Source organism: Flammeovirgaceae bacterium SG7u.111, assembly GCA_034044135.1.
GTDB lineage: Bacteria > Bacteroidota > Bacteroidia > Cytophagales > Flammeovirgaceae.
Genome location: CP139021.1, coordinates 4534704 through 4592374 on the forward strand (window position 1 = coordinate 4534704; position 57671 = coordinate 4592374).

47 protein-coding genes (1 of these 47 only partly in view) are annotated in these 57671 nt (G+C 39.0%); 25 read left to right on the forward strand and 22 right to left on the reverse strand.

Annotated elements, in window-relative coordinates:
• The 6 genes from R9C00_17815 to R9C00_17840 form a co-directional block, all read right to left on the reverse strand.
• Nucleotides 1–383: the 5' portion of an alginate export family protein gene (locus tag R9C00_17815; protein WPO33561.1), read on the reverse strand. Its footprint begins 907 nt before the window's first position; 383 of the gene's 1290 nt are visible here — the first part of the coding sequence; it begins with the start codon at nt 381–383; its stop codon lies beyond the left edge, outside the window.
• A gap of 36 nt (nt 384–419) precedes the next feature.
• The gene (gene ccsA, locus R9C00_17820; GenBank protein WPO33562.1) at nt 420–1211 is read right to left on the reverse strand and encodes a cytochrome c biogenesis protein CcsA; all 792 of its coding nucleotides are present in this window, start codon (nt 1209–1211) and stop codon (nt 420–422) included.
• A gap of 77 nt (nt 1212–1288) precedes the next feature.
• Nucleotides 1289–2530 carry a hypothetical protein gene (locus R9C00_17825; GenBank protein WPO33563.1) on the reverse strand — a complete coding sequence of 414 codons (1242 nt, stop codon included), beginning with the start codon at nt 2528–2530 and terminating at the stop codon, nt 1289–1291.
• 156 nt (nt 2531–2686) lie between these two features.
• Nucleotides 2687–4183, reverse strand: a complete 1497-nt coding sequence (gene nrfA / locus R9C00_17830) for an ammonia-forming cytochrome c nitrite reductase (GenBank protein ID WPO33564.1) — start codon at nt 4181–4183, stop codon at nt 2687–2689.
• Nucleotides 4184–4244: 61 nt separating this feature from the next.
• Entirely contained in the window at nt 4245–4841 is a 597-nt protein-coding gene (nrfH, locus tag R9C00_17835) for a cytochrome c nitrite reductase small subunit (GenBank protein ID WPO33565.1), read from the reverse strand.
• Between the two features lie 132 nt (nt 4842–4973).
• A complete protein-coding gene (locus tag R9C00_17840) occupies nt 4974–5375 on the reverse strand; it encodes an Rrf2 family transcriptional regulator (GenBank protein WPO33566.1) in 402 nt (133 codons plus the stop codon).
• Nucleotides 5376–5932: 557 nt separating this feature from the next.
• Between R9C00_17840 and R9C00_17845 the strand changes: the two genes are divergently transcribed.
• Entirely contained in the window at nt 5933–8026 is a 2094-nt protein-coding gene (locus R9C00_17845; GenBank protein WPO33567.1) for a carboxy terminal-processing peptidase, read from the forward strand.
• 1 nt (nt 8027) lies between these two features.
• Here the strand turns inward: R9C00_17845 and R9C00_17850 are convergent, their stop codons facing one another.
• Nucleotides 8028–9959, reverse strand: a complete 1932-nt coding sequence (locus R9C00_17850; protein ID WPO33568.1) for an ATP-dependent DNA helicase RecQ — start codon at nt 9957–9959, stop codon at nt 8028–8030.
• 211 nt (nt 9960–10170) lie between these two features.
• Between R9C00_17850 and R9C00_17855 the strand changes: the two genes are divergently transcribed.
• The 9 genes from R9C00_17855 (at nt 10171) to R9C00_17895 (ending at nt 19919) form a co-directional block, all read left to right on the forward strand.
• Nucleotides 10171–10656 carry a hypothetical protein gene (locus R9C00_17855; protein ID WPO33569.1) on the forward strand — a complete coding sequence of 162 codons (486 nt, stop codon included), beginning with the start codon at nt 10171–10173 and terminating at the stop codon, nt 10654–10656.
• A gap of 149 nt (nt 10657–10805) precedes the next feature.
• Nucleotides 10806–11183 carry a hypothetical protein gene (locus tag R9C00_17860; protein ID WPO33570.1) on the forward strand — a complete coding sequence of 126 codons (378 nt, stop codon included), beginning with the start codon at nt 10806–10808 and terminating at the stop codon, nt 11181–11183.
• Nucleotides 11184–11396: 213 nt separating this feature from the next.
• A complete protein-coding gene (locus R9C00_17865; GenBank protein WPO33571.1) occupies nt 11397–12485 on the forward strand; it encodes an efflux RND transporter periplasmic adaptor subunit in 1089 nt (362 codons plus the stop codon).
• Between the two features lie 25 nt (nt 12486–12510).
• Entirely contained in the window at nt 12511–15696 is a 3186-nt protein-coding gene (locus R9C00_17870; protein WPO33572.1) for an efflux RND transporter permease subunit, read from the forward strand.
• A complete protein-coding gene (locus R9C00_17875; GenBank protein ID WPO33573.1) occupies nt 15689–17119 on the forward strand; it encodes an efflux transporter outer membrane subunit in 1431 nt (476 codons plus the stop codon). Before R9C00_17870 ends, R9C00_17875 begins: the two co-directional genes overlap by 8 nt.
• 308 nt (nt 17120–17427) lie before the next feature.
• On the forward strand, nt 17428–17754 hold the full coding sequence (locus tag R9C00_17880; GenBank protein WPO33574.1) for a hypothetical protein: 327 nt from the start codon (nt 17428–17430) through the stop codon (nt 17752–17754).
• 155 nt (nt 17755–17909) lie between these two features.
• Nucleotides 17910–18437: a hypothetical protein gene (locus R9C00_17885; protein WPO33575.1), complete on the forward strand. Its 528-nt coding sequence runs from the start codon at nt 17910–17912 to the stop codon at nt 18435–18437.
• 16 nt (nt 18438–18453) lie between these two features.
• Nucleotides 18454–18996 (forward strand): DUF4287 domain-containing protein, encoded by a 543-nt coding sequence (locus R9C00_17890; GenBank protein ID WPO33576.1) that lies wholly within the window; start codon nt 18454–18456, stop codon nt 18994–18996.
• A gap of 38 nt (nt 18997–19034) precedes the next feature.
• A complete protein-coding gene (locus tag R9C00_17895) occupies nt 19035–19919 on the forward strand; it encodes a DUF4238 domain-containing protein (protein WPO33577.1) in 885 nt (294 codons plus the stop codon).
• 77 nt (nt 19920–19996) lie between these two features.
• Here the strand turns inward: R9C00_17895 and R9C00_17900 are convergent, their stop codons facing one another.
• Entirely contained in the window at nt 19997–21163 is a 1167-nt protein-coding gene (locus R9C00_17900) for an FAD-dependent oxidoreductase (protein WPO33578.1), read from the reverse strand.
• A gap of 129 nt (nt 21164–21292) precedes the next feature.
• Between R9C00_17900 and R9C00_17905 the strand changes: the two genes are divergently transcribed.
• Nucleotides 21293–21793, forward strand: a complete 501-nt coding sequence (locus R9C00_17905; protein ID WPO33579.1) for a Rid family hydrolase — start codon at nt 21293–21295, stop codon at nt 21791–21793.
• 571 nt (nt 21794–22364) lie between these two features.
• On the opposite strand, the gene R9C00_17910 is transcribed toward R9C00_17905, so the two are convergent.
• The 5 genes from R9C00_17910 to R9C00_17930 form a co-directional block, all read right to left on the reverse strand.
• Nucleotides 22365–23342, reverse strand: coding sequence for a serine hydrolase (locus R9C00_17910; protein WPO33580.1), 978 nt, complete (start codon nt 23340–23342; stop codon nt 22365–22367).
• Nucleotides 23343–23658: 316 nt separating this feature from the next.
• Nucleotides 23659–24375 (reverse strand): hypothetical protein, encoded by a 717-nt coding sequence (locus R9C00_17915; protein ID WPO33581.1) that lies wholly within the window; start codon nt 24373–24375, stop codon nt 23659–23661.
• Between the two features lie 880 nt (nt 24376–25255).
• Nucleotides 25256–26167 carry a cation diffusion facilitator family transporter gene (locus R9C00_17920; protein ID WPO33582.1) on the reverse strand — a complete coding sequence of 304 codons (912 nt, stop codon included), beginning with the start codon at nt 26165–26167 and terminating at the stop codon, nt 25256–25258.
• A 20-nt stretch (nt 26168–26187) separates the two neighbouring features.
• The gene (locus R9C00_17925) at nt 26188–28056 is read right to left on the reverse strand and encodes a sulfatase-like hydrolase/transferase (GenBank protein WPO33583.1); all 1869 of its coding nucleotides are present in this window, start codon (nt 28054–28056) and stop codon (nt 26188–26190) included.
• 165 nt (nt 28057–28221) lie between these two features.
• Nucleotides 28222–30219, reverse strand: coding sequence for a DUF5018 domain-containing protein (locus tag R9C00_17930; GenBank protein WPO33584.1), 1998 nt, complete (start codon nt 30217–30219; stop codon nt 28222–28224).
• 475 nt (nt 30220–30694) lie between these two features.
• Here R9C00_17930 and R9C00_17935 point away from each other — a divergent pair, with 475 nt between their 5' ends.
• Nucleotides 30695–31363: a Crp/Fnr family transcriptional regulator gene (locus tag R9C00_17935; GenBank protein WPO33585.1), complete on the forward strand. Its 669-nt coding sequence runs from the start codon at nt 30695–30697 to the stop codon at nt 31361–31363.
• 95 nt (nt 31364–31458) lie between these two features.
• Here R9C00_17935 and R9C00_17940 read toward each other — a convergent pair whose 3' ends face one another.
• The 4 genes from R9C00_17940 to R9C00_17955 all read right to left on the reverse strand — a co-directional run bounded on the left by R9C00_17940 (nt 31459) and on the right by R9C00_17955 (nt 35347).
• On the reverse strand, nt 31459–32784 hold the full coding sequence (locus R9C00_17940; protein ID WPO33586.1) for an aspartate kinase: 1326 nt from the start codon (nt 32782–32784) through the stop codon (nt 31459–31461).
• 143 nt (nt 32785–32927) lie between these two features.
• Nucleotides 32928–33902: a hypothetical protein gene (locus tag R9C00_17945; protein WPO33587.1), complete on the reverse strand. Its 975-nt coding sequence runs from the start codon at nt 33900–33902 to the stop codon at nt 32928–32930.
• Nucleotides 33903–34000: 98 nt separating this feature from the next.
• Nucleotides 34001–34768: a rhodanese-like domain-containing protein gene (locus R9C00_17950; GenBank protein ID WPO33588.1), complete on the reverse strand. Its 768-nt coding sequence runs from the start codon at nt 34766–34768 to the stop codon at nt 34001–34003.
• A 237-nt stretch (nt 34769–35005) separates the two neighbouring features.
• Entirely contained in the window at nt 35006–35347 is a 342-nt protein-coding gene (locus R9C00_17955) for a rhodanese-like domain-containing protein (protein ID WPO33589.1), read from the reverse strand.
• A gap of 189 nt (nt 35348–35536) precedes the next feature.
• On the opposite strand from R9C00_17955, the gene R9C00_17960 reads away from it, so the two are divergent.
• Complete coding sequence (locus R9C00_17960; GenBank protein ID WPO33590.1) at nt 35537–36391, forward strand: hypothetical protein; 855 nt, start codon at nt 35537–35539, stop codon at nt 36389–36391.
• Between the two features lie 85 nt (nt 36392–36476).
• Here R9C00_17960 and R9C00_17965 read toward each other — a convergent pair whose 3' ends face one another.
• Both R9C00_17965 and R9C00_17970 read right to left on the reverse strand, forming a co-directional pair.
• A complete protein-coding gene (locus R9C00_17965; protein WPO33591.1) occupies nt 36477–37166 on the reverse strand; it encodes an ABC transporter ATP-binding protein in 690 nt (229 codons plus the stop codon).
• A 266-nt stretch (nt 37167–37432) separates the two neighbouring features.
• Entirely contained in the window at nt 37433–38686 is a 1254-nt protein-coding gene (locus R9C00_17970) for an HlyD family efflux transporter periplasmic adaptor subunit (protein ID WPO33592.1), read from the reverse strand.
• Nucleotides 38687–39061: 375 nt separating this feature from the next.
• On the opposite strand from R9C00_17970, the gene mnmE reads away from it, so the two are divergent.
• The 10 genes from mnmE to R9C00_18020 all read left to right on the forward strand — a co-directional run bounded on the left by mnmE (nt 39062) and on the right by R9C00_18020 (nt 49872).
• Nucleotides 39062–40447: a tRNA uridine-5-carboxymethylaminomethyl(34) synthesis GTPase MnmE gene (mnmE, locus tag R9C00_17975; protein WPO33593.1), complete on the forward strand. Its 1386-nt coding sequence runs from the start codon at nt 39062–39064 to the stop codon at nt 40445–40447.
• A 234-nt stretch (nt 40448–40681) separates the two neighbouring features.
• Nucleotides 40682–41224: a helix-turn-helix domain-containing protein gene (locus R9C00_17980; GenBank protein WPO33594.1), complete on the forward strand. Its 543-nt coding sequence runs from the start codon at nt 40682–40684 to the stop codon at nt 41222–41224.
• Between the two features lie 60 nt (nt 41225–41284).
• A complete protein-coding gene (locus R9C00_17985; protein WPO33595.1) occupies nt 41285–42442 on the forward strand; it encodes a site-specific integrase in 1158 nt (385 codons plus the stop codon).
• 23 nt (nt 42443–42465) lie between these two features.
• Nucleotides 42466–43500: a hypothetical protein gene (locus tag R9C00_17990; GenBank protein WPO33596.1), complete on the forward strand. Its 1035-nt coding sequence runs from the start codon at nt 42466–42468 to the stop codon at nt 43498–43500.
• 71 nt (nt 43501–43571) lie between these two features.
• Complete coding sequence (locus R9C00_17995) at nt 43572–43922, forward strand: helix-turn-helix domain-containing protein (protein WPO33597.1); 351 nt, start codon at nt 43572–43574, stop codon at nt 43920–43922.
• Nucleotides 43919–44233 carry a hypothetical protein gene (locus R9C00_18000; GenBank protein ID WPO33598.1) on the forward strand — a complete coding sequence of 105 codons (315 nt, stop codon included), beginning with the start codon at nt 43919–43921 and terminating at the stop codon, nt 44231–44233. The genes R9C00_17995 and R9C00_18000 overlap by 4 nt, the downstream gene beginning before the upstream one ends.
• A gap of 2 nt (nt 44234–44235) precedes the next feature.
• On the forward strand, nt 44236–45714 hold the full coding sequence (locus R9C00_18005; protein ID WPO33599.1) for a phage/plasmid primase, P4 family: 1479 nt from the start codon (nt 44236–44238) through the stop codon (nt 45712–45714).
• Nucleotides 45715–45773: 59 nt separating this feature from the next.
• Nucleotides 45774–46055, forward strand: coding sequence for a hypothetical protein (locus R9C00_18010; GenBank protein ID WPO33600.1), 282 nt, complete (start codon nt 45774–45776; stop codon nt 46053–46055).
• Nucleotides 46052–47485, forward strand: a complete 1434-nt coding sequence (locus R9C00_18015) for a DUF6371 domain-containing protein (GenBank protein WPO33601.1) — start codon at nt 46052–46054, stop codon at nt 47483–47485. Before R9C00_18010 ends, R9C00_18015 begins: the two co-directional genes overlap by 4 nt.
• A gap of 680 nt (nt 47486–48165) precedes the next feature.
• On the forward strand, nt 48166–49872 hold the full coding sequence (locus R9C00_18020) for a nuclease-related domain-containing protein (protein WPO33602.1): 1707 nt from the start codon (nt 48166–48168) through the stop codon (nt 49870–49872).
• Nucleotides 49873–50149: 277 nt separating this feature from the next.
• Here the strand turns inward: R9C00_18020 and R9C00_18025 are convergent, their stop codons facing one another.
• Nucleotides 50150–50812, reverse strand: a complete 663-nt coding sequence (locus R9C00_18025) for a hypothetical protein (protein ID WPO33603.1) — start codon at nt 50810–50812, stop codon at nt 50150–50152.
• A gap of 210 nt (nt 50813–51022) precedes the next feature.
• Complete coding sequence (locus tag R9C00_18030) at nt 51023–52990, reverse strand: hypothetical protein (protein WPO33604.1); 1968 nt, start codon at nt 52988–52990, stop codon at nt 51023–51025.
• Between the two features lie 514 nt (nt 52991–53504).
• On the opposite strand from R9C00_18030, the gene R9C00_18035 reads away from it, so the two are divergent.
• Together R9C00_18035 and R9C00_18040 are read left to right on the forward strand one after the other, a co-directional pair.
• The gene (locus R9C00_18035) at nt 53505–55400 is read left to right on the forward strand and encodes a pentapeptide repeat-containing protein (GenBank protein WPO33605.1); all 1896 of its coding nucleotides are present in this window, start codon (nt 53505–53507) and stop codon (nt 55398–55400) included.
• Nucleotides 55401–55526: 126 nt separating this feature from the next.
• Nucleotides 55527–56390 carry a family 16 glycosylhydrolase gene (locus R9C00_18040; protein ID WPO33606.1) on the forward strand — a complete coding sequence of 288 codons (864 nt, stop codon included), beginning with the start codon at nt 55527–55529 and terminating at the stop codon, nt 56388–56390.
• A 125-nt stretch (nt 56391–56515) separates the two neighbouring features.
• Here the strand turns inward: R9C00_18040 and R9C00_18045 are convergent, their stop codons facing one another.
• Complete coding sequence (locus R9C00_18045; GenBank protein ID WPO33607.1) at nt 56516–57532, reverse strand: ATP-binding protein; 1017 nt, start codon at nt 57530–57532, stop codon at nt 56516–56518.
• Nucleotides 57533–57671 lie beyond the last annotated feature (139 nt).

Consider the following 57671-nt stretch of genomic DNA (forward strand, 5'->3'; position numbering starts at 1 on the left):
AGGGCTTGGCGACCAACTTTCAGGCTAAATTCAGGTGTAAACAGGTATTCTGCCCAAGCTTCATTGATCATGGTAGTAGACCCACTGTTATTGGTCACCTGCCCTACTTGGCCCCAAACAGCAACATTCTGAAACCCTAAACCAATTTTTATTTTACCACTGGTATAGCCCAAAGTCACCCTGCTTCGCTGGGAAATAAAATAGGCTGGGTCATCATCCTTATCACGTAAGGTAAAAGCACCATTTCTAAATTCGGTACGAGGACGAATCATCAAATCTACCGTCAGTTTATCTTTGGGAGCATCCGTAGCAACTTCTTGTGCATAGCCCGAATAAGCCATCAAACAAATCAAAAACAAGATAAGTAATAAATGTTTTTTCATAGTAATAAGGTATTGAATTTTCTAAATAAGATAAAACTAGCTTGAATAGGTATGAACGCTACTCTGTGCCGAGGGCAAATAGTTGATTCCAAACCAGCAAACCAGAAGCACTAAAAATGAGATACTTAAAGCCCAAAGCGCTTCTTTTCTTTTGGCAGGATGATGATGCCTCAAATGCATGTATATAAGATAACTTATCCAAGTCAAAAACGCCCACGTCTCTTTAGGATCCCACGTCCAATAATGCCCCCAAGCCTCTTTTGCCCACAGCGCACCAAATAACAACCCGAAAGTCAAAAAGGAAAATCCGATGTAAACAAGGTTATCGGCAAGTTTTAGAAAGTCTTTTTCTATTTTACCAAAATAAATGTGGTAAAGCCCTTTAACCGCTACCAAACATGAAGCAGCCAAAAGAGCGTACGAAAAGATATAAACGATGACATGAGGCACAAACCACGGGCTTTGCAGCGCAGGCATCAATGCTTTGTCATGCGTTTCGGGATTGAGGTAGTTGATGACCAAAAACAAAATGGCAAGCCCGACACTGTACCACAATATCCAAACATAATTCCACCTTTTGTAAATAAGGTAACCGATGATGGGCAAAAAGATAGAATACCAAAGTCGGGTCTCGCCCAAAGTGCGCATAGGTGGGCGGTCTAGCTCTTGCCAAAGCATGGCTATAAATGCGATAAACACGCCTACGCCTACGAGGTACACCAACTCCATCAAAGGCTTTTTCATGTTTCCTTTACTCAGCCCAAATGAACTTGAAATCCAGAGCAGGCTTGAAACAGCAGCAAAAAGTGGAAAATTAACCCATCCCATAGTTCAATATTTTTAATAAAAATCTTCGTTTTGAATCTCTTTGTTTTAGTGTATGCTTTTTATCGGAGAAAAGTACTTTATTTCTTCTCGCTACCAATTCTACTTCCTACCCAAAAGATGTAAACCCCGCCCAAAAGCATCATAAACACTCCCGTGTACACCACTGGCAACCAAGGGTCTAGCACCAGTTCTATCACGCTCAATTGTGACCATTTTCCATAGCGATCGTCGTAACTGAGTTGGTAAACTTTCCAATCACCTGCGCTCACAGGCTTGTTCACCTCAATGGTGATCTGTTCATTCTGCCCAGACTTGGTGTAGAGCTGGCAAATAGAGGTATATTTTTTTGGCTCGGGCACCGACATAGCCAAGGAATATTTGTTGTCCAATTTCAAAAACTGTCCTTGTTTCATGAAGCTTCCACAGGTAACCCACCCGTCAATTGCTTCTCCGCCAAAAGTTGTTTTTACAAATGCCGCAGGAGCTGAGCCTATTTCATTCACCCTTTCATAGCGCTCCTCTACCCGACCTGCCATAGGCAAAAACTGCTCTACATATACCTCAAACTCTCCCATTTTCAAGCTTTTCCCCTCTTCTAACATCTGCATATTATTCGAGATATCTTCCACTATTTTAGCATCTTCGCTTTCTATCACCACTAGCTTAGGGTTGTACTCTTCCATGTTGAACTCTTCCAACTTGAAAGCAACATCCATCGGGATTTTGTGACCATGTTCGTCTTTCGCCTCCCATACAGTTTGCCCTTCGTACAAGTCCATTGTAAGACGTTGCAAATCGCCACTGCCCAAGATTGCCGCCCAAATCACTATCCAAAGTCCAAGGTGGTTTAATACAAATCCTCCGTTTTTAAGTATCCCATCAAATGCTCTTTTGAGCGTGACGAACCCCAAAGTGGTTTGGAAGAAAATGACAGCCAAAATAAACATCCATGAAGTCGTCATTTCAGACAAGCCAAATACTTTTATAATACCTGAAGCATTGGGATCGTTTTGGGCTATAAGCCCCATGATGAGCACATTGAACGTGACCAATGAAATAGAGCAAATAGCGGCAGGAACACCACAAAGCCATTTCACGATGCGGGAGTTTTTAAAAAAAATATAAACAAATGTGTAAAATCCTAAAAGTCCTAGCCCAAGCATTACATTTAGTGGGTACACCGCAGCATTAAAACTGCTGCCAGCAGTGGCTACTTCCAACATAAGCCCCGCCAAAAACAGCCCCAATGAAATGGCCAACCCTTCTTTGTAATTCCAAGGAAAAGCCCACATCACTCTTTTATCTACTTTCTCTTTCATTTCAACTACGCTTAAAACGTTTTGGAAATTAATTCTCGAAACCAGTTTTCACAATAAAGACATTATTATGGGCAAAAGCTAGCTAGTGCCACAGGTTTTTATACCTGTGGCAAATACTACTTTTACTAGACTTGTGAAATATGGTTTATGTGCGGGTTAGTTCTTGTCCCAGCTATTTTCTCTCTCCACTGCGGCTTCTAGCCATTTGGGAACTAATGTGTTTAAGAAGACTTCTTTTTCTTTAGTAAGTTTTTCCATATCTAACCCAACATATTCCTGAGCTTTTGCCTTGGTGGCAATATCTGGATAAGGAATTTCTTCATTGAAACCTAGCGCCGCAAGCAATCTAGCAGTTTTTAACCTTGCATCTTGGGCTTTGTCCATACCACTGGAGATCACGCGCATAATCTCTACTGGAGAGTGGAAAGAGCCACCGTGACTAGCCGCAGCATAATCCCATCTCCACTGTGCATGGCGAATATCTTGAAGAATATCTTTCATTTGCTCTTCAGTCGCCCCTTTGTCCCAAGCAACCTTTGCTTCTATGTGTGCCTTCACCAAGTTCACCTCCAACTGGTCGCGTTGCTCGATTACTTTAGCCTGACGGTCGTACACGTTTTTCTTCAATTCGTCTTCACTTTCCCTATGACAAACTTGGCAAGAGTTCGCTACATTGTTAAGCGGACTCTGAATTTTATGGTCGGTAAACTTCTGGCCACCTTCATTTTTATAAGGCATGTGGCAATCGGCACAAGAAACACCTCGCTGAGCGTGAATACCTGTTTGGTGGATTTCATACCCTGGGTGCTGAGCTTTCAGCATTGGTGCTTTGCTTATAGCATGTGTCCAATCTTTAAATTTAGCCTCGTCATAATATTCTTCCATTGCCTCTACGGAAGTACCTTTGTCCCAAGGGAAAGTCAGGTATTTGCCATCGCCCTTAAAGTAATATTCTACGTGGCATTGGGCACAAACCAAACTCCTCATTTCTTGGTGAGTAGCATCGTTTATGTCTTTTCCTTGACGTTCAAAAGCCTCGGCAAGTGCTGGTCTGCTTATCCTCAAATCCATCGTCTTAGGATCGTGGCAGTCTGCACAACCAATTGGGTTTACGATTTCTTCTCCTTTATCTGCCCATTTTCCTTTGTAGAATTCGGCTACGCCAATTTCATTCATAAGGCGGGGAACATCGGGGCTTTTACATGTCCAGCAGGTACTAGGCATAGGCCCTTCTCCAGGCCCAGTTGGTCCGCCAGTCCTCAATGTTTCGTGAATGTCTTTTACCGCATAAATATGCCCCCTAGATTGGTTATAATCTTTAGAAAACCCATATCCAGCCCAAAGCACCACCAAACGAGGGTCTACTTCCAACATATCGATCATGGCCGAGCCGTTGTAAAAGCTCCTGAACGAGGTATCTGCCATTTGCTTATACGTATCGTACTCTCTTGGATAAGCTTCTCCCCATACTTGGTTCCGAGGCTCAAATTCTGCCAACTCGACCTTGGGTTTGTATGCATAGGTAGCCTCGGCGCGACGCTCTACGATACTTGAAGCTAAAAGGCCTAGTAAAAATACGACTACCATAGTAGCAAAAAACATTACCCAGCCTAGCCAGGGTTTGCGCTTTATTTTGTTGCTCAGACTTTCCATTTTTAATCTGCTTTAAGTATCTAAAAAATTATCATTTGGTTATTTGATATCACTAAAAATCTTACTTCGACTCAGCCTGTTTTTCCACATGCTTTTTGAGCCAATCAGGCACAGGGCTTTGGGGAAGTGGTACACGAGCATTTGGCACTGCCGAGCGGCTGTTGACCCTACCATGAGGAACTTCCCGGTGGCAATCCCAACACAGCCTGCCCTCTCCGTGTTTGCTCGTTTCTAGCGTCCCATTTATAGCCGATACATTTTCGTTGAGCCCACCGTGGCAGCGTTTACAATTACCTTGCACCACTTCTTTGCCTGGGTCGTGCATCTTTATCACTTGTGGCTCTGCCCTTAGGGTAAAAATGGTAGCATGCCTCATGCCGTCTTTCGCTTTGAAAAAATACTTGTTGAAGATCGTGTCGTGTGGGACATGGCAATCGTTACAAGTCGCTTTTTCCCTATGAGCACTGTGCTGCCACGTCACGTACTGAGGAGTCATAATATGGCAGTTCACGCAAGTTTTAGGGTCATCGGAAAGATAAGACAGCGCATTGGATATATATAAAATATATGCAGCCAATCCTGAAAAAATCCCGAACAATACCAAGACGGGCAATCTCCATTTAGGAGGGGGCAAAAGTTTCTTAAAAAATCGTCTCATTTTCCATTTGTTTGATTTCCAAACCTTTATAGAAACACTAACGCCTTAAAAAGTTATTTAAGTATTTCAATACCTAAATATAGGATACAAAATGTTTCATATGCAAGATAAATACTAAAAATCTATTGTATTTTAATGAATATACTTATTCAGACTCTGTTCGGAAAGGTACTTTTTAAATTCTGTGTTCATCCTATTGGTAATCCCTTCCATAATGCACAGTTTGAAAGGGCAAACCTGCTTTTCCATAGGACATTTACTGATAGTGATCTTTCCTTCTATTATTTCATACAACTCCAAAAAAGTAACATCTTTTGCTCCTTCACTTAGCACAAACCCACCTTTTGGTCCTCTAAAACTATCTAGTAAACCGCTCTTGCTCAAGCGCTGTAACACCTTTGCTACATGGTGACGAGATGTACCCGTCTTCGCCGCTATTTGGATCGCATTAAGAGGCTCCTTGGCATTGACCAATAACACCATACCGTGAATAGCAATACTTGCCGCCTCGCTCATTTGAAAAACTCCTGCCATACACAAATATACTATTTAAGTATTTAAATACTTTATTTACACAAACCCAATTATTATTAAAAAGAAATGAATACGTCTAACTGGAAAATGTGCTTACTCCTAGGAGTTTTACGTTTTGAGAAAGGTAAAGGAATAAAACAGAGGAAATTATGACTGATCTGCAAAAAAAAACTGACAAATAGCATGATAAACTCAAGTAAATCTACACATATATATGGAGGCACGCCAAACATGGCTTTTCTCATATTTTAAAGGGTTTTCCACCTTCAATAAATATTCGACCTCTCTGAGTGTAGAAAAATGACAGATTTATCAGTATTTTTGAATATCAACTTTGAAAACCCAGTATAAATTAGACCATCTAAATCTAGTTACCAGCTATTGTTGATTCGTTTCAAAGCTTAAACACACACAAATACATATTACTATTTTGCCAGAACAAAATCGCTTATGACTAAAAATTACTAATAAAAAACATACACATCTAATACCCAAATAGTATAAACCAAATCGCTAATTTGATCCGAAATCTGGCAAGATTAAACATTATGATGAACATGAGAAAGATAATACTAACCGTATTATTAGCATCGCTGGTAACCACATTATTGAACGCTAATAATTACTCTCTTGCGCATGAAAGTGCAATGGACACAAGTATAGTAACAAAAGCTGGTGACACCCTCACTATGCTTCAGGCACACCAAGAACACTACAACGAAGCCTATATCTTGGCTGCTATCCTCAACCAACACCATTATAGCAAAACTCCCCTCGACGATTCTATTTCCGCTCGGATTTTTGATAGTTACCTTGATAATTTCGACCACTATCACATTTATTTTTTGGAAGAAGATATCAAAGAGTTTGAAAAATATAAATACCACCTCGATGACCTGCTGCTAAAAGGAAATGTAGATTTTGCTTTTGAAGTTTTCAATACATTCAAAAAAAGATTTAGCTACCGGGTAAACGACATCCCCAAAACCCTTGAAATTGGGTTCGATTATTCCATAGATGAGTACATTGAAACAGAAGAAAACGTGAATTCTTGGGCTACGAGTTACAATGACCTTGGAGAAGAATGGCGAAAAGTATTGAAAAGCCAATCGCTAAGCCTCCGACTTTCAGGAGAAGAACAAGAGGTGATCAACGAGAGCATCAGCCAAAAATACGCTAACTACCTCAGGGCTATCAACCAATACGAAAGCGAAGACGTGTTCCAAATGTACATGAACACACTTGCCAATGCCTATGACCCCCATACCAGTTATTTTTCTCCCCACGCTGCCGAAAACTTTGAGATTGACATGAGCCTTTCCCTAGAGGGCATAGGAGCAAGATTGGTTTCGGAAAATGACTTTGTGGTCTTTTCGGAGATTATCGTAAATGGCCCTGCTGACAAAAGCGGAGAGGTATTTATAGGCGATAAGCTGCTAGGCGTAGCTCAGGAAAATGACACTACTTTTGTGGATGTGCATGGTTGGAGAACCGACGATGTTGTTTCATTATTAAGAGGGCCCAAGGGCACCTATGTATCGCTGAAGGTTTTGCCTGCCAATGCTAAAAGTGAAAGTGAATACAAGATTTTCTCCCTCATGAGAGAAAAGGTTCGCTTGGAAGACCAAGCTGCCAAAGGCGAGATAATCGAGTACACCAACAAGAACAAAAAACACAAACTGGGCGTGATCACCATCCCATCTTTCTACCTCAACTTTGAGGCGGCACGCAGAGGGGATAAAGACTATGAAAGTACCAACCGTGATGTCAGAAACATTTTGCTAGGCTTCAAAAAGAAGCGTGTAGATGGTGTAATCATAGATTTGAGAAGAAACGGAGGAGGCTCTTTGCAAGAGGCTATAGAACTTACAGGATTGTTCATTCCCCAAGGGCCAGTTGTGCAGGTAAGGAATGCCGATGGCTCGGTAGATATTGGCACCGATCCTGATAACGACACGGTGTATGATGGCCCTATGGCTGTTTTGATAAACAGATTTAGCGCATCGGCATCTGAGATTTTTGCCGGGGCTATCCAAGATTATAAGCGCGGAGTTATCATAGGCGAAGCCACTTACGGCAAGGGAACTGTACAACACCTTATAGATCTTTCTAGGTTTTTGCCCGAAGAAAAAGTGGAACTGGGGCAAATAAAACTCACCTTAGCCAAATATTACAGAATCACTGGGAGTAGCACCCAGCACCTTGGTGTTCAGCCAGATATAGAACTTCCTTCGGCTTATCCTGCTGAGGAATACGGGGAAAGCTCGCAGCCAAATGCTTTGCCTTGGGACAAAATCCAAGCTACCCAGTTCAACGAAATTGGCAAGATCAATGAAAAACTGATAGAATCGCTTAGGGAAACCTATAGGCAACGCCTCAAAAGCGATGCAGGTTTGATAGAACTCATCGACACCATCAATGAGTTGGAAAAAGAAAAGCTAAATACGCGTATTTCCTTGAATGAAACAATAAGGAAAAAGGAAATTGAAGAAGCTGAATTAAGAGAAGAAAACAAAGAATTTTCGAGAATGCTGGACACCCCTGAGGTTGAAGATTTAAAAACAAACTTGAAAATAAAACCTCGGGTGGAAGATGTTTACCTCAGACAAGGTATCCATCTACTCGCCCAAATGATTGAATCACTAGGCTAAGCTATTCAGAAAGGGAAATCAGACCACTTTCATCGAGTTTGATTTCCCCTCTTTCTACCATCTCCCTTAGCATTTCTTTGAGCTGCCCATCGCCTACATGCTTAAGGCCAGCCTTCATTTCCTCAAATGGCAGCGCCTTTTTCCCTTCCAACTTTTCCAAAATCATATCGTCCAGCGCAGGACCTTCCCATTTTTCAAACTTATCTTCTTTCTTCAGGCGAATACAATCATCGCAAACCCCGCATTTCTCGTTGGTAAACTCTCCAAAATAAGCTAAAAGCAATTTTGTACGGCACTGCTCCTTTGCCTCTATATAACCTATTACGGACTTCACTTTGGCAAGGTAATGTTGCTTTCGTTCTTCCAAAAAGGAAGCTTTTAGTGGAAGGACTTCGGCATTGTAACGTTCGGTCAAAAACGTAACCTTTGGCTTGTCATTTTGCTTTTCATAATGAATAACCCCTCTGTCGTGGAGGGCTTCCAGCTGCTGAATAATCTCCCCTACCTGTTTTTTCATTTTCTCCGCTATGAGCGATTCTTTGATGTTCATGAAATTGCCGACAATCTCTCCCCCATAAATCCGCAACACAGCTTTTATAAGAGGGTCGAACATCCTATTGGCCACCTGAAAAGAATAGATTTCCCCTTTATCTACTAAAAAGGCAATTTTTGAAGAGCTGTGGAAAGCATCGTTCATTTCTATGAACCCCAGCTCCTCCAGCTTTTTTAAGGCATAAAAAGCTTGTATCCCTTCAAGCTTATAGCTTTGGGCAAAATGTTCTAGTTCAAAATCATAACTTTCCATAAAACCACTTCCGCTCGCAATCTTGAAAAAGTTTGCCAAGCTTTGGTACACCCGCTTGATCGTTTCAGGAGCAGGAAAAGAAGTCTCTACATTTCGGAGCAAGCCTTCCGTATCACTTTGGTTGTAAAGCACCGTGGCATAGGCTATTTTTTCATCTCGCCCTGCCCTACCCGCTTCTTGGTAATACGCTTCCAAAGAGTCGGGCAAATCCATATGAACCACTAAGCGCACATCGGGCTTATCAATACCCATACCAAACGCATTGGTCGCCACCATCACCCGCGTTTTGTTATTTATCCAATCCTCTTGCCTTTTGGCTCGCTGATCGTTAGAAAGCCCTGCGTGGTAAAAGCTTGCGCTGATCCTTCTGCTCTGTAAAAACTCCGCTATCGACTTGGTTCGCTTTCTGTTCCTCACATACACCACCGCCGTTCCCGGCACTTTCTCCAGCATTTCTACCAACCTTTTTTCCTTACTCTCCTCATAAAAAACAGAATAAGAAAGATTGGAACGGGCAAAGCTCTTTTGGAAAACCTGCCCATTTTGGAAATTCAGCTTTTCTTGAATATCGACCTTTACCGCTTCGGTAGCAGTTGCCGTGAGCGCTATGCAAGGCACGCCCGGAAGCAACTCTCGGAGGCTGGCAATTTCGAGGTAAGGGGGACGGAAATCGTAGCCCCATTGGGAAATACAATGCGCCTCATCTATCGCTAACATCGACACCTTCATCTTTTCCATCCTTGCCAAAAAGAGGTCTGTTTTCAACCTTTCGGGAGAAACATAAAGGAATTTCACATTTCCATAAATGCAGTTGTCCAGCGTGATGTCGATTTCCTTTTTACTCATGCCTGAGTAAATAGCCGCAGCGGAAATCTGCCGCCTTTTGAGCTGGAAAACCTGGTCTTTCATGAGCGCAATGAGCGGAGAAACCACAATGCAAATCCCCTCCATAGCCAAAGCGGGCACTTGAAAACATACGGACTTCCCCCCTCCCGTTGGCAACAGCGCCAAAGTATCCTTACCCGACATTACCGAGAGAATAATCTCTTCTTGGAGCGCCCTGAACTCAGGATAGCCCCAGTACTGGAGAAGGACTTTTTTTATCTTATGTTTCGCTAAATCTGGCATGGATAATTCAAAACTCAATTTGTGTTTTTCCTATTTTAGAGAGCAAACTAATACTTAAAATTTCAATGATAAAAGTAGTTCTTTTTTTGACTGGCGTTCTGCCAACAGAAACACATGAACAACAACTAATTTTAGTTATTGATTTTCAATCATTTAATGAGATAAAAAAGAAAAAGTCTTTATACTTTCGAAAAGTATTTAACATTTTTTATTGATCAAGAATTTGTCTATGCTATATACTTGGCATAGCTTTGTATTTCAAATGAGAAAAGAATTTGTAAAATATCTTCTACTTCTGTGGATTCTCGTGCTGAGCGGGCTCAGTCAATTGACTGCAAATACTATCAGCAAGAATACCCTCTCTACTCCAAAAGGACCTCTTTCGGAGTTAGAAGATACTTACGTTGTTTCTGACCAAAATGAACGAGACTTTCTCATACACCTTACCGAACCTCATAAAGAAACAGATCTTATTTTAGAAGAAACGGAAATTGAGGAGAAAGAAGAAGAAAGGGAGGAAGATGAGAAATACGATTCTCACAAAAAGAATTTTGATAATGGATTTTTTACTATCTCTTACACACAAACTCCACCATATTTCTTCCATTATACTAAGAACAGCTTACTCTTAGATAAGCATTCCTTATATACCCCACATCACAGATTATATCTTGCATTCCAAGTACTCAGGATATGAACAATCCCCTGTAGGCTTACTGCCTACGCTCCCCACTCAACATTTACTCTGACCATTATCCAGCAATCTTGAACTAATAAGGCGCTGGCAAGCGTAACGTTCAACGCTATCCTGAACAATTAACATCGCCAAAAACAACACATTTTGTTATGAAGAGAATTCTCATATTCTTAAGCTTATGCGCCTCATTATGCTGTATAAGTTATTCTCCAATACAAAACCTTACAGGAACAGAAGATGCCAGCTTGGACGTGGAACAACATGAACAAGGTCTCGCATTTCTCAGTCAATCTTCCGCCACAGATTCAGAAGTACACCTGATTATAGAAGAAACGGAAATTGAAGAAGAGGAAGAAGAATGTATTCATCTTAAAAAGAGTACAGAAAGTAATTTTATTACTACTATCTTTTATGCCCAAGGCTTGAGTAAGTTCTTCTTCATTAAGAACAGCTTGCCTTCTTATAAACCTTACTCTTTTATACCATCCTATAAGCTGTATCTCACACTTCAGGTTATTAGAATATAACAATTTCCCCATCTAAGAAGCTGTTTTGAAATGTATCTTCAAAACAGCTTCTAAATAGGCTTCATTTAAGCCTCACCTTCACCCTCCTTTACTACCACCTTTCACCTAACTCCTTATTGCTTTAAAGCAATTAAGTCACAACAACTATATCCTGTTTTAGAAAAAAAACCCAAACTCCTTTTAATAAATCAATTTATCTAAAATTAATAAACCATGAATAGAATTCTCATATTCTTACTATTGTATGCCTTGGTTCTGAACTCAGGTTGCACAACCCACGGAGAAGAACGAAAGGAAAAAAGCGAAACCAAGTTCCTGGTTACCAGCCCCATGAAAAAGGACACTACCATCACCGAAGATTATGTGTGTCAAATTCGTTCCATACAACATATTGAGCTAAGAGCACAGGAAAGAGGTTACTTACAGAAGATTTTTATTGACGAAGGACAGTCTGTAAAAAAAGGACAATTGTTATTCCAAATCATGCCCAATATATACGAGGCTGAACTCCAAAAAGCTAAAGCCGAAGCTGAATTTGCCGAAATAGAATACAAAAACACAAAATCGCTAGCTGAAGAAAATATAGTAGCGCCAAATGAACTGGCAATGGCAAAAGCAAAATATGAACAGGCAAAAGCAGAAGTAGCATTAGCCCAAGTCCACCTACAATTCACACAAATCAGAGCTCCATTTGATGGTATCATCGACCGCTTTCATGTAAGACCTGGAAGCTTGGTAGATGAAGGGGACTTGCTCAGCAATTTCTCGGACAACAGCAAGATGTGGGTATACTATAATGTACCCGAAGCCGAATACTTGGATTATAAAGCTAAGGCCAAAAATGATGATCCTGTGGAAGTACAACTTCTTATGGCAAATAACAAAATGTTTGACTACACAGGTATAGTTGAAACGATTGAGGCTGACTTCAATAACGAAACAGGTAACATTGCTTTTAGGGCAACTTTCCCCAACCCAAACAAGCTCTTGAGGCACGGTGAAACGGGTACCATACAGATGACCGTAGCAATCAAAAATGCATTACTGATCCCTCAAAAAGCCACTTTCGAGGTACTAGACAAAAAGTATGTTTTTGTGATTGATGAACACAATGAGATAAAATCAAGAAAAATCACCATTGCGGAGGAAATGCCACATATCTATGTAGTGAGTGAGGGTTTGGATGAAAATGATAAAATCCTTCTTGAAGGCTTGCGCCTTGTAAAAGAAAATGAAGAAATAGACTATGAATTCATAGAGCCGTATTCTGCTTTGTCGAGCCTAGACTTGTATGCAGAATAATTGAAAATCCTAAAAAAACAGAAAAATGTTTAGTAAAATCATACATAGACCCGTCTTTGCTATTGTAATTTCGGTCATTATCGTTTTTGTAGGTACATTGGCTATCAAACAATTACCTATATCCCAATTTCCTCAGATTGCCCCGACAACGATAAACGTTGCGATTGCCTATCCTGGATCAAGTGCCGATGTATTGGTAAAGTCTACGCTCATCACATTGGAGAACTCTATCAATGGTGTGCAGGGAATGAGGTACATGGCAACAGATGCTACCAGTGCTGGTGAAGCCACACTCAGGTTGATTTTTGAACCGGGAACAGACCCTAACCAAGCGGTAATCCGGGTGAAAACAAGGGTGGATAGAGTGATGCCACTTTTACCAGAACTAGTCCAGCGCGAAGGGGTTGTTATCACCCCCATCCAGCCAAGTATGTTGATGTATGTCAACCTTTATGGTACGGATGAAAGCATGGATGAAAAGTTCCTATACAATTATGCCAACGTCCAGATGATTCCTGAAATAAACAGGATAAAGGGGGTAGCTAATGCACAAATATTGGGTAGTCGTAGGTATGCCATGCGTATCTGGCTAAACCCCGATCGTATGCGGGCTTATAATATCTCAGTAGACGAAGTGATGGAAGCCTTGGGTGAACAAAGTATTGTTGGTCGCCCTGGCAGGTTAGGAAGAAGCTCTGGTATAAAAGCTCAGTCACTGGAATATGTACTAACGTACAAAGGCAGATTTAACAAACCGGAAGAATACGAAAATGTTATCATCCGAGCGAATGCAGAGGGAGAAAGTATACTTCTAAAAGACATTGGCAAAGCAGAATTGGGTAGTGAGTTCTTTGATATCTATTCCAACCTAGATGGCCATCCTTCGGCAGCTATCGTATTGAAGCAGAACTATGGTAGTAATGCCAGCGATGTGATTGCAGAAGTAAAAGCAAAACTAAAGGAAATGGAAGCCTCTTTTCCTCCTGGAATAGATTATAAAATCAGTTATGACGTATCTAAATTCCTAGATGCCTCTATTGAGCAAGTTATTCATACACTGAGAGATGCCTTTATACTTGTTGCCATAGTAGTGTTTATCTTTCTTGGCGATTGGCGCTCTACCCTCATACCGATTTTGGCAGTTCCAGTATCCCTTATCGGAGCGTTTTTCGTCATTCAGTTTTTTGGGCTTTCCATCAACATGGTTACACTATTTGCCCTCGTACTGGCTATTGGTATTGTGGTCGATGATGCCATTGTGGTGGTAGAAGCGGTGCATGCCAAAATGGAAGAAGAACATCTCAATCCATACAATGCAGTAAAAAAGGTAATGACTGAAATCAGTGGGGCGATTATCGCTATTACACTTGTTATGGTATCGGTATTCCTGCCCATTTCATTTATGAGTGGTCCGGTAGGTACTTTTTACCGACAGTTTTCCATTACCATGGCCAGTTCAATCGTAATTTCTGCACTGATTGCCCTAACGCTTACTCCAGTTTTGTGTGCGATGCTGCTCAAAAACAATCATGGAAAACCAAGAAAGCAGAACATACTCAACAAAGCTATTGATGGCTTTAATAGAGTTTTCGAATTTTTAACTGGAAAATACGTCAACGTCTTAAAGAAAATAGTTAGCCGAAAGGCTGTTACTTGGGGTATATTATTCCTGTTTTGTGCTGGAATTTATATCCAAAACCAATACCTAGCTGGCGGATTTATTCCTAGTGAAGACCAAGGTACCATTTATGGTATTATCCAAACACCTCCTGGCGCTACGCTGGAAAGAACCAATGAGGTATCGAGAAAACTACAAAAAATCTGTGAAGAAATAGACGGCGTGGAATCTGTCTCTTCTCTTGCAGGGTATGAAATCATGACAGAGGGAAGAGGGTCTAATGCGGGAACGTGTATGATCAACCTCAAGCCTTGGTCGGAACGTGAGCATAACGTAAGAGAGATCATGGAAGAATTGGAGGAAAAATCCAGAGGTCTTGGTGCCATTATCGAATTCTTTGAACCGCCTGCAATTCCAGGCTTTGGCTCTTCTGGTGGTTTCTCCATGCGTTTGCTAGATAAAACTACCACCACTGATTACCAAGATTTTGATAAAATAAACAAGGCATTCATGGACAACCTAGAAAAGCGCAAGGAGCTTACCGGATTGTTCACCTTTTTTGCGGCCAATTACCCTCAATACGAACTAGAGATAGATAATAAAGCTGCCATGCAAAAAGGGGTATCTATAGGAAAAGCAATGGAAAACCTCGATATCTTGATTGGTAGTACCTATGAACAAGGTTTTGTACGATTTGGACGATTCTTCAAAGTATATGTCCAATCTGCTCCCGAATTCAGAAGGTTGCCATCCGATGTCTTGAACTTGTTTATCAAGAACGATCATGGGGAAATGGTGCCCTATTCATCGTTTATGAAGCTCAAAAAGACGCAGGGCCCTAATGAGATCACACGCTACAACATGTATAACTCTGCGGCCATAAGGGGGCTACCTGCACCTGGGTATACTACCGCAGATGCCATTCAAGCGATACAGGAAACAGCCAAAGAGACGCTGCCGCGTGGCTATGATATTGCTTGGGAAGGACTTTCTTACGACGAAGCAAGAAGAGGCAATGAATCCATTTACATTTTCATCATCGTATTGGCATTCGTTTACTTCGTACTAGCAGCTCAGTATGAGAGCTTTATATTACCGTTTGCCGTAATTCTATCACTACCGGTTGGTCTATTAGGCTCATTTGTATTGCTGAAGGGCATGGGCTTAGCAAATGACATTTACGCACAAGTGGGGCTGATCATGCTTGTTGGCCTACTGGGTAAAAACGCGGTATTGATCGTGGAATTTGCTGTGCAAAATCATCGGCATGGAGCAACCATCCTCGATGCAGCCATTGAAGGCGCTAAGGTACGTTTCCGACCTATTTTGATGACTTCCTTCGCATTTATCGCCGGATTGATCCCCTTGCTCCTTGCCCATGGCGCGGGAGCTATTGGTAACCATACACTCGGCGCATCTGCACTAGGTGGCATGTTATTCGGAACATTATTCGGAATAGTGATTATCCCTGGGCTGTATTACATTTTTGGAAATCTTGCCGAGGGTCGTCAATTAATTAAGGACGAATACGACAGACCTTTGTCTGAGCTACCACAACCTCAATATTCAAAAACGAAAGAAAAAGATGTTTAGACGAATCATATATCAATGTTTAGGAGCAGCCTTTTTATCGCTAAGCTTTACGGCCTGTATTCCTACTTTAGTTGAAAAAACCGCAAACTCTACAGTCCCTGAAAGCTACAATAGCTCTCAGGATACTGTTAACATAGCAAAAATGAAATGGGACGAGTACTTTACCGATCCCCACCTCACGGCGTTGATCGATACTGCGCTGAGCAATAACCAGGAATTGAACATTACGCTACAGGAACTGGAAATTGCCAGAAACGAAGTGCAAGCAAAAAAGGGGGAATACTTACCCTCCGTGGGTATAAGAGCTGGGGTCGGGGCCGAAAAGTCGGCAAGATATACGCGAGATGGCGTAGTTGAAGCAAACAATGAAATAGAACCAGGCAAAGAATTCCCTGAACCTCTGGGGGATTTAATGCTGGGAGCTTATGCCACTTGGGAGGTGGATATCTGGCACAAACTTCGCAACGCAAAAAAATCAGCTTTTACCAGGTATCTTTCTTCTATTGAAGGCAGGAATTTCATGGTTACTAACCTGATTGCCGAGATCGCCAATTCGTATTACGAGTTGCTGGCGCTCGATAACCAACTGGACATCGTAAAACAAAACATAGAAATCCAGAGCAATGCCCTAAGAATTGTAAGAAGACAAAAAGAAGCTACCCAAGTAACCGAACTTGCCGTGCGCAGGTTTGAGGCACAGGTACTCTACACCAGAAGCCTCCAGTTCGACATCCAACAACAGATCATAGAAACCGAAAACAGAATCAATTTCTTGATAGGCAGGTATCCTCAGCCTATTCCTAGGAATACCGATCTGTTCAACAATCTTGTTCCAAAAAGCATCCAAACCGGTATCCCTGCCCAATTATTGGAAAACCGCCCGGATATTAGACAAGCAGAAATGGAACTAGAGGCAGCCAAACTGGACATAAAAGTAGCCAAGGCACGGTTTTACCCTTCTTTGGGAATTACCGCTGGCGTTGGCCTACAAGGTTTCAATCCTGCCTACTTGGTGAAAGCCCCAGAATCTATTTTGTATTCCCTCGCTGGTGATATAGCCGCACCACTCATCAATAGGAATGAGCTAAAAGCAACCTATGCCAATGCTAATGCAAAGCAGATACAAGCTGTTTACAACTATGAGCGCACCATTTTGAATGCGTACATAGAGATTGCCAACCAGCTATCAAACATAAGCAACTTGGAAAACAGCTATGATTTGAAATCGCAGCAAGTGGATGCCCTCACCGAGTCGATCACTATTTCCAACAAACTATTCAACTCTGCAAGGGCTGACTACATGGAAGTATTGCTCACCCAACGCGATGCACTCGAATCTAGATTTGAACTTGTAGAGACCAAAAAGCAGCAAATGAACGCCTTGGTCAATATGTATAAAGCCCTAGGCGGCGGATGGAATTAGCTATATACTTACTCTTATAAACCTAACAAATAGACAGCAAGCTGACCAGTATTAGAAAGTAGGCTGGATCAGCAATTAATAAACCCATTTTACATATGTGAAATGGGTTTTTCTATTTATATCCATAAATCAAAACCTTATTATTTACTTTGAGGAATGCAAACATTAGCATAAAAACAAACTCCAACAGATTTACTGGAGCATAAATTTCTAGTTACCATCTGTTTTCCGTATTATTATATAGAAAATCGCAAAGCCCACTACCACCACATTGCTTTCTACTACACCTTATCTAACTCACGCGTGCCATGACCAAAAAATATTTATTCCGTTGGCTGTTTTGGACCCCTATCAGTATTGCGCTGATCTGCGCAGGCATCTATTTTAGCATAGAATCGCTCATTGCCCGCTCCAAAGGGGTTGTGTTGGAAGCATGGGCAACCTCAGGGGGGATTGGTGTGGGTATGGTTGTTTTGGGGCTTGCCGCCTTTTCCCAAGCCATGGCGTATCGGTTTTGGCATGAGTTTTACAAGCGCAAAAAGCGGAAGCATGAAGCCATCCTTCGGAAGAAATACCTCGCCGCAGAACCTGACCGCTTCAAAGATGAAAAACTCCTTGACGAAGATGAGCTTTAGGTGGGAAACAGTGTACTTATGACTATGTAAATGAATGATATAATAGAAGAAATTTACATTGTTGGCCTGTAACTTTGCCTTAATAATAAACTAAAACCAAACTATAATTAATGAAAAGCAAGTAGGAATAAAGCTTTCATTTAAACTTCAAGCATATGAAACCCTTTCTTTTCTTCTCATCTTTTTTGATATTCCCATTTGCCCAACTCGCAGCCCAGAAACAACTTCTTTATAAAAATCATCCGAGGCTCTCGTGGAATGACTTTAAAGCTTCACCTGATATTTCAAATACCAAAGTTGGAGCAATAATTTCCAGCACTATCCAGATGGAAATGAAATCTGTGAACTCTAAAACGGGAATAATCACATTCACTGCTTGTGCTGTAATGTACCCTTACCAATCTTGGGTGAAAATAGGGTACAATACTGAGCAGACCCTAAACCACGAACAATTGCACTTCGACATTAGCCAATTAATGGCTAAAAAACTAGAAGCAAGTATCAACAAGCAAAAACTAAAAGTCGGCGAAGAAGGTAGAATACAGAAAATGTTCGATGATTATAATGTCGTTCTTGTTGGGTTGCAAAAAAAATACAACAGAGAAACTGAGGGGGGAGTAAATACAACGAAGCAAGCTGAATGGGATGAAAAAATAAGGTCTGAACTTCTAAAGTTCCAATAACGTAACGGTTTAAAACATGGAAAAAGCATTAAAAACAATGATCGACAATATGCCTGAAAAAACAGGCAAGTCGCTAGAGGAATGGAAAAAGATACTTGATGCTACTTCTTTTGCAAAACACTCGGAAGCTGTCAAATTCCTCAAATCTGACCATGGAGTAACCCATGGCTTTGCAAATACGATTGTCACCTTATGGAAGAAAAAAGAAGACGTAGCCGAAGATTTGGTTGAAATTCAATACCAAGGGAAAGAAAGCCTCAAGCCCATTTACAATGCCTTAATTGAGGTAGTAAAAGGGTTTGGTTCGGATGTGACCATCACGCCAAAGAAAGGGAGCGTCAGCATCATCAGGAAAAAACAGTTTGCCCTGATAAAACCTGCTACCAAAACGAGGATAGACCTCGGGCTCAAACTTGTAGGCAAAGAACTCACCCAACGGCTAGAAAACTCCGGTCCTTTTGGGACGATGTGCACCCACCGGGTACAACTAAAAAGTGTAGATCAAGTTGACAACGAACTCAAAGATTGGCTAAAAGAAGCTTATGATAGGTCGGTATAAAATGGAAAAATTATTTAAATGGAGATTCTAAAAAGTTGATGATGAACAAAGTTAAAAAGCAACATTTTGTACCCAGATTCTATCTAAAAAGGTTTACAAATAATAATGGGAAAATTTTTGTATTTGATATTCAAACACAAAGTCAATTTGGAACTACTGCTGAAAATGTAGCTCATAAAAAGTTTTTCTACGATTATGAACCATTAGATAAAATAGCAGGAGATCAATCAATCGAAAAAGCATTAGCACATATGGAAGGTGAATCAGCGCTTGTTTTAAACAAAACAATTGAACTGCTAGAAAAGGGGAATTTACATGAACAAACTAACAAAGACAAAGCCATAATTGCTGAATTTATTGCCATCCAGCAAATGCGTACATCCGAAAGTAGAAAACGTAGCGAACAATTACATACCGAAGTAGAACGACAGCTCAAACAAAAAGGAGGTGCAGATTTTTTAAAAAATTCAGGCTTCTACTCTGCTAATCATGACCCTAAGTTTATCCAGACTATTAATTTTTTTAGCCCAGAGCTTGAAAAAGGAATTAAAGAATACACAGATAGGTACTGGATTTACTGGGATAACCAAACAAAATACAATTTCTACACATCAGACAATCCAGTTGTTGGACATATTCATGAAAAAATCAGGTTTTCTGCCTACGAAATTTTTTTTCCTTTAACACCTAGATTTGGGCTCAGCATAGCACTAAAGAAAGAATTTCAAAATATGGCTAATTATGACAATAAGATTGTCCCTCTTACGAATAAAGAAAATATTAAATTTTATAATAGTCTGATAGTAACAAATTGCAATAGACAAATTTTCAACAATGAAATGGACTTTCGCCTTGCTAAAAAGATTCTCAAAAAAAAACCAGAATTATCAAACCCAAACAGACAAAGATTTGCAAGAATGTAAATTGAAACCACATACTTTAAAAACAAAGGCCTCGCATAAAGCAAGACCTTTGATAAAAAGCTATACAAGTAAACTATTTACCCCTTCATATCTTTCATCACATCCGAAAGGACATCTACCCATTTTTCCGTCAAGGCTCTGTCCGGAGTGGTGTCCCAACTGTTTTCAATCCCATTTCCACCCAAGTAGATCCCATCTTGCCTTGTGATGAAATAAGCGCCATTGGTACGCAGCTTATAATTCACCTCCGTTTGTGGTACCAAGCAAGACAATTGACCAGAAATAGGGTACAGTTCATCGTCATTGAAAATAGCCTTCGCCCCTAGCCCCATGCAGTTGACTATGAGCTTTTCGGGCAAGGCATCGATGTCCTCAACCTTCGCTATTTCTTTTACCTCCAGTTTCCCTCCTCTAATGAGGAAATTATTCAAGTGGAAATTGAGGTAATTCGGAATGTTAAAAATCATGTTGCTCCTTCGGGTCACATAATCGGCTTTAAAAGGATGGTCTTTTTTATCTAACCTATCCCAATCTGGGGTCAACCCTTCCAAGTGAAAAACCTCAGAACCTCCACTTGCCGACCTGTTAGGATCAGGGGCTTGACTCATCACCGTATATTCATCTCGCCAAGCTATAATATCGTTTAGCCCAAGGCTCATTTGCATTCTTTTGAAGGAAAAACGGCAAGCATCTTCCCATTTTTTCTGGAACTCAGGCGTTGCCTTATCGCGTGCGCACACCCGAGATGCGGGAGACCATGTACCCGTAGCCAAGTTAGAGGTCACATTGGGCGGAACATCTTTTGTGTAGATGGTCACTTCAAAACCCGACTCTTGCAACAACGTCGCCGTGGCTATCCCGACCGTTCCGCAGCCCAAGAGCGCCACTTTCTTTTCTTTGGTGGTCAATGCTAAATTTCGAGCCTGGTTTCCTGTTCCCCAAGAAAGTGACCAACCGCTACCTCCATGGCCGTAGTTATGGACAATGGTCTTGTTGCCCAACATCTCTTTCTCAACCCGAGGGCCCGACTTTCTGAATGGGCGCAAGCCGACTGTCTCCTTTATTATCCGATCGGTAGACAGCTTCAACTTGGGGATGGCGGTAAACCCTTTGTTGATATAGAAATTTTTATCTCCATACAACTTGGGTCCGGTCGCACAGGAGACAAGCCCCTGGCCAGCCAATGTAGCAGCCCCAACAAGACCTGCTTTCACAAAGAATTCTCTTCTTTTAATACTACTCATACTTGCTATGTTTATATTTTCACCTAACTAAAATTATAAATATAATAGTCAGGAGCAAAACCTTTTTTTTAGTATTTTTAACAAGTATCTAAATCTATTCTTTGTTAATTAACATAAACTTTGTTAAAGGTGAAAAACGTTACAAAAATCAAAAAATTTAGTTTGCTAGCTGTGGCATTATTTCTTTTTGCACACCATCTTTCTGCCCAAGTCGCAGTAATGAAAGGCTCTAGCAAGTCAATCATCTCCTCCACCGCCGATATTCCCGCAGGCAGCAGGCTGGTGTACACAAGCGGCATGACCGCATCTGCCATAAAAGCAGACTTGGAAGACGGTGAGTACGAAAAGTACGGCGATACTGAGGCTCAAGCTATGAGCGTGCTCAGTAAACTTGAAGAGAAATTGAAAGAAGAAGGCCTCAGTTTTAAGGACGTGTTCTCCATGAAAGTATTTGTAGCTCCCGACACTAAAACAGGGGAATACGATTTTGCCGGATGGAACAGGGCGTATAAAAAACACTTTGGGACGGAGGAAAACCCAACCAAACCTGTAAGGGCCACCGTTGGGGTTGCCACCCTTGTGAGCAAACACAAATTCATAGAAGTGGAAGTGATTGCAGCAGGTAAGTAAATTTCAAAAAAACGAGTAATCAGGAGCGTAGTCATTTGGCTGCGCTCTTTCTATTTTTCGACTATACCTTATTAATCGTTTGCTTGCTTCAGGCACGATAGATATAGACTATTTAAGTGATCTAGTCTACTAAACGAAAGAGATATTAGGTTGACATCCCACTGTAGGTTTCAAAAATACGGACTTCAAGTCCTACGATAAAGGTTCGAGGTTACAAACCTCGAACAGCGGGATTTTCTCAAAATTGATTTCTATTAAATACAAAAGCCTTACTTGCAACCTCTCTACGATTACAAATCGCTTCTCTTCTGAACAATCAAAATACGAAAGTGTAGTGAATACTATATTCAGGGGGGCTTTCTTGTATTATTTGAATTTAAAAGATGCTACGGACGCTTGCGCCATTGGGTGTTTTTTATAATGACGCACAACGGCTCGAATATGCGTAGTGTAGAATTTCAAGGAACTTCATAATCAAATCAGTACATTGTTTATTAAATGTCTTAAAGTTTAAATTTATTAAGTCGCCCTACATTACATATATTTATTGTTGGCACCAGTGTTTTTTTAATCAATCATTTTCAAATAATGGTATAATATTCTTTTTAATCATTTCGATTCTATCTTTAGCTCTTGGCATAAATTGAGAAGCAATAGCAACTACAATATTCTTTTCAGGAGACACATAAATCACATTTCCACCATCTCCTATAGCAGCAAAATCTCTATTATTTACCCCATCAATTATCCACCATAAATAACCATATGGTAGTTTTCCCAATCTACTATGTTCTTTAGTGCTATGCTCTATCCATTTTGCAGATAATATTTGTTTTCCATTCCATATGCCCATATTTAAGTATAATTGTCCGATTTTTGCCATATCAATTGTCGTTAAGGCAAGTCCCCAACCTGCAGTATTAATACCTTTGGGGTCAATTACCCAACCACTTCTATGTTTATCTTTTAGAAATGCAATATGTTCATCTTTACTATTGATAGTTACATTCTTTGGTGTTTGAATATCAAGATGTTTGAATAAGTTCTCTGATGCAAAATCCACTATCGTATGACCTGTTGCATTTGTTATAATTCCTGATAATACTTGTAACCCAACTGTAGTATATTTAAATTCTCCAATTTCCCCTTTGCCTCCTATTAAATCTAAAACTGCTTTAGTCCAATCATCACTTGAATAGACTTTGGTATATGGCTCATACTTGAATTTATAAGGAGCAGTCATTGTAAGCAAGTCTCTAATTGCAATTTTTTGGATTCTCTTTTCACCTCTTTTAATTTTATATCCTTGAAAAAAATCCAAAATATTCTGTTCAATGCTTTTTATAAATCCTTTATCAATTGCTATTCCAATGAGTGCTGAAATTATGCTTTTAGTAACAGATGCTACATGAATTGTATCATTTTTATTATATCCGTTATAGTAGTTTTCAAAAACAGTCTTACTGTTTCTTTTTACAACAACTCCAGCGATATTGCTATAATCTTCTCCAATTAACGTGTTTAGTTTTAATTCTTTCTCATTATTCATATTTCCGCCTATTTTTAGGCAAAACTATGTCAGTTTAAAATATTTATCTATCTCGTAAGAAAACAATTTTAAATCAGATCTGATTTGCAGGATATTGCAGGCTCTTTTGATATTGGTGCTAACTTCTGTATGTATGCAATTGCATAGATATCTCTTTAAATATAGCATAGAAGAATTAGACTTCCGAAGGGAAAAGCATTTTCATCCCTAATAAACACTCTTTAAAAGAACTGAAGGACATTATTTAATATACTTCGGTATAAAAGGTCAACGCCGTTATTACTAGTAACAACGTTGATAGAACAGGTTGCGAATATCAAGCCTTCACCTTCGTAGTTTTCGCTACGGTGCTGGCTAGCTGCTTGGGCTCGGGGGTAAGGGCATAGATACCTTTGAAACGTTTGAACCAAGCGTGGAATTCATCTTCCAAGGTTAGCCTTTTTTTGGTGGCACGCTTCGATTCGGTCATTTTCAGGCCGGTGGCCTGTTCGTTGGCAAGTGCATCTGCTGCTAACTCTAGCATTTGCAGCATCAGCTCCTCGGAAATATTATATTGCTTGAAGGTATCTCTGATCTGCTGATCTTCAAGGGCGAACCTATAGAACTTGGTGACGTAGTGCATACGCTCGGTAAATGCCTTGGGGCGTTTGCCATCGAGTATGAGTTTTAGGTACACCCCTCTGTCGGTCTCAGGGTCAAATATCGTCCTTGCTTTTTCTACATGGTTCATATATACCTCATAGAGGTTGGCCATACTCTGATCTTTAACTCCTACTTGTTGGCTTTTTTCTGAGCGCTTTTCCCCACATTTGCTATCGGCTTCCCATATAGCCTCTACCAAGCCAAGGGCTTTTTTGAGGTCCGCCTTGGTATAGCCTGCATTGTTGGCTCGCTCAAGCGAATAAGGATCGTTTGTTACATTTACTACAAACTTTGCCTTATCGGCCAACTCTTTGCGCCAGCTCTTTTTTACTTTTCTTTTAGTAGGTTTTGCTTCTACTGTTTCTTTTTCAAGTTTTTCATTAGTACTCATAAGAATAAGGTGTTGATTATTAATTGGTTAAAAATAATTTATCCCTTAAACGAAAAGTCTTTTCTTTGTTGCATGCATACATATACTAAGCCTTACCCATGTAAGTTTTGGGCAATATTGCACTATAGGCATTCTCATGTAAGCTTTTGGCTTTTATAGAGCTATAACTAGGTAGCCGTCGTGTAAAAAAAAGGAAGAAAGGTGGCTTTCTTTCAAATTTGGTACATCCGTAACATCATTGTATATATCTTTTAAAGATTTAGAAGAGGAATATTAGCGATGTTTAAAAAATAAACAAAACATCTCCCTAAAACAGGGTAGATTTTGAAAGTGTTTTAGATCCTTTGTTTAAAAAAGTAGCATCCCTACCTACTTTACCCGGTGACTTGTTAACTATTATCAGTCCTTAGTACATCTGAGCTGGTGACAAATAAACTTTTGATGGTAACAAGGGAAAAATCATTGGTGACATGTGGGAAATAGCTGCTTCCCCACCAAGTTTTTAGGTCATTTTGCTAATCTGGTTAACATCTCACCCTTCTTAGCCAAACGACAAGGCATAAATCATTGGTGACAAGCCAACTATCACTGGTAACAAGGTAAGTTTTACCAAAGATCATTTGCCTAGCCAAAAAAACAGGCTATGTAAGGAATAGTTTAAGGTTTAAGAAAAGTTAGATGAATTGACAATGAAACTTAGGGTTAATGGTATTTTTAAAAGCCGACCTCCTTTTTTATAGACTTTAGGATATTCAATTAAACTAAGAATAGCTATCCCTCATTTAGCATGCTAATTCAGCTAACTTCTTCATCATCAAACTTGAATTTTCAAATAGATTCATAAAGAGCGATTAAGTTCGCAGTCTTCTATTCCCTACCCCTAATAATCTTGCACAATCAGCTTGTGCTCATCATCGGAGCCGTGCTCGGGCTGTAGGGTGATGTGGGTAATCTTAAACTTTTCCTTCAGCAAGGTTTCTATATCCATCATTATAAGATAGGCTTCACTGAGCTTGAGATCGTCTCTAAACTCAAGATGCGCCTCAAAGTGGATAATCCCCTCGTTGAGCTGCCACAGGTGCGTGTGGTGTACATTTTTGATCTCTTCAAACTTTTCTATTTCCGCACTGATATCTTCGCATTTCAGATCGGGCGGGGTGAACTGCATCAGGATTTTGAGCGAGGTTATGAAAATAGACCAGCTAGAATAGATGAGGTAAAAGGCAATGCTGATAGACAACAAAGGGTCTACCCAGTAAATTTTATAGAAATAAATAAGGACACCGCCTACCAGCACGGCCACCGAAGAAAGCATATCGGTAAAAAGGTGCAAATATGCAGAGCGGATATTGATATTTTTACTCGAATCTTGGTGAAGCAAGATCACGCTAAGCCCATTGGCCACCACACTGAACCCACCCATGGCTATCACCCAAAAGGCATCTATTTCTTGGGGCTCTACAAACCGCTGGACGGCTTCCTTTATAAGGAAAACTGCAATCACGATCAAGGTTGCCGAGTTCACAAATGCGGCTATAATTTCTGCCCTTTTGAAACCAAAGGTTTTGCTAGGTGTGTTTTTCCGCTGGATAAGCTGGTTTGCCACATAGCTGATCACCAGTGCCAACACATCGCTAAAGTTGTGCAGCGCATCGGAGAGCAGCGCTAGGCTACCAGAAATGATAGCCGTTACTACCTGCCCTACCGTGATGGCAATGTTGAGGATGATCGCAATGAAAAGGTTTTGCCCTTTCAGCTCATGACTATGGTGGTGATGATCATGCTGCGACATATACTGTTTGTTTATCTAAATTATTTTCCTTCAAATAGTTCTACCAAATAAGCGCCTGCTCGTAGATCGTACCCTCTTTTGAAATCTGTGGCTACCTTCCCGTCCAGCATTGCCTTTACGGCCGGCATGCTTTTCTGGGCTTCCTCACGGTCTATCAAGGTCAGGCTATTGAGTGCATGAACACGAACCATTTCTGTTTCATCACCCAAGGCATCTACCAGTGTTGCAACACCTTCTTTGTTGTAGCCCAAGCCACAAAGAGCTTCCGCAGCCGTGATGCGTACATCTGCATTCGGATCTTCCAAAGCAGCTTTCAGTACATTTACAGCAGGCTTTGCCTTTTCGCCCAGTGCCAAGCAACCTGTAGCTGCCCAGTACCTCACCAAGGCATCTTCATTGCCCAGGTTGTCGATAAACTCAGGTAAAAAGGCCACGTCTTTGCGGGCTGCTTTTTCCGCCATAGCCATCACTTCTTCAAACTTATAATCAGCAGAGCGAACATACTCATAGATTGGGATATTTTCTGAGCGTTTCGCCATCTCCCCTTCTGGCATCAAGCCCGAGTCTCTGATTTCTGTTTGCCATGAAGTGCATTCTTTTCTCATCCTTTCCAGCACATCGGCATAGACAGGGTCGTCGGCTAAGTTATTTACTTCCCAAGGGTCTTTGCTGGTATCGTAAAGCTCCTCGGCAGGTTTTTGCTCCCAAAATGCACTTTGCGCCTCGTTGCAGTTGCCCTCTTTGTATGCTTTCTCCCAAGACCCTACCGAAGGTGCTCTCCAAAGGTATTCTATATATTGGGCATAGATACGATGCGGCATAAAATTGCGAATGTATTTGAATTGCTTATCGCGAACGGCTCTCACCAAATCGATGCGCTCATCCATTCTTCCTCTAAAGCAATGGACATAGTCTCTTGGCTCGGTTTGTTGCTCACCCAAAAATGCCTTTCCTTGCATCTGATCTGGCACAGGAATACCCGCCATGCTCAAAATAGTTGGGGCAAAATCCACAAAACTCACCAACCTATCGGTACGAGTTCCGGCCTCTCCAGGAGCCAAGTGCTTGTACTTTTCGGGAAAGCGGATCACTAAGGGTACTTTCACACCCGAGTCGTACACAAAGCGCTTGCTCCGGGCAAGTACGCCACCGTGGTCTGAGTAGTAAAAAACGATGGTGTTTTCAGCCAACCCGGCTTCTTCCAGCTCTTTCACCACTTCCCCTACTTTCTTGTCCATGTCCTCTATTTTATCGTAATACTGCGCCCAGTCGTGTCGCATTTCTGGGGTGTCGGGGTGGTGAGGCGGCAGGGTCACATCTTCGGGCTTGTGGCGAAGCTCCTCGTTAGGAATGGATTTGTGAAGACAGCTTTCATGGGAGGTAGTAAAGTTGAAAATGGCAAAAAATGGCTGCCCTTCTTTCCTGTTTTTATAATGAGCCTCTTTGCCCGATTCGTTCCAAACACTATCGGGCTTTGGCATGTTGTAATCTTCTTTCGAATTGTTGGTGCAGTAATACCCTTCTTCTCGCAAATACTGGGGAAAAAACCTAACCAACTCAGGGATGTTATAAACGCTCCGCATATTTTCCGTGCCCATGCTTGGCGGGTAAATCCCCGAAATAAGCGTGGATCGTGCTGGTGCGCACACGGGCGCATTGGCAAACGCATTGTCAAAAGCCACCCCTTGGCTGGCAAGTTTATCAATGGAAGGCGTGGTGGCAAACTCATCGCCATAGCAACCTAAAAACGGACCATTATCTTCGCTCACTATCCAAACGATGTTGGGTTTTTCAAGGACTTTCCCCTCTTCTGTTTTAGTGCAAGAAGCGAAGGATAGAAAGAGGGAAATAATAGTGATGGGTAGTAAACTTAGTTTTTTAGTTTTCATATTAACGTATTTGTGAAGGGTAAAAAATAAAAATGGCGGGTAAGTGCGCCTCCAAACAAAAATGGTTTAGATTTTCGTACTTCCCAAACGATTTGGAGTAGATTGGGAATAAAAAAAGCAGTGACTTCTGCCACTGCTTTCCACTTTAATAAAAGCTACCTAATTTTATTCACACACTGCCCCATCATCTTTCGTAAAAGAATCCAACGTCATTTCACAGATTTCTTTAGGCACAGTGGTAATCGAATTATTCTCTATTGCCAAATACTTCAGCTTTGCTAGGTTCCCTAACTCTTTAGGAACGCTTGTCAAAACATTGTCATTCAAGAATAAATACTCCATGTCAGAAAGCCCTCCTACCTCGACAGATACAGATTTCAATGCGTTTTCGCTAAGGTTCAACAGAACAAGGTTAGAAAGATCATATAATTCATCTGGGATTGTTTCCAACGAATTTTTGTTGAGGTATAACTTTTCAAGCTTAGAAAGCTCTCCAACTTCCTTCGGCACAGTAACCAATGCATTATCGACCAAGTCCAACACTTCTAAGTTAGCAAGGTCGCCTATTTCAGGTGCAATCGAAGCAATCTTATTGCTAGTTAGGTCAATTGTTTCCAGACTGGACATCCCTCCTAATTCCTTTGGCAAACTAGCTATCTCATTGTAACTAAGGTCAAGGTCGCGGAGGGCCGTCAAGCCACCAATAGCAACAGGAAACGAGGTGAAAGCATTGCTATTGAGCTTTAGGGTAATTATTGGGAGACTGCCAAAGCCCGTTGGCAAGGAAGACAGCTCATTCTTGTTCAAATCAAGTGTATAAAGCTTGGATAGCTTACTGATTTCAGCTGGCAGCGAAGTCAACTGATTGGAATTCGCATTTAGGAGGGACAAATTAGAAAGATTTCCTATTTCAGCAGGTAGCTCTACCAATGAATTGCTATAGATATATAACCTTGCCAAAGCACTAAGATCTCCTATCTCATCAGGCAACGCAGTCAATGAATTTCCATTCAGTTGTAAAACCTCAAGGCTAACTAGTTTTCCAATTTCAGCTGGAATAAACGTAAGCTTATTGTTTCCTAGACCCAGCTCTTTAAGGTTAACCAAGTTCCCGATTTCAGCAGGAATACTATCCAAATTATTAGCGCCTAGGGATAGGTTTGTCAGTTTGGTAAGACTTCCTATTTCTGCTGGGATAGCCGTCAATTCATTACCAAAAAAGATAATGTTTTCCAAGTTGGTGAGCTCACCTATTTCTTTGGGAACGGCAGCCAGCTTATTGTTATTGATATATAATTTCCGAAGATTGGGCAAGTAACGAATTTCCCTTGGAAGCGCAGAAATATCGTCATTAACGAAACTCAAGCCTACTACCGTGCCACCTTCTACGGTCACGCCCGCCCATTTGGAAATATCCATACTCTTGATGTCCCAAGTCAGTTTGCTATCCGGGTTGGCATTGTAGAATGCGATAAGTGCTTCGCGTTCGGTCAGCTCTTTGGTCACATCCACCAAGTATTTTACCTCCGAACCATCTTCTGCCGTAACGGTATATTCAACTTTTGCGGAGAAATCTTGAGCGACTTTGCTAGCTGGCGAAACCGCCGCTCTTTCCGAAGTAACTATGGTTGGCTTCAAGGAAGTCAAATCAGTTCCCAAAGGCAAAGTTGCCATTATCGTCTTGGTTTCTTCATCTATTGTAGCAACTACACTGTCTGCCAAACCGCTGTTATCTTCCACATAAAACTTGAAAGATACAATTGACCGATCACTCGCTTTTTTTGCCGTAAGGTTTACCGTGTATACGAAAACAGAACCGTCCTCAGCCGTTACCGTATATTCCACTGGCGAGCTAAAGTCTTGCCCAACTTTGCCCAAAGGAGAAACCGTTGCCTTTGCCGAAATTTCTAGAGTAGGAATCAGGGAAGTAACATCTGTGCCTATTGGCAGTTCGGCGGTAACCACCTTTGTACCATCATCAATACTTGCAGTTACATCACCTGTTAACCCATTATTTTCCGCTGCTAAAAGTTTAAATGAAAGCAGCTGTTTTTCATTGGATTTTATTTCTGGTTCGGGATCTTTTTCTGAGCAAGAGGATAAAAGAAAAACAAGAATAAAAATAGGAGCAAAAAATTTAATCAATCTGTTTGTGATTTTCATTAATGATATGTTATGAGTTAGACTTATTGGTTAAAAAAATATATTGTCCGCATTAAAACACTAGAACCTTTAGACGGCGGAAGTCAAGACTTAGTTGGGAGAAATAGCAGGTTTTACATGAAAGGTAAAAGCAGCTGGTAAAAGACATTGAGTTTGCAAGGATACAAGCCGCATTTAGCTATATTATGACCTTCTCACCTGTGATAGAATTTGGATAGGGTACTCCAAAAACAATAATAAATTCGAGAATTTTGGTAGTGCATAACCCAAATGCAACTTTCTTTTTTACTCGTGATCTTTTCTTGTAACACTACTTGATTTTGATAGCCTAGAGCGATTTTATTCTGAATAGTAATAACCATTTACGAGAAAGTTTTTTTTACTTTTGGCAAAGTAAATTCATTTCTATCACAAAAAAGTTATCCCCAAATAAGAGTTTGGTTTTGTTTGGAAAAGAGTCAGTTTTTAGCTGATTTTGCAGATAAAAAAATATAAAATATTTAGCAGTAAAAGCCAGCAAGGTTCTTTTGAAGCAATGAATATAACGGAATCTGAATATAATATATTACACACTTTTTTGACACGTATTGCACCTGTAGATAATAAACTGTTTGATAAAATCAAACCGTGTATGAAAAAGAAGACCTTTAAAAAAGGGGATGTTATATTAAGGGAAGGGAAAACAGAAACCCAATCTAATATAGTATTAAAGGGTGTAGTACATCAGTTTGTGTATGACAATGAGACACCCGTTACCAGCAACCTGACACCCAGAGGCTTAGTATTTAATAGCATCAAAAGTTATATTGAAGAAAGCCCCTCCTCGGAAATCCAAGAAGCAATTACCGATGTTGAGCTATTATGTATCAAAAAACACGATATAGAAACATTAGCAAGGGCAAATCATCAATTTAGCTATGCAATGTATAAAATTCATGAAGACATATTGCTCCACAGAGAGCGCAGAATGTTTTTACTCCAACACAGAAGTCCTTCTAAAAGATACGTGCTTTTTCACGAGATTATTAAACGGTCCAACTGGCTTTTGGAAGGTGCGCCAGCTAAATATATAGCTAGCTATTTGAATATGACACCCCAACAATATAGCAAAGAGAAGAATGCTTTCGAAAAAGCTAAGAAATAATTCTATCTGACAAAAAAACATCAGACTTTTCTTTATTAAAAAAGCAGTGACTTTCGCCACTGCTTCAAACCCTTTAAACCAAAAAAGGAACTTCGTTATTTCCCATCAAAAAACAACCCGTCGTTGAGGGCTTGAAGTGCCTTCACTTTGTAGTCGTTGTGTACCAAGATGGAAATATTGTTTTTGCTACCACCGTAAGAAATCATGCGGATAGGGAATTGGTTGAGCAATGCAAGTACTTTCACTGCTATTTCCGTATCGTTCTGAAGGAACTGCCCTACTACACAAATGATAGTCTGGTTCGAATCAAACTCCACCTTGCCAAATCCCCTCAACTCCGTAAGAATCTCTTCTAAGTGCGTGGTTTTATCTATAGTGAGAGAAACCGCTACTTCCGAAGTAGTAATCATATCGATAGGTGTTTTGAATTTTTCAAACACCCCAAACACTTGCCTCAAGAAGCCGTAAGCCAATAGCATTCGACTAGACTTGATCTTGATGGCTACAATTCCATCTTTGGCAGCTACTGCCTTTACCTTATCTTCGTTTGCCTCCGAAGTGATTACCGTACCCTGTGCTTCTGGCTGCATAGTATTCAACAGCTTTACAGGAATATTCGCTTTCTGCGCTGGCAAAATACTAGAAGGATGCAAGATTTTAGCACCGAAATAAGCAAGCTCTGCTGCTTCTTCAAAAGATAGCACATGTACAGGATAGGTTCTGTCAACCACCCTTGGGTCGTTGTTATGCATCCCATCTATATCCGTCCAAATCTGGATTTCTTTTGCACTCACAGCTTCGCCAATAAGCGATGCGGTATAATCGCTACCCCCACGTTGCAAATTATCGATATCACCTTCGTCGTTGAGGCAAATATACCCTTGGGTAATGAACAGTTTATGGTCTTTATTTGTATGCAGAAGCTTGTTGAGCTTTTCCCTTATATATTCCGTATCGGGCTCTCCTTCATGTGTTTTCATAAAATCGAGTGCAGGAAGTAAATAAGAATCAACCCCTTGTTCTTCTAGGAAAAACTGCATGAGGTTGGTAGAGATCAACTCGCCTTGGGCCAACACCACTTTCTCCTCAGCTCCACCAAATTTATCCATGGATAATCTGCCAAGCGCATCTAGCTTCTCATCTACAAAAGCCATCGCCTTCTTCACGTTTTCCTCCTTGGCAAAAAGCTCAGATGTTATCTTGATATATTTTTCTTCTAACTTCTCAAGAGTCGATTTCACTTTGCTCAAATTCCCTTCCTTATACCCTTCACAAATCGTTACCAACGAGTTGGTAGTTCCTGACACTGCGGATAGCACCACTATGTTACTAATTTCAGGTTGTTTGGTGATAAGGTCTGCGACATGCTTTATCCTCTCGGCTTTCCCAAGCGATGTCCCACCAAATTTCATTACTTTCATTCAACAAATGTTTGTCCTTAAAAATAGAGAGCCCTTCCGACTCAACTGTAGATTTCAGCAAAATTAATTTTTCAATTTCAAATAAACATGATAATTGCTTTAGGATTTCACAATAAACCTCATGTTTTTTTGAGAATGCCTAATTATTCGCTCTTTTTCTTGATAGTAGCCTTGTACCTAAACTTAGGAATACCGCCTATGGGAACAGTATAAAATGGTAAAAACTCCCCGTATTGGTTGGTGAGGTAAAAGACGATGTTATTATTTTTTATTTTTTTGCTTTTCGCCTTTATAAATTGAATATCGAGCGAGGTATTATGTTCCTCATCTTTGATGGTATGCGTACTTGTAGCCCAATCCGCTTCCCTCGACGTATTCATCAGCTCCCCGTTTTTGGCTATCGAAATTACCCGAAGCACGCCATCCGCATCAAAATCAAAGTTATATTGCTTAATGGAAATCACCCCTTCGCCCACATAGGGGTAAATGTGGCTCACTTGGTCCACATCGTCGTGCAGCCTGAACGAATATTCGTAGGTAAAGGCATTCCCCCCTTCTACCTCTTCATTTTTATCCTTATCCACACTCATGAAATAGCGGAACAGGTTTCCATCATTTCCTACTATTCCTTCCGAAATTACTTTGAACACATACCCGCCTAACTCTTCTACAAACTCTCCTTCCTTAGGATTGTAAGGACCAAAGTTGAACCACTTATCATCAAACTCAAGCTCATCGCCAAACACCCTAGAGTCTAGCATGTTTCCGCTTTTGAACTTTCCTACTGGGTCAATTTTTTGGGCATCTTGCTCCGAATAGGTTTTTGCCCCACCATACACCGAAAACCTTGTTTTGGTATTGAAACCACCTATATTCTCATCAATTTCCCCGCCCACATTGGGGTCGAAAATTCGGATAAAAACAGGGGTGATTTGGGTTTCGGGCACTACAAAAAAGAAGGACTGGCTAAAGTCGTCATCGCCATAGCCTTGCTCCGCTTCGTTCCCAAACGTCACCAAAAATGGAATATTCTCATCGGCACCGGGCACGCCTTGGGCAAGCACAAATGAACTGGTAAACACAAAAAAAACTAAGGCAATTGTTTTGATACTCCACATATACATCGAATTCTATCTCGTCTTTTGTGTGGTTTTAACGATGAGTTGCTTAATCATCTTTACCGATTGGGGAAAAACATGATAAAAAGTTCAAGAGGTTATTTCCAACTTTTATATCCTCCTTCCAAATTATACAGATTTTTTAGACCTTTTAGAGCCATAAGGTGGCAAGCGCTCACGCTCCTATTCCCACTCCTGCAATATACCACATAGGTTTTTTCTTTGTCAAGTTGGCTCACTTTATTCAAAAAATCCGGGCTTCTGAAATCCACATTTATGTTACCTTCTATCGCTCCATCGGCAACTTCTTCGGGCGTACGCACATCTAGCACTACCACATCTTTATTTTCCTTCAAGAAATTTTTCAAGCCCTCGGCATCTATATTAGTAAAACTCTTTTCAGACTCTATTTTTCCCACCCCTTTGTACTCCTGCCAAGCATCGAAACCTCCTTCTAGCATCTTCACATTTTTCTTGCCCATTTGGGTAAGCAGCAACCAGGCTTCACGGGCTTTTGTCCCATCTTGGTCGTACAAAACAACTGGGTTTCCCTCATCAAAAAGCTTATTGGATTCTTCTCCCAAAAGCTCCGAAAAAGGCAGGTTGACCGCCCCTTCTTCAAGCTTGGCTAGGGCAAATACATTTGGCATCCGCAAATCCACCGCCTTTGCGCCCTCGCCCCCCAACAATTCCTCAACAGCTTTTGGAGACAAGGCATATTCCTCTTCTCCAATCAGTTGCAACGTTTCTTGTGCCGTTAGTTTTAAAGGAATTGTGTTTTTCTTAGTATAAGATGAATAAACAAACAACACTAAAAAAAACACGGCAATGGCTGAAACTACTGCTATTACACGTTTGTCTTTCATAGGAAAAAAATTATGATGAAAAAATGATTGTAAGTGTATGAACAAAAATAAGTGCAACCTATATTTTAGTAAAACACTGATCGTCAACACTAAGTTGCTGTCATTAAAATAGCACTGGTGCTTACAAACAAAAAGAGCCTGGTTTATAGCTCAGGCAATATGAAGATGTTTTTCTATTGCCTAAGCCATAAAACTAGTGAGCTAACAGCGGAGCAATGAGCGCTTCTAGGCACACCATTAAATAGTTCTCCCTTCGTACTGGATAAGCCCGCCTTTGAGGTTATAAACCTTTTCGAAGCCTAACTTCACAAACATGTCGCAGGCGCGCCCAGCTCTTTTGCCCGATTGGCAATAGATATACACCGCCTTTGCAGGGTCGAACTGAGCTATTTTATTCTTAAAATTAGGGTTTCGGATATCCAAGTTAAGTGCATTGGGAATCTTACGGTCGTCAAACTCCGATTTAGCCCTTACATCTAACAAATATATTTTTTTCTGGGTACGAATAGCCGTTTCAAACTCCTCCGAACTAAGGACATTGTATTTCTTTTTACCAAAAATCAATTCAGATAATGACATTTTCTACAAGAATAAGTGTACGAACAAAATAAAGACTCTATCTAAACCCAAGCCTTTTCCCTTCAATAGGGACTTACAAATTTACACAAAAAGTCGGGTCGATAGATATTAAAAAACACCAAGCTGTTCGCATCCCTAATTTTTCTTCTTTACTTTGCTTTTGCATATTTTTGAAAAAAACTATCGACTATGCCAATATCAGACCTTTTTAAACTTGTATTCAGAGCTGCTATTATTTTTTCCATCATTGTATTTGTAGGATTTACCGTCACTGGCAAAATCAACCGAGCCCACCATGTACTTCCCGAAAAGAGTTCCGTCACAGTAGCGGGGCAAAGCATGGATTTAGCAGCATTTGCCCAAAAACACCAACCTTCGTTTTATGCTTCCAGCACCGTCTCCCAGCCCAACAAACTCTATTACGAAGTAGTAGATACCACGGGGATTTATGCTATTATCTACCATGCTGAGTGGAAAAATGAGGAGCACCCCAACATGGCCTTGGATGTTCTTAATAAAACAGCGGGCCTGGCTTACTACGGTTTCAATTTTCACGATGTGGAGTTTGTTCAGATAGATGTAGATAAAACCACAGGCGAGATAATTAAGGTACTCGCCCCAACTGTTTTTGCCGAAGAGGTCAACACAGGAGGAAGGCAAAAGCTATTAGTTACAAAAGACTTAGACAGCTATTATGCTAGTATATTGGATGAGAATGGCAACGAGCTTTCCAAAAAGAATTTGGCATTTCCGGTACAATCGCCCTTGGCCATCGATGTCCTCAACTGGAACCACCTTATGGTAGTGGCCAGCGGGATCGACGGCAAAAGCAAGCTTGAGTTCCCGCTCGTTTACCTCGATGACGAAACCTACAAATCGGAAAAGTTTGCCAGAAGAGATCACGCTGAATACTTCACCCCAAAAAGCCCTGCCAACAAGCCAATTATTTTCTTTGTGGCAAGTATATTCCTGTTCTATTTCACTGTAGTTCAATGGTCTTACCTCAAAAAAAGTAGGGAAAGGAAAAATGCGGCAAAAGGGTAACAAACAGCCACTTAAATAAAACAAACGGGGCGTCTTTTCTAGAAAAGACGCCCCGTTTTTGTATGTACGCAAAGCAATCTATGAGTTACACATGGAATTGCTCCTTAATATTTTCGGTTACTACCTGACCGTCAAATAAGTGAATGACACGGTGGGCAAAGTTAGAATCGTGCGGAGAGTGAGTCACCATTATGATGGTAGTTCCTGCTTTGTTCAAGTCTGTAAGCAAGTTCATTACCTCTTCGCCATGAGCCGAGTCCAAGTTACCTGTTGGCTCATCGGCAAGGATTAGTGGAGGATTGGCAATTACCGCACGGGCAATAGCCACACGCTGCTGCTGACCTCCAGAAAGTTGCTGAGGAAAGTGATTCCTCCTGTTCATGATGTTCATTTGCTCCAATACCGCCTCTACTCTTTCTTTTCTTTCTTTAGCTGGCACCTTGAGGTAAAGTAATGGTAGTTCTACGTTTTCAAACACGGTAAGCTCGTCTATCAAGTTAAAGCTTTGGAAAATGAACCCTATCGAGCCTTTTCTCAGCTCTGAGCGTTGTCTCTCAGAAAAGTTAGAAACATCTTTGTCCAAGAAGTTGTACTCGCCACTTGAGGGGTTGTCCAACAAGCCCATGATGTTTAGCAAAGTTGATTTACCACAACCAGAAGGCCCCATAATCGCAATAAACTCACCAGTTTTCACCTCAACATTCACGTCGTTGAGCGCAGTGGTTTCTATTTCTTCTGTGGTATAGATTTTTTTCAGGTTCTTAGCTTTGATCATTTTTGTTGTTTTTTTTGAGCAGAAAAGAAAGAGTTATTAATTTGACACTAGAAAATTTTATATCGTATTCCCTTTATCAGGATATCTTCCGTTAAGGACAACAATCTTATTTAAAAGGATGCACGATCGAGCATATTTTTTTAGTGACATCTAACTGATTGATACTTTAAGATATCACTCTGATTACTAATTATATAGCAAAACTATTTGATTGGTAGAATTTCAATGCTAACGGTTTGCTGAAACCATATGCAAAATCTACCTTGTTAGTTTTGCAACACAAGCACTTCATTGTCTCCAAAATTATCGTAGGAAGAAGTCACAACTTTCTCGCCTGGTTCCAAGCCTTCCAACACCTCAAAATATTCGGTATTTCTTCTTCCAATTCGGATATTTCTCCTTGAGGCTTTATCTCCGGCATCGTTCACCACATACACCCAGTTTCCACCAGTGCTTGAGTAAAAACCGCCAACAGGAACTAAAGTAGCCTTTACTGGGCTGCCTAGCTGGATTTTAACCCGTGGGGAAAGTCCTCTTTTCATACCAGCAGGTGCTTCTCCTACAAATTCCATATCTACTTCAAACCTACCTTCGGTAATATTGGGATAGATTTTCGTAATCTTCATTTCGTAAGTCCTGCCGCTGAAATCGAACGTACCGATAAGCCCTTTCTCAATTCTTGGCAGGTAAAGCTCATCAATCCTCACCCTCACCTTAAAGTTATCCATCACATCTATCTGGCCTATCCTTTCCCCAGGAATAATCCCTTGTCCTATTTCCAAATCGGGAGTAGAAAGCTGACCCGCCGTAGGAGCGCGTATCACCAAATTATCGAGGATATCCCCAACCGCATCGAGGCTTTTGAGAATCCTACCCATGATCATCCCTTGCTGGCTAAGCTGATATGCTTTACTTATAGAGTCTTGTTTGAAGGAAGAATATTGCAGTTCCCGCACTTTCAAATTGTAGAAATAAGGCTTTTCTACCTCTTCAAACTCCCGCTTCGAAACCATATCCTGTTCAAAAAGCCTCTTGAAACGCTCATATTGAGGCTTTAGAAGAGCAATTTGATTGTCGATAGCAGCAAGTTCCGACTCCAGCCTCAGGCTGTTGCTTTCCATCTGGAGTTGCGTTTGCCGGGCTATGTTCAGTTGCTCGTAGAGCCTTGTTTCCGAATTCATCACTTCCCTTTCGAGGGCATCGTTGGCAAGCAAAAGGATTGTGTCGCCAGCTTTCACAACCGCACCTGTTTCCCTTATTATCTTTTTGATATTTCCGCCCTGGATCACGTCCAAGTAGCGCGTTTCGATGGGAAGCACCGTACCCGTTTGGGGAACATATTCTTGAAAAGAGTCGAACTTGACCGTAGAAACTGTAATCTTATTTAGATCGACATTGTACTTGGAACGCCTATCGGCAAAAATGAAGCTATAAAGTATGCCTGACACAAGTGCCACACCTAATCCGATAGTGATAATCCTTTTGAGAGTCCACGTTTTCTTTTGTATTTTTCTATCCATTATCTGCCGATTGCTAAATGTAATTCGATTATTAAAAAGTTAATGAGGTTTTGTGCAATTCTATTTGGTAGTGGAATAAAGTTAATTTGACCTAGGAACACTTCGAATTTTCCAACAAATGTGCCACTTAAACAACTTTCTTATTTACAGACAGTTACAAATAACATCTTCGGTTTCAGTTGGTCGAGGGCGGATAAAACTGCCCGTTGACGGACAGTAATTTTTCATTTCTAAACCGAATTGCACATATAGGGCCAAGCCTTACAAATGGAGCGGTTTTCAAGCACTTTATCTGTCCAAAACCATCAATTCTATTTCCAAGCCAAAGAAATACATTACTTTTGCCCATTGCTTTTACCAACCAGAAGGAAACCCATGAGAAACACGCATTTAGTCGACAACCAAGATACGATCATTGCACTTGCGACCGCTCCAGGGCGGGCAGCTATTTCTGTGCTTAGGATATCTGGGGAAGATGCTATTTCCATCACCAACAAGCTTTTCAAAGGCAAAAACCTCGAAAAGCAAGAGGGGCACACCTTGCACTTTGGTACCTTGATGGACGGCGAAATAATAGTAGATGAAGTATTGGTTTCTCTCTTTAGGACGCCCAAATCGTATACGGGGGAAAACAGCATCGAAATATCTTGCCACGGCTCGCCCTTCATTGTCCAGAAAATAATCAAGCTTTACTTGGCAAACGGAGTCCGCTATGCAAAAGCAGGGGAATTTACCAAACGAGCTTTTAGCAATGGAAAGTTTGACCTAGCGCAAGCCGAAGCCGTTGCCGACCTCATCGCTTCCGATTCTGACATTGCCCACAAAGCTGCCCTTAACCAGATGCGGGGCGGTTTTTCCAATGAAATAAAAACCCTGCGGGAAAAGCTCATCCACTTCGCCTCTATGATAGAACTTGAGTTGGACTTTAGTGAAGAAGATGTAGAGTTTGCCGACCGAGGGCAACTTAGCGCACTGATTGACGAGCTAGAAATCACCATCCAAGCCCTTATCAATTCTTTTGACCTAGGAAACGTGATAAAGAACGGAATCCCGACCGTGATCGCTGGAAAGCCCAATGCGGGCAAATCGACCTTGCTCAATGCCCTGCTCAACGAGGAAAAAGCCATCGTTTCGGAAATAGCAGGCACTACCCGCGACTTCATTGAAGACGAGCTTATTATCGGTGGAATTTCCTTCCGCTTCATAGACACCGCCGGCCTGCGCCACACCGACGACAAAGTGGAAGCCATTGGCGTACAGCGTACCTACGAAAAAATGCGGGACGCTTCGCTCATCATCTACCTCTTCGATATTTCCGAGACTTCCGTTTCCGAGCTTAAAGAAGAAACCGACAAGCTAGAAAAAATGGGCATTCCCTACCTCGCCGTTGCCAATAAAATCGACCTGTTGGAAAGCAAAAAAATGCCCGAAGCCTTTGCCGATGTGGAGCACCTGATCAGCATTTCGGCATCGGACCGCAACCAAATCAGTATCCTGAAAGACAAACTATTGGAAGTAGTAAGCCTCGACTCCTTTAGCTCGGGCAATACCATAGTGACCAACGCCCGCCACTACGAAAGCTTGGTGAGCACCATGAGCGCCTTGCAAGACGTGCGCACGGGCATCGCCTCCCAAATAAGCGGAGACTTCCTCGCCATCGACATCCGCAGCGCCCTCCACCACCTCGGTGAGATCACCGGTGAAATCACCACGGACGATTTGCTGGGGAATATCTTCAGCAAGTTTTGTATCGGGAAGTAATTACCACAAAACAACCCATCACAAAAATAGTATAAAAGCGCATAAAACAGGATTTAAAGCAAAAAAATAAATGTTTTAATGACCTGTTTATTTTGTAGCATTATGTGTTTATTTTGATTATATTTGTACCTCATTTGTACCCCGACCGAAAAAAACCACACTTCGGTCTTTTTTTGGGGAAATTATGGCACTTATTTACACTTAATTTATCTTATTTCTACTTAAGTACATCTAATGAGCAGTAATATCAAGGTACAACGCATTTGTCAGCATTGCAGTAAAGAGTTTACAGCCCGCACCACGGTTACAAAATATTGTTCTGACAATTGCGCTAAGCGAGCTTATAAGGCGAGAAAAAAAGCTGAAAAGGTCGGGAAGTCGAATACCGAAACCACTAAGCAAAGACCTATTGAGGAAATTAAGGCTAAGGAGTTCTTGACGGTTCGGGAAGTCTCTATTTTATTGGGATGCTCTACTCGGACTGCTTACAGACTAATTGACAACGGTACTTTAAAAGCAGTGAATCTTGCTGAACGTATGACTAGGGTAAAGAAAAGTGAACTGAACAATTTATTAGAGCAACCCTTACCCCCAGCCCCGAAAGAAGAAACACAATTTGATATTAATGACTGCTATACCCTTTCGGAAACTCAAGACAAATATGGGATTTCAGAAAAAGCCCTTTACGAACTTATAAACCGAAATAATATCCCTAAAACCAAAAAGGGCAAGTTCGCCTATGTTCCCAAACAGACAATAGACCAGTTACTAGCGTAAAAAAGTTCTTTTTAAGACTTCACTTTTTTCACTAATTTCACCACAAAGCATAAAAGACTAATGGCTATTAAAGTAAGCTTGAGACAAAAAAAGATCAGCAAAGGGCGTGAAAGCCTATACCTTGATTTTTATCCCCCTATCCCACACCCTGAAACAGGCAAGCCAACACGAAGGGAGTTTTTAGGGCTATACATCTTAGAAAAGCCTAAAACACCCATAGACAAACAACAGAATAAAGAACAATTAGCTTTAGGCGAAAGTATAAGGCAAAAGCGGGAAAACTTTTTAAACAAGCCTGAAATTTATAGCCAGTACGAAAAGGAACAACTACGGATAAAAGAGCAGGGCGAAAGATGCTTTGTAGAATACTTTAAGACATTGGCAAAAAAGCGTAAAGGTTCTAACTATAATAATTGGGATTCTGCGCTAAACCACTTCGCAAGCTTTACCAATGGCAGTTTAAAGTTTGCCGAACTCAACGAACGGATTTTAGAAGACTTCAAAGAATACCTACTTAGCACAAAAAGCAGGAGGAGCGACAAAACAACCCTTTCACAAAACTCAGCGGTTTCCTACTTCAATAAGGTTAAAGCTACACTACGTCAAGCATACAAAGACGGCATTTTACAAACAGACCTCAACACCAAAATAAGCCCAATAAAAACCGAAGAAACCAGACGGGAATATTTGACTATTGAGGAGCTAAACCAACTTGTCAAAACCCCGTGCAATGCCCCCTTGCTGAAACGTGCAGCTTTATTCTCAGCACTTACTGGATTGCGGTTCTCAGATATTCAAAAAATGGTATGGAGTGAATTAGAATACATAGAGGGACAAGGTTATTTTCTGAATTTCAATCAAAAGAAAACTAAAGGAGTGGAAGTGTTGCCTATACCAGAACAAGCTTACAATTTCACAGAAGGAAATAAAAACCCAAAGGATATGCCACAGGATAAAAAGGTGTTCGAGGGGCTTAAATATTCTGCCTACCAAAACAAACACCTCTTCCAATGGATAGGAGCAGCGGGGATAACAAAAGACATCACCTTTCACTGCTTTAGGCACACCTACGCAACACTTCAACTAGTTAACGGGACGGACATTTACACCGTCTCAAAAATGCTAGGGCATAAAGACCTTAAGACTACGCAGGTTTACGCTAAAATAGTAGATGAAGCCAAGAGGGAGGCAGCGGGTAAAATTAAATTGGATTTGTAGAATAATTAAAGGCATAAAGAAGAATGATAAACCCGAACCTTACTAAAGAAATAAATGGTATTACCGTATTTGAGCATACAGATAATGATGCTCATGTAAAAACTATTCTCCGTAACCCTTTTAAACCTTATCACCCAATTTCATTTAGAGATAATGTACTTACCCTCTATAATGAAGAGGACAAAAAGTTTTATACGCAGGATGGCAAACCTAAAATCAAAGATAAAGGAAATGAAATTGATTATAATTTCCGTATATTTTCAACAAGCACAGGGGGGGATATTTTATTTGAGCTACCATTTGTTTCCCTTACAGAATTTGATAGCTATACCTTAAAACCTTTTAAGCTTATAATTGACCTGTTCAAAACAGAACTTGAACGAATTGAAAAAGAATACTTTAACATCAAGGAAAGTGAATTCAAGGAGCTTTCAGCAAGCCTAAAAAAAGATGGATATATTAATTACGATATTATTGATGATAAAAGCATTTTAGGATTTCTAGAAAAGAAATTATACCCAAAAAAAATATTAAAAATAAACCCAAAAGGAATTGTAACTGCTAAGCCACAAGAAAAAGTAACAGCAGGAGAAATTTGCATAACTTATGATAGAACAGTCCATATCCCCGAGAAGGTTATCATTGATTTTTTCTTTGAGTACATAGCAAAAAGGAATAACGATTACCAAGAATTACTTTCAAAAAGTGGTTTAGTAACCCAGTCAAACTCTTCAAAAAAGACAAGTAAGAAATTCATAGCTAACGAACATGCATTAGCATACATTTTTGACTTATACGCTGAAGGAAAACAAGTACCAATTAACAGAACAGAAGGAGGCTTAAATGCTAAAGAGATTAAAAGAATAGGAATAGAAAAGGGTTTTGATAAACCCGATACCTTCTATAGAGCTGTAAAAAACGTTTTGAAGTTTGACTTAAACAAGACAAAAGACCTAAATAACATCTCAAAAGATTGGTTTAATGGAGTAAAGACTTTATCAAACAATTGGGTAAAAACCAGTGAATATCTAAAAGAAAAAGGCTTATCTGGGGATTAGTGAGGAAAAATCCCTACTAGTCCCCACAAAAATCCCTATCCATTTTTGATGCATAATTAAAAAAAAAAATTATGCACAACGTAGTATTAAGCCCAATTGATCCCGAAAAGCTAATCAGCGGGATAGCAGAAAGAGTTACTGCAAATATCTTAAAAGCAGTAAGTGAACAACAAATCTCCAAAGCCCCCGAACAACTCCTAACCGTTCAGGAAGCTGCCGAGTTTTTAAATCTTACAGTCCCGACCATTTACAGCAAGGTAAGCAGGAGTGAATTGCCTGTAATGAAGCGCAGTAAAAGACTGTACTTTTCAAGCTCTGAGCTATTGGCTTATTTAAAGGAGGGGCGTAAAAAATCTAATGCTGAAATAGAGGCAGAAGCAGAAGCCTATTTGTTAGGCACAAAAAAAGGAGGTATAAAATGAGAAACTCATCAAAAACCCCCATTAATGCTTTTCAGCATAAAAGACAAGGTAAAGATACCTACTCTACTACCCAGTTAAAAACCATATTTCTATTTTTAAAGGAACACGTTGCCACCGCTTCAATGGTATCGGCTGCAACGGGTGTACCTCAGAAGTGCATCACACGATACAAAAGAGATTTAGAAAAGGTCGGGCTACTATGGGAAGTTGAAAAGAAGAGGTGTAAAGAAACTGGTTTCAAAGCGTGGTACTTAACCACCGATGCCAAAAAAGCTCCAACACTTATTAATAACCAATTAAACCTTTTCTAAAGATGGGAGCAAAAAAAATAAAGCCCAAGTTTGAGGATTTAAGCAATCCTCAAACATTGGTAAGTCATGTCCAAGAGCTGAAAAAACAGGGCTCAACACCTCATACCGAAGTCTTAGACCAACTAATTGAGCAGATTGAATCACTGGACTTTGAAGCATTAGCAAACCCACATAATATTGAAAACTTCAAATTGGCTAATAGGCATTATTTGGTGTTATCTATTGAAAACATCTTGAAGATAGCAGAAAGCAACCGTTGGAGTTTGTGCAAAAACCAAGATTTCATTTATTTATTCAATGGTAGTTTTTGGAATGAGATTGATAAAGATATTCTTCAAAGGTTTTTAGGGGAAGCAGCCAATAAAATGGGCGTACCAGAATTTACAGCGAAGCATTTTCAATTCAGAGAACAGCTTTACAAGCAGTTTTTAAGTACGGCATACTTACCAACCCCTGAAAACAATAAAGACACCGTTTTAATTAACCTTCAAAACGGAACATTTGAAATAAGCCCAAAAGGCAACCACTTACGTCAATTTAACAGAGCGGATTTCATTACTTATCAGCTACCCTTTGAATACAATTGTGAAGCAAAAGCACCCTTGTTTGAAAAATACCTCAACAGGGTGTTACCTGACAAAGAACGTCAAAAAGTACTCGCTGAATATTTAGGCTATTTGTTCATAAAGCACGGAAGCCGTTTAAAGTTGGAAGCAGCATTGGTATTATACGGTACAGGAGCAAATGGCAAGTCTGTATTTTATGAAGTAGTAAATGCATTGGTCGGGCCTGAAAACATTAGCAGTTATTCATTAGAAGAGCTAACGGATAATTCAGGGTATTACAGAGCCATGATATCCAACAAGCTGGTAAACTATGCAAGTGAAATAAACGGTCGGTTACAAACGGATATGTTTAAGAAAATGGTTTCAGGGGAAGTTATGCCAGCTCGATTGCCTTATGGCAAACCAATGCAGCTAAAACAATACGCAAAATTTATATTTAACTGCAATGAGCTACCAAAAGATGTAGAACACACAAATGCATATTTCAGGCGTTGGCTTATCATCCCTTTTGATGTCACCATTCCTAAAGAGAAACAAGACAGTGAGTTACACTCTAAAATAATTAAAGATGAACTTTCGGGAGTTTTCAACTGGGTATTAGAGGGGTTAAATAGACTACTGAAGCAAAAAAAATTCACTTATTGTGATGCATCAAATCAAGCCATCGAGAAATACAAAACCCAATCTGATAGTGTTAAAATGTTCCTTGATGAAAACAACTACCAAAAAAGCCCGACCAGCTACGAGCTTATAAAAGACCTCTACACAAAATACCGTGGATTTTGCATGGAAGATGGTTACAACCCTGTGAACAAAAGCAATTTTATCAAAAGACTTACTGCATGTGGCGTAGATGTAGCACGCAAAAACATGGGTAACGTAGCCTATTTGTCAAATTTGAAAGGCGGGCAATAAAATACACAAAGCATAATACTCACCTAAAGAAAAACCTCTTTCATTTAAAAGAATTTACGATGCAAAAAATAAAGGTCGGGCAAAAGTTCGAGAAGAACTGCTATGCCTATAAAGTAGTAAACAGAGTAATGGATATTGCGATTTTGGAACAGCGATACGGAGGGAAATTAATTGCCTACGAAGTGGTTAAAATACAAAACCAAAAGCCGAGGGTGCTACCAAGTGGTATAGTTTCAATTGAAAAAGAAGTGTTACCCTCTACATCTAGTTGGGGAAAACTAGGCTGGACTGTCGGGTCTTGGGAGCGGGCAAAAGAAAAACAAAAAGAATGTTTGTCATGACTGCAAATACAAGCGAGGTGTATTTATACACATTGGAAAAAGGGAGTAAAAAGCACCATTGCCCAGAGTGTAGTGAAAAACGGCTTGTAAGATATGTTGACATAGAAACAGGAAACTATTTGCCCGACCAGTACGGACGTTGCGACCGTGAGGGCAAATGTTCTTACCATCTAAACCCATACAAAGATGGCTATGCTAAAATGATTTGTAAGCAAGAACAAGGGGAACAAACCGATTGGAAGCCAAAGCAGTATCAACTAGCAAAGAACCTGATAAAACCTAACATTTCATTCATCCCAATTGATATACTTAAGCAAACCCGTACAGGCTATGAAGAGAACGTATTTATCCAAAACCTACTTACACGGATAGCCTTCCCTTTTGAAGCGCATGACATTGAAAAGGTTATTTCCCTGTACCATTTAGGGACAGTACAAAGAGGATACCGCAAAGGAGCAATCACATTTCCTTTCATTGATATAAAAGGTCGGGTTAGGGCTATTCAGGTAAAGCAGTTTGATAAGGGAAACCACACCACAGGCACGGACTTTTTGCACTCGATAATAGAGAAGCATCATGTGCAAAACAAAAAGGGTTTACCCGATTGGCTGGAAGCCTACAACAAGAACGAAACAAAGGTTTCCTGCCTCTTTGGCGAACACCTATTTAGCCAATACCCACACAATCCCATTGCGTTAGTAGAAGCTCCCAAAACGGCTATTTATGGCACGCTATATTTTGGACTACCTAAGCAGCCCACAGACTTGCTTTGGTTAGCTGTGTACAACAAGAGCAGCCTAAGCCTAGAAAAATGTAAAGCTCTGAAAGGTCGGGATGTGTTCTTGTTTCCCGACCTCAACGCCTTTGGGGATTGGAACAACAAAGCAAAAAAGATACAAAGCCAGTTACCAAACACTTGTTTTAAAGTATCGGATTTACTGGAACGCCTAGCACCTGAGAGAGACAAAAAAGAAGGATATGACCTTGCAGACTATCTAATAAAACAGGATTGGCGATTGTTCAAGAAAAAACCTTTGCAGAAACAACAAACATCTGAATTACGAACTAAGCCTATTCCCACGCCTTCATCTTGTGAAAAAGGTGTAAAAAGTGAAGCCCTGAAAACAACTTTATTTTCTCAGGTAGAAGCAATGCCCCAAGAAGATAAAGGACTCGGAAACTGGGAGCAGGATATTACAAGAATTGAGAAGTACTATGCAAGTATTGAGCTACCAACAAAACCCGTTAAACTAAACGGATACACCACAATAAAAGACATTCGGACATTTCTTAAAAGTCATTTGGCTATGGTAAAAAAGAACAATGGAAACAAAATTTACAAACCATACTTATCCAGATTAAAAAAAATGAAGTCATTAATCATGGCATTAGACAACATACAAAACGAACCTAAAGGTAAAAGAGAATAAAAAAAATAAGGTTCACATTGTTCTCTAAGAATTTAGGCTTCAAAATCAAAGAAATAAATTATGCCCAAACCTTATACATTCCCGATCCTTTACGATGAAGTAAAAAATATCAATATCACAAAGCTAAAAAAGTGGGGCTATCTCATGCCCAACCATGAAAAGTCAGGTACGATAAGTTGGAGTAGGAACGGGAAACAGACTAGTAGTATATCAATTTCAGCCAATACTAAAGACAAGCCCTACATACAATTAGATTACAGTTATAACGGTAACTCCCGAAACTACAAAGTGTATTTAGTCTCTGTACCTTCCAATTTAGGAACAGGTATTGTTTGGCATTTCCTTTGTCCAAAGACTAACAAACGATGTCGGAAACTATATTTTGTAAATGGATATTTCTTGCACCGTGAAGCCTTTGAAGGCTGTATGTATTATTGCCAGACACATAGCAAGACATTAAGGAGTCTTGTTAAACCTATACTTGAGGAACAAAAAACAGAAAAGCTCTATGAACAACTTTATAAAAAGCATTTTAAGAGAACTTACAGGGGTAAACCTACCAAAAATTATTTGCGGATAAAGGAGCAATTGGGAATATAACATCCATGAAGTTGCATGATAAGTTTTTGATGTATACCTTGTATACAGGTTATTTAACTTATTTTCAACATATTCTAATAATGGATTTACAAGAAAAATCTTTGAACCTTAAAAAGCTTGTATCAAAGTATGATTCAGCTTGGCTTTTAGGACATTTATCTGAATTAATTCGTAATATTTCCTCTGGAAAAGCTGCTGAACCAATAAGCAAGCTTACTTCTCCTATGAGGCAATTACATTACTTATGTGGGCTAAACATATCTTCAAAAAAAGTAACTAATGGAGATACTCATATTGATGATAAAGAATGGATACAAATTGTTGATCTATTATGCGAAATAGAATTTGACTATTTAAAAATATTTTTTCCTGAATCTATTGAAGAAATCACTGATGAATGGAAAAGAGTAAGAGATGTTTCAATGCCATCATTCTTAGCTTATTTTAATGAAGGTACGCTTAATTACGAAGAACAAACTCAAAATTGGATTACCGACCTCTATTCAAAAGTAGATATCATAATCAATAAAGAATTAGGGCTTAGTACAAACGATTTATTAGAATTTCACAACAATTTATATTTGTACACTCAAAATAATATTCAAGCAATTTTACCTCATGGCGAAAAGCAATCAAAACCTGATTGGGAACTACATTCAAGAGTAAAGATAACTCCAAGTGACAATATGCCAGAAGAGATGATGGATACATTTAAAGCCATGAAATTTATGGCTATTTATTTTCAAGACTATGGAATTATCAAGCGGTTTTACCCAAAAGATATTATCTCTGAAAATCTTAATGAGGAAAAAGTAAATCTAATTCTTTCGATACTGGCAAGTGAAAGAAAAGAATCAACTTTTATTTATTACACGTCAGAAAACCCTTTATACAAGCAACCAATCTTTTGTATTGAAAATGGATCATATCAACTTTTAGATAGCAATACTTTAATTAATGCAATTGATAAGGTTCTAGAAAAAGCTTGTAGTGGTAATGAGAAGCATAAGTCCCAACTAATTGATAAAAAAGGAAAACTACTTGAAAAAAGGATAATTAATTTATTAAAAAAGTTCTTTAAAAAGGATTATGAATATTATTCTAATTATTATGTTAATGGGTATGAACAGGATATTCTTTTTTTATGGAAAAAATACGCTTTTATTATTGAAGCTAAAGGGTATAATATGCGAGAACCATTTAGAGACCCTAACAGAGCCTTCACAAAGATAAAAGATGATTTTAACTCCTCAATTGGCAAAGGGTACAAGCAAACTAAAAGAATTGAAGAATATTTTATTGAGAAAAAGAAACTAGTCATTACTGATAAAAACAATAATATAACGAAAGAAATAGATACATCTAAATACGAATTAGACTTTTCAATTATCGTAAACTTAAAATCATTTGGACAAGTTCAAAACGATCTTAATACTCTCCTTGACATAGGAGATGACGATACTTTTCCATGGGTTGTTAAGCTTGACGACTTAGAAGTTTTTCTTCTAACATTATTAGCCAAGAAATTCAAACCAAAAAAATTTATAGATTTTCTATTAATGAGAGAAAATTTACATGGAAAATTAATTTGTTCCGATGAACTAGAAGTATGTGGTGGTTTTTTAAAAGATAAAATCACTTTTAATAAATCATTAAACAATAAAACAGTAATTACTCTACCAGATTTAACTGACATATTTGACGAACAATATCATAAGGGGATGGGTCTCGAAAATGAAAGGTTTTTCAATGAAAAAAAAGATGATAGCAGTACTTTTTTTATGTAGAAATATTAACTCTAGTAGTTACGATTTAAGCAATCACTTTTTTCAAACGGTAGTGTAAATTAAACTTACAATCTAATATTTTTTTCTTTTCTTGGAATCGCCTCCCAAAGAAAAAGCAGAGGGGGTTTCAAAAGAAAAATAAACTAAGCCACTGTCAGATTTAGAAAGTGTCAGAAATTTAAGTGTGTCAGATCAAGTACTGTCTATTACATATTATCTGAGAATAGGTCAGACATTTCAAGTTGCAAGACCCATGATCAATAATTACACATCTTATTTAAGTCATTAAATTTTTAGTGGTCTTAGATTCTTGCAACTTAATCTTTTTAATCCTTAATTTAACCTCAGCATTAGCTTTTCCTTTGTTTAAAGAAAACTTTTTAATAACAGTTTCCCCTTTATTATTTTTCCCCTTACTTGTTAATTCAATCGTTTTTGGCACTATTAAGTTTACTGACTTAATACCATCTTCAGTATCATTATTAATAACTAACTCATTTTGTCCAATTTTATGAATTGTGTCTTTAGTATCATTTTCTACAACATCAAAAATTGAATTAACCGCTACTGTTGCGACTGCTGTTAGAACTGCGCCAATACCTGTAACTGCCCCTATTGCAGCAACTGCTACAGATTTAAGCAACTTTACCATGAATTTATCAATTTTTTCTACCTCTTCTACAGCTGATAATTCAATAATTAGAGGTGTATCTCCAACGATAGTTTCTTTGAATAATAGTTTTTCATTTAAAAACTTACCCGAGAATTTAAGTACTTCACCATCTTTTAGCTCAACCGTCCTGATTGAGGTCAAAGCAGGAACACCAGGTCTTGGATAAAACATTGTTACAGATATAATATTTTTACCTTCTGCTCCTTCTTTCAAAGTCCCATTCTCATCTACTTTTATTGAATGCAATTCTATTTGATAAGCTTCCATTTCTTAGTCATTTTTTTTGAAATTAACACCAGTTTCCCCCTCTATTTTTAAGTATTTAAACTTCTTTATTAATTAGACTATATCAGGGTTTATTTTTTATAGATTTTTCTGTTTTCAAAAAGTGATTTAAAGTAGGTAAAAACCTAATATTTTGTTTGAACTCTTAAACTGAAAATTGCAACTGTTACACACCGTAATAATATCTAAGCATTAGGCTCTAGCTAGACAAACAGGAAATTTTAAAGGCAACCCACATTTAGAGCATATTCCTCCTACCCCTGAATTCAATAGAAAATTTAAACCATTATTGATTTCTTTAAGCACTATTAATTTGCGTTCCAATGAAACTGAATTTAGTTTTTCGATTTCATTTAGAGACTTATTGCACTGCCGAGCGATTTCAAAATTACTGTAATCTAATTCCTCAAAATCTTTCCGCCTTTTTAATTCCTCCAGCTTTTGATCAAACTCTTCTTTCGCAATAATATATTGTCTCTTTAACTCTTTTTGACTTGCAACCTCCTCCCTTTTTCTAGCTAGTTCAGATTGTCTTGCATCCTCTGCTTTTTTTTCATTATATTTTCTTTTGCTCTCTGCTATGTCTTTGTTATACTGTTCTATTTTTTTAATAAACACAAGCCTTCCAGATTTTATCTTTTTTGCTGTTGCCACTTTGATTGTTTTAAACTTTGACAAAAAGTTGGCTTTATCTTCAATTATTCTTTTTAAATTGATCTTAATCTTAGGTTTCGCATTAACATACTTCTTGTTGTTCTTAGCTTCTAAGCTCAAAATCTTATCTAAAACCATTTTCATCTCACCTGTTGCCACAAAAGCAATAAAAGGTTCAATTAATAATTCAATAGATAGTTTATAAGACGCAGGCAAAAGGTCTTTCAAAAAGCCAGTACCCTTTGAGAATGCCATTGCTATAAAATCCTTGCTGATGTTATCGTAAATCTCCTTTTGGTTTTTATTTAGACCTACAATTTTTACTTTTTGTTCTTTCTCAACTGCATCAAGTCTTTTCCAATATTTTTCCGCATCAGTTTTATTCCAATTTTGCTTATTCTTGAGATAGTCATCCGTCCAATTTATCTCCCCTAAATCATCAAAGAAATCACTTCTAGGCTTTGAAGCCTTTTTATCAGCCTTTTTAAAATATTCAAAACTTTTTTTATAATCATAAGTCCTTTCAAAATCTTCATAGAGATAGATATAAGGCTTATAATAAGGTAAAAGTGCATCTTGTGATGAAAGATCACCGATAGTGTCTTTAGATGAATCCTCATTTACCAAATAATCTTTAAATAAATCAATACCTTCAGGATTAAAAACACGCTCTTCGTATCTTTTATCTAAGAATATTTTCTTTATATCAGCTTGAAATCTTTTATCGTAATCAGATATTACAGATTTGATTTCATTAAGAGAGTTCTCAATAGTATCACATACCTCTTGACTAATATTTTCAGCTAATTCATACCTAAGTTCATTAATAGCAATATCCTTAGCTTTATTAAATATACTGTCATGAACAGTAATTATTTGAAACTCTAAATCTTTAAGTTCTGAATATTCCTTGGATATTTTTTGTCCTGTTGCTGCACCGAAAAACGAAACCCCAGAAAAATATGTTAAAAAAGTCAATATAAACACACTATTTTTCTTCACTTTTTCTAAACTAGATGGTTTGTATTTAAGTTGACCTAATACAATAATACTTACTACAAAAAAAGCCCATATTAAAGGAAAGAAATCCTTTATTTTACCCAGACCATAAAAGTTTATAAAGGTTAAATATTTAGCAATTTCTCCTAATGAGACTTTCAAAGGATCATATGCTATTTTAAACTCTATTAAAGTTGAAATAATAATAATGAAAATTGAGGCAACAATAAATGGTTTTAAAACTGCTAATACACTATCCGCCAAATCAATCAATTTTTTAACTTTTGATTCTTTAATAACTGGCCACTCATCTTTGTTATTAGTAATCAAAAAACCAGCAATAAACTTCTTTGTAGTTGAAAATTTTTCTTTTAATAGCTTAAAGTATCCAGAATAAGGATTGTCATTAAACTGCAGAAACATTAGTGCATGTACCTTATTAATAATCACAAAGACATACAGTAAGACTGAGACAGTAAAGATCATTAAAGCCACTCCAGTTGTCATGATTTCAGAATTTAATAATTAGACATATTTATTCTATACCCATGATTATTGATAACATAATAATCAAAACATCATGAATGACACTCTTGGAAAATTATAATCCCAAGCTCTAATAAATAATACAGTTAGAGAGTATTGTTTTTAGATAGATATGCTTCTTAATTAAATATGATTAATTGTAGGTAGGCTAGTTTTAATATTGCATTCAATAGTAAATACCAATCATAAAGATAATTTGTTCCGTATTTTCGTTGATTTATCCCACATTCTTATAACAATTATATTTCTCATAAAAAAAATACAACAAATACTTTTTCATACATATTACACGTATCGGAATATTAGTAAAACACAAAAATCAATCACAAATATTGATTCCCTTTTCCAACCTTCAACAACTACTAATAGATTTAAGAATGATCAAATTCAGAATAGATTTATAAATACTATAAAATCTATTTTTTTTTATTTATTTATTCTATAATATTGTTATGAACACAACAACTTACCGTTCATGGCTAACCCACCACAAGAAGATAAAAACCCTCACTCAAATGAAGAGCTTCAAAAACTAAAAGAAACTCTTGATACTTCCTCTTCTATAAACAGGAACTTAGAGATTATCTTTACTTCTTTTTTGATTTATGTGGTGATAATTATAATCAGTACAGATGATATACAGCTATTGCTTCCTGATAGCAAGTTAGCCCTTCCAATTTTAGGGATTCAACTTCCTGTAATAGGGTTCTATCTGGTAGTACCTGCTCTAATAGTAGCCTTGCATTTTAATATGCTTATCAACCTCTTGGAGCATAGCAAGAAGCTTTATGAATATTGGGATAAAGCAGGGAAAAACTCTTCTCAACTCTATCCCTTTTTATTCAATTTTACAGTAAGGTATGAAAATGGCTCCCTTATTTCTAAACTAGTCAATGGAGCGATACACATTAGTTTTTTTATCATACCTCTATTTGTACTTTTATACCTGCAAGTAAGATTTTCTGACTATCAAAGTCTTCTTTTTACAGTTATCCACTTTACGTTTCTTATATTAGATGCCTTTCTTCTTTTGATATTTTACTATCAAATTGTTGAAAATGAAAACTACAAAACCAAGTCAATCTCATGGGTAATAAAAGCCAAAGAAAATGGTCTTTTGCATTTAAAAAAGAGAGCAATATTAAACTTTACATTCTTTTGGGGAATTTTAATTTTTGGATTTTTTAACCTTGTAATAATCTTAACAGTATCTTGGAATCCAATAATATTAAAACCAATAAAAGGATTTATTTCTATTCCACATCTAACCGTAACTGATAAACTCCTTGTCAAAAATACTCCCCCTAATGAACTCTTAGAAGTTTATTACTCTAGAGATACCACGTTAGTAAAGGCCTATTTAGAACTTGCTGAAGGTATAAACCTTGAAAATAGAAACTTAAATTATGCTGAACTGGATGGCAACAAACTGTACAAATTAAAGGCTAATTATAATACGAAAATGGTAAATGCTAGTCTCAATAATACCGACCTACAAGAAGCTTACCTAGGGATGGTTGATTTACAAGAGGCTAATCTTTTCAACGCTCGTTTACAAAAGGCTGACCTTTCCAGAGCTCGTTTGCAAGAGGCCGACCTTAGAGGGACTAATTTACAAGGAGCAGACCTCTTTCATGCTAATTTACATGGGGCTGAACTCGCGGGGGCGATACAAACAAATAGTAATTCAGATATCACATTTGACTATATTTTAACAACAGACACCAGCCATAGAGAAGCAATCTCTGAAAAAATTTTTGACAAGCCAACAAGTTTACAAGGAGCTAACTTAATGTTTACGGACTTTATAGAAGCTGACCTTAGAAAGGCTAATTTCCAAGGGGCTGACCTTAAGTATGCTCATCTCCAAGGAGCTGACCTTAAGAATGCTGGTTTTCAAGGGGCTGACCTTAGGGGAGCTCGTCTCCAAGGGGCTGACCTTAAAGATGCTCATTTTCAAGGAATCCATTTACAAAACTCTGATTTAATTGGTATTACATATGAAAACATACAATTTGAGAGTAACTATTATCAACCAATTAATTTATTCCAGCCAGCAGATTCTATTATTAAAGAAATTCTAGAAAATTTATCTATAAATGATGAAATACAATTCTTGAAGAATATTAAAAAATTCGGTTTAAAGGACATTTTTAATTTCCAGTCTGATCTTGATGGGTTCATTTCTTTCAGAAAAAAAATGATCTGTTCAAAAGATATACTTAACCCAAGTAGTCTTTTATTTTCTGAGTTTGATTGCAAAAGTGATCCAAACCTAATAAGAGTAAACCGTGAACTAATTGAGCACCTGAAAAACACTTGTCCCGAAAAATTGGAAGGCATTGATTTAAGTAAATATTCAACTGAATAATGATTTTTTTAACAGTTTTGTACCTTATTTGTACCTTTATTCTATAACTTCCTGAAAATCAACACCAGTTACTTTTTGTATCGGGAAATGACCACTATTTTAATTTATTTCACAAAAACTATCATCATGAACAAATACATCATCACCTTATTAATTTCAGCTTGTTTTATCAATTTGTACGGCCAAGACCTCACTATTCCAAAGAAAAACTATACTGATACGGTAGATTTTTCCGCAGCACCTAAAAGGGTAGCTAAAAAATTCCCTCTTTCCGACCAGAGCAACACCGCCGAGTGGGAATTATTAAAAGAATACTCTGATGAGTTTAATAAAAAGAAGTTAGATACTGACAAATGGTATCCTAACAATCCGGGTTGGAAAGGAAGAAAACCAACGTACTTCCATGGTTCTAATGTAAGCCTCGACAAGGGCAACCTGGTTATCAAAATAAACCAACATGGCGATGAGGAACTTCCCGAAGGATATACGCATTCAACGGGATTCATCAAAAGTAAAAAACGGATTCTGTACGGATATTTTGAAGCAGAAATCAAATTGATGGATGCTCCATGGGTAAGTGGATTTTGGATGACGAATGCAGGCAAGGACTGGTGGACTGAAATTGACATTTGTGAAAATGCGCCGGGCTTGTCGTATAACAGGCACGATCTGAATTCAAACATCCATGTGTTTAGAGCACCAAAAGACAAGGGCGATGTGAAGAAACATTTTTCCCGAAATAAAAAGTATTATGTCCCTTTCGAGTTACAGCAAGATTTCCATGTGTGGGGATTGGAGTGGAACAAGGACGTGATCCGTTTTTATATTGATGGGGTATTGTTCCGCGAAGCAGAAAACACCCATTGGCACCAGCCGCTCGAAATCAATATCAACTGCGAATCTAACAAATGGTTTGGCGCATTGCCCGACGACAACAGACTTAACAAAGAATATAAAGTGAATTATGTGAGAGCTTGGCAAAAGAAGTAATCTCATGGCTTCGAATATGGTTGACCTTGTTGCCGAGCTTCTGGGCAAAATCAGTAGCTAGTTTTGATAGAAAAGGTGCCTTGTTTGCGGAAATGAAGCAACTCCAAGAAAAGTTGGGCTGAAGTTTAGGCGACATGGAGCGGTAGTGCGATAGTTACTTCCGTTCCTTTTTTGGGGGTCGACTCAATTCCAATCTGGCCTTTATGCTCTTGAAGAATTGTATAAGTGATGGATAGCCCCAGACCAGTTCCTTGTCCAGGATCTTTTGTGGTAAAAAATGGATCGGTAATTTTTGCAAGGTTTTCCTTCTCTATGCCTTCTCCTGTATCGGTTATTTTCACCTGAATATAATTATTCACTATGTCCGTCTCTATTGTAATCTCTCCTTTATCACTTATGGCTTGGCAGGCATTGGTAAGTATATTGATAAAAACCTGATGAATTTTCCCTACATTACCCTTCATTTCAAAAGGCTTGTCGGTGTATTTTTTATGTACATCAATTTTACTTTTTAGTTCATTGCCCAACATCAACAGGCAATTATCGAGAATATCATGTACTTGGCAAGCCTCATCATAGGTTTCAGTATTTCTGCTCAGCTTGTTCAGGCCAGAAATAATTGCCACAGCTCGGTCAATCCCTGTTTCTATGGAATTAAGAAGGCTAGTAACCAGCTCATCGGTATCTCCTTTGTCTTCAAAATAATACTTCAAACCTCTATATCCCCCAGAAATAAAATTCAAGGGATTGTTTATCTCATGTGCAATTCCCGCAGTCAATATCCCCAGGGAAGCCATTTTTTCGGCTTGAAACAACTGTGACTGTGTTGCTTTAAGTGTATGGATTGTACTCCTTAGGTTTGCGTTTTGCTGGTTGATAATACTATTTTTATCGTGGAGCTCTTTATTTGTTTTACTCAACTCATCTGTAGCAACATCTAAGTCCCTTGAACGTGCTTCAAAAAGCTTTTCCAAATCAACTTTATGTTCTTCTAGCTCTTTTTCTGTATTTCTTAGTTTTTCCAAATGCTTCTTTAAAAACAGAAAAAAAATCACACCTGTAACAAACACATAAAACCATCCTTTATAGGTTTGCATTTCTTTTATTAGCTCCGAATCACTAATGAATGAATTCAAAATCATATCTGAAAAAACAATCCACAGACCACCCACAAGTAAATAAGCTACAGTGATCTTATATTCAAACTTAAAACATTTTATAACCTTGACCATCCTGAGCTTTGCTACTTGTTTTAAATCACTTTTTTTCAATCTGAGACTT

What these genes read in the sequence shown, in the direction of transcription:
- nrfA (WPO33564.1), bottom strand. Translation starts at nt 4,183, where the DNA reads ATGGAAAGTCTGAGCAACAAAATAAAGCGCAAACCCTGGCTAGGCTGG.
- mnmE (WPO33593.1), top strand. Translation starts at nt 39,062, where the DNA reads ATGAGAAACACGCATTTAGTCGACAACCAAGATACGATCATTGCACTT.
- R9C00_17970 (WPO33592.1), bottom strand. Translation starts at nt 38,686, where the DNA reads ATGGATAGAAAAATACAAAAGAAAACGTGGACTCTCAAAAGGATTATC.
- R9C00_17965 (WPO33591.1), bottom strand. Translation starts at nt 37,166, where the DNA reads ATGATCAAAGCTAAGAACCTGAAAAAAATCTATACCACAGAAGAAATA.
- R9C00_17915 (WPO33581.1), bottom strand. Translation starts at nt 24,375, where the DNA reads ATGAGTACTAATGAAAAACTTGAAAAAGAAACAGTAGAAGCAAAACCT.
- R9C00_17930 (WPO33584.1), bottom strand. Translation starts at nt 30,219, where the DNA reads ATGAAAATCACAAACAGATTGATTAAATTTTTTGCTCCTATTTTTATT.
- R9C00_18025 (WPO33603.1), bottom strand. Translation starts at nt 50,812, where the DNA reads ATGGAAGCTTATCAAATAGAATTGCATTCAATAAAAGTAGATGAGAAT.
- R9C00_17950 (WPO33588.1), bottom strand. Translation starts at nt 34,768, where the DNA reads ATGAAAGACAAACGTGTAATAGCAGTAGTTTCAGCCATTGCCGTGTTT.
- R9C00_18035 (WPO33605.1), top strand. Translation starts at nt 53,505, where the DNA reads ATGGCTAACCCACCACAAGAAGATAAAAACCCTCACTCAAATGAAGAG.
- R9C00_17990 (WPO33596.1), top strand. Translation starts at nt 42,466, where the DNA reads ATGATAAACCCGAACCTTACTAAAGAAATAAATGGTATTACCGTATTT.
- R9C00_17825 (WPO33563.1), bottom strand. Translation starts at nt 2,530, where the DNA reads ATGAAAGAGAAAGTAGATAAAAGAGTGATGTGGGCTTTTCCTTGGAAT.
- R9C00_17945 (WPO33587.1), bottom strand. Translation starts at nt 33,902, where the DNA reads ATGTGGAGTATCAAAACAATTGCCTTAGTTTTTTTTGTGTTTACCAGT.
- R9C00_17850 (WPO33568.1), bottom strand. Translation starts at nt 9,959, where the DNA reads ATGCCAGATTTAGCGAAACATAAGATAAAAAAAGTCCTTCTCCAGTAC.
- R9C00_18040 (WPO33606.1), top strand. Translation starts at nt 55,527, where the DNA reads ATGAACAAATACATCATCACCTTATTAATTTCAGCTTGTTTTATCAAT.
- R9C00_17940 (WPO33586.1), bottom strand. Translation starts at nt 32,784, where the DNA reads ATGAAAGTAATGAAATTTGGTGGGACATCGCTTGGGAAAGCCGAGAGG.
- R9C00_17845 (WPO33567.1), top strand. Translation starts at nt 5,933, where the DNA reads ATGAGAAAGATAATACTAACCGTATTATTAGCATCGCTGGTAACCACA.
- R9C00_17895 (WPO33577.1), top strand. Translation starts at nt 19,035, where the DNA reads ATGATGAACAAAGTTAAAAAGCAACATTTTGTACCCAGATTCTATCTA.
- R9C00_18015 (WPO33601.1), top strand. Translation starts at nt 46,052, where the DNA reads ATGACTGCAAATACAAGCGAGGTGTATTTATACACATTGGAAAAAGGG.
- R9C00_18045 (WPO33607.1), bottom strand. Translation starts at nt 57,532, where the DNA reads ATGATTTTGAATTCATTCATTAGTGATTCGGAGCTAATAAAAGAAATG.
- R9C00_17960 (WPO33590.1), top strand. Translation starts at nt 35,537, where the DNA reads ATGCCAATATCAGACCTTTTTAAACTTGTATTCAGAGCTGCTATTATT.
- R9C00_18010 (WPO33600.1), top strand. Translation starts at nt 45,774, where the DNA reads ATGCAAAAAATAAAGGTCGGGCAAAAGTTCGAGAAGAACTGCTATGCC.
- R9C00_17860 (WPO33570.1), top strand. Translation starts at nt 10,806, where the DNA reads ATGAAGAGAATTCTCATATTCTTAAGCTTATGCGCCTCATTATGCTGT.
- R9C00_18030 (WPO33604.1), bottom strand. Translation starts at nt 52,990, where the DNA reads ATGACAACTGGAGTGGCTTTAATGATCTTTACTGTCTCAGTCTTACTG.
- ccsA (WPO33562.1), bottom strand. Translation starts at nt 1,211, where the DNA reads ATGGGATGGGTTAATTTTCCACTTTTTGCTGCTGTTTCAAGCCTGCTC.
- R9C00_17995 (WPO33597.1), top strand. Translation starts at nt 43,572, where the DNA reads ATGCACAACGTAGTATTAAGCCCAATTGATCCCGAAAAGCTAATCAGC.
- R9C00_17875 (WPO33573.1), top strand. Translation starts at nt 15,689, where the DNA reads ATGTTTAGACGAATCATATATCAATGTTTAGGAGCAGCCTTTTTATCG.
- R9C00_17985 (WPO33595.1), top strand. Translation starts at nt 41,285, where the DNA reads ATGGCTATTAAAGTAAGCTTGAGACAAAAAAAGATCAGCAAAGGGCGT.
- R9C00_17890 (WPO33576.1), top strand. Translation starts at nt 18,454, where the DNA reads ATGGAAAAAGCATTAAAAACAATGATCGACAATATGCCTGAAAAAACA.
- R9C00_17910 (WPO33580.1), bottom strand. Translation starts at nt 23,342, where the DNA reads ATGAATAATGAGAAAGAATTAAAACTAAACACGTTAATTGGAGAAGAT.
- R9C00_17900 (WPO33578.1), bottom strand. Translation starts at nt 21,163, where the DNA reads ATGAGTAGTATTAAAAGAAGAGAATTCTTTGTGAAAGCAGGTCTTGTT.
- R9C00_17840 (WPO33566.1), bottom strand. Translation starts at nt 5,375, where the DNA reads ATGGCAGGAGTTTTTCAAATGAGCGAGGCGGCAAGTATTGCTATTCAC.
- R9C00_17955 (WPO33589.1), bottom strand. Translation starts at nt 35,347, where the DNA reads ATGTCATTATCTGAATTGATTTTTGGTAAAAAGAAATACAATGTCCTT.
- R9C00_17880 (WPO33574.1), top strand. Translation starts at nt 17,428, where the DNA reads ATGACCAAAAAATATTTATTCCGTTGGCTGTTTTGGACCCCTATCAGT.
- R9C00_18000 (WPO33598.1), top strand. Translation starts at nt 43,919, where the DNA reads ATGAGAAACTCATCAAAAACCCCCATTAATGCTTTTCAGCATAAAAGA.
- R9C00_17865 (WPO33571.1), top strand. Translation starts at nt 11,397, where the DNA reads ATGAATAGAATTCTCATATTCTTACTATTGTATGCCTTGGTTCTGAAC.
- R9C00_17980 (WPO33594.1), top strand. Translation starts at nt 40,682, where the DNA reads ATGAGCAGTAATATCAAGGTACAACGCATTTGTCAGCATTGCAGTAAA.
- R9C00_17920 (WPO33582.1), bottom strand. Translation starts at nt 26,167, where the DNA reads ATGTCGCAGCATGATCATCACCACCATAGTCATGAGCTGAAAGGGCAA.
- nrfH (WPO33565.1), bottom strand. Translation starts at nt 4,841, where the DNA reads ATGAGACGATTTTTTAAGAAACTTTTGCCCCCTCCTAAATGGAGATTG.
- R9C00_17870 (WPO33572.1), top strand. Translation starts at nt 12,511, where the DNA reads ATGTTTAGTAAAATCATACATAGACCCGTCTTTGCTATTGTAATTTCG.
- R9C00_17885 (WPO33575.1), top strand. Translation starts at nt 17,910, where the DNA reads ATGAAACCCTTTCTTTTCTTCTCATCTTTTTTGATATTCCCATTTGCC.
- R9C00_18020 (WPO33602.1), top strand. Translation starts at nt 48,166, where the DNA reads ATGGATTTACAAGAAAAATCTTTGAACCTTAAAAAGCTTGTATCAAAG.
- R9C00_18005 (WPO33599.1), top strand. Translation starts at nt 44,236, where the DNA reads ATGGGAGCAAAAAAAATAAAGCCCAAGTTTGAGGATTTAAGCAATCCT.
- R9C00_17925 (WPO33583.1), bottom strand. Translation starts at nt 28,056, where the DNA reads ATGAAAACTAAAAAACTAAGTTTACTACCCATCACTATTATTTCCCTC.